The organism is Curtobacterium oceanosedimentum (assembly GCF_040545555.1).
In the GTDB taxonomy this organism is placed as follows: Bacteria; Actinomycetota; Actinomycetes; order Actinomycetales; family Microbacteriaceae; genus Curtobacterium.
On sequence record NZ_JBEPMD010000005.1, the window covers coordinates 115,344 to 172,052 of the forward strand.

The following is a 56,709-nucleotide window of genomic DNA, read 5'->3' on the forward strand; positions in this document are numbered from 1 at the left end:
GGGGTCCGCTCTCGGTGTCGGCCACGCGCAACCTGCCGCCGGCGCTCGCGGGTGCCGGGTCGGGCGTCTACAACACCACGCGGCAGATCGGTGCGGTGCTCGGCTCTGCCGGTATCGCTGCGCTGATCGAGGCGCGCATCACGGCGAACTTCCCGTCCGGTGCGGGCACGGGCTCGGGCGGCGCGGAGCAGCAGGTCGGAGCGCTGCCCGAGTTCCTGCAGCAGCCGTTCGCCACGGCGATGGGGCAGTCGCTCGTGCTGCCGGCCGTGGTGCTCGTGGCGGCCATCGTCGCGGCGCTGTTCCTGGCGAAGCCGAAGCAGACGACAGCGTGGAAGCAGACCGGGGCGGTCGAGACGCAGCCGGACGCGGCCGAGCCCGAGGCCGCGGCGCGCTGACGCTGCTGCGCTGACGTCGTCACACGGTGGACCCCGGTCCCGCTCGGTCGAGCGGCGCCGGGGTCCGCTCGTGGTGCCGGTCATGCAGCTCGTTCGTGCGGGGCAGCCGTCCGCGTTGTGCCGATGCAGAACGACAAGGCCGCTGTCGTACGACAGCGCATCTGTCGTTCTTGCCGCCCAGGGCGGAAGAGCTGTGGAACGGCGGGGACTGGTGCGACAGGATCGTCGTCGTACGACAGCGCATCTGTCGTACGACCGCGCCGCAGACCGACGGCCCTACACGCCGCACGCCGCACGCCGCCGGCCGCGCCGCGCGCCGCACGCCGCCGGCCCCGCTCATACCCGGCGCTGCAGGTGCGCCCGGGTCAGCTCGGCCATCTCCTCGTCGGACAGGGCGTCGACCGAGCTGGCCTCGCGGCGGTCCGTCCGCTGCCACCGCACGAACAGCATCACGAGGACCGGGACGTCGGCGACCTCGGCGATGAACCACAGCAGGTCGCCCGCCAGGTGCTGGTCGCGCAGGGGCGACGGGAACCACGACTGCCCGACGGCGTGCACGAGCGACCCGTCGAGCACGTGGTTCGACACCCGGAGCACGATGCCGGGCACCGCGTCGAGCAGCAGCTCCACGAAGGCGAGCAAGAACTCGACCGTCACGAAGGTCGAACTCCGCAGGACCCCCGGCTCGGACAGCGGCCCGAGCACCGTGAACCCGAGCGCCGGCACGAGCACCGTGATGAGCGCTGCCCAGACTCCCGACTCGCGGACGACCGCCGACAGCGGGGTGAGCAGCACCGCGAACAGCACGAGGCCGACCACGGGGGCGACGATCGCGTTGCCGAGCACCCGGACCGGCCGCGAGTGCATCGCCCGGTCAGCGGCGGCGGACCACCGTGCCGGGCCGCCGAGCCGCAGCAGCGACACCGGGGCGGCCAGGGCGGCGAAGGTCGGAACCGCGAAGAACAGCAGCGCGAGCCGGAGCGTGAAGGCCCACCGGAGCTCCTGGTCGTACCGGCCGACGACGCCGAACTGGAGCACGGCGAAGAGCAGCAGTGCGACCAGGAACGACAGGGACCGCCAGGTGGACCACCGGGCCCCGCGGCGTCGAGCCCCGACGAGCCACCAGCCGTAGGTCACCGCGGCGACCGCCAGCAGCACCGCGGCCAGGGGGTCGACCTGCCAGGTGCTCCAGAACTCGGCGGGTTCGGGCGTGGGGTGCCTCCTGGTCGCGAGCGGGACGGGCCGGACGCGCAGGGCGAGCCGGACGGGCCGGGAACGCGGGGCGGGCCGGCACCGTCATCCTCCGCCCCTCGGCCCCCGCGACGACCGCGTTGGCGGGCGACAGCGGTGAGGATCGACTCAGCTGTGGGCGGTCCGCCCGGCTGCCGGAGCGCCCCCGTCAGGCCTGGTCCGTCCGAGCAGCCACACGCCGATCGGCACGGCGACCGCACCGAGGACCGCGACGCCGAACGACAGGTGCCACTGCATCACGACGAACGCCGGGCCGATCGTGCAGACGGCGGCAGCGGCCACGACGGGCCACCCCGGCCGGTCGGTCCCGTCCGACAGTCGGGGGAGCGGACGATCCCACCGGCGCAGTGCCCTGGCCACACCGATCGCCGCGGCCAGCACGACGACGAGCGCGATCGGCCGCGTCGCCCACCAGGACACCGAACCGGGCTCGGGGAACGGCACCGCGAGCACCAGCGCGACCCCGTTCAGCGCGATGTACAGCGGCAGGTGCCAGAGGTAGACCGTCATGCCGTCCCGGCCGAGCACGAACACCGCCGCCTGCGCCGGTCGGGTCTGCATCAGCCGGGTGAGTGGTCGGTGCACGAGCTGCACGAGGCAGACCTGCGAGACCGCGAGCAGCGCCAACGGGAGCATCGGCGGGTTGAGGTCCTGCAGCATGTCCGGTGCCCAGAGCCCGACCGACGTCAGGGGGACGAGGAGGGCGTACCCGGCGAGGGCGACCGCCGCCAGCAGCACCCTCGAGCGACGGGCGAACCAGCCGTCGGCCCAGAGGAACCCCAGCTGCTGCGCGAACAGCCACACCGGGCCGAGGTTGAGGAGCCCGACCTCGGCGGTCCCCGTCGCGAACCGGAGCGCATTGACTGCCGCTGCGAGGAGCAGCAGGACGCCGAGCGTGCGGAACGGTGCCCGTTCGTGCAGGCGTGCCATCACCGGCACGCAGCACTGCGTGATGCCGTACGCGGCGAGGAACCAGAGCGGTGAGCCGATGCCGACGGCGACCTCGGCGAGCAGCTCGGCCGGGGTGCCGAGTGCGGTCGCGATCCCGAGACCGACCGCGAGCACGGCGAACAGCGGGACCGCCGGGCGGAAGAGCCGCACGAGCCGGGTCGCCACGAAGTCGCGCGCGCCCCCGCCCCGGGCGAGTGTGCTGCGCCAGCCGACCGCGCTCGCGAAGCCACCGACGGCGAAGAACAGCGGCATGACCTGACCCACCCACGTCGCGGGGACGTACCAGGCCGCGTCCTGCAGGGGGCTCGTGACGCCGATGCCGTCGGGTGACACCGCCACACCGACCATCGTGACGTGCACGACGACGACGAGGACGACGCAAGCCGTCCGGATGAGGTCGACGACCAGGTCCCGCTGCGCGATGATCCCCCGGACGTCCTGAGCGCTGTCGGCCGGCACGGAATTCATCCGCGACGAAGGCCCCTGCTTCGTGGACATGCCGTGACGCTAGCGCCGGACCGCGGGGATCAGCGTCGTCCCAGCGGATCGCGACCGGATCGTGACACATCGCATGCCGCCAGCGGAATGCACCAGCGGACGGAGCCACGGCGCTCCGACACGCGCAGTCCGCCGCCGCCCTGGGCTCCGACCCGACGACCGTGTACGGTGGAGCTTGTCTTGACCGATGCAAGAGAAAGAAACCGATGGACGCCGACGCCGACCTGCTCCGGGCCGCCGGCCTGCGGGTGACGACGCCGCGGCTGGCGGTCCTGCGTGCCTCCGGGGCGATGCCGCACGCCACCGCGGACGACATCCTCACCGCGGTCTCGACCGAGCTCCCGACGACGAGCCACCAGGCCGTCTACGGAGTCCTGGGTGCCCTGGCCGGAGTCGGACTCGTCCGCCGCATCGAGCCCGCCGGCAGCCCTGCCCGGTACGAACGGCGCACCGGGGACAACCACCACCACATCGTCTGCACCATGTGCGGCGCGGTCGAGGACGTCGACTGCGCGGTCGGCCACGCCCCGTGCCTCACCCCGTCGGAGACCCACGGCTTCGCGGTCACCACCGCCGAGGTCACCTACTGGGGCATCTGCGAGCGTTGCGCAGCAGCGGAACGCGACGACGCCGAGGCCGTCACCGCCTGACCTCGACGGGCCCCTGCGGACCCGACGACCCCGCGCGCCACGACCACCCGACGCGCCCCACGAGCAACCCGAACCACCCTGACCGAACCAACCGTTCCACCTGAGGAGGAACCGTGTCCGACCAGAACACGCCCACCGGCCCCGCCGGCACCCCCACCACGACGACCAACTCCGGCGCCCCCGTCTCGAGCGACCAGCACTCGATGGGTGTCGGCGCCGACGGCCCCCTAGCCCTGCACGACCACTACCTGGTCGAGAAGCTCGCCCAGTTCAACCGCGAGCGCGTCCCGGAGCGGGTCGTCCACGCCAAGGGCGGCGGTGCGTTCGGTACCTTCACCGTCACGCACGACGTGTCGCAGTACACCCGTGCCAAGTTCCTGCAGCCGGGTAAGCAGACCGAGATGCTCGCCCGCTTCTCGAGCGTCGCCGGAGAGCAGGGCTCCCCGGACACCTGGCGCGACCCCCGCGGCTTCGCGCTGAAGTTCTACACCGAAGAGGGCAACTACGACCTCGTCGGCAACAACACCCCGGTGTTCTTCATCCGCGACGGCATCAAGTTCCCGGACTTCATCCGCTCGCAGAAGCGCCTCCCGGGCAGCCACCTCCGGAACCACGACATGCAGTGGGACTTCTGGACCCTGTCCCCGGAGTCGGCGCACCAGGTGACGTGGCTCATGGGTGACCGGGGCCTCCCGTCGAGCTGGCGCCACATGGACGGCTTCAGCTCGCACACCTACCAGTGGATCAACGCCGAGGGCGAGCGCTTCTGGGTGAAGTACCACTTCGAGACGCAGCAGGGCCACAAGACCCTGACGCAGGAGGACGCCGACCGCATCGCCGGTGAGGACGCCGACTTCCACATCCGCGACCTCTACGAGGCCATCGAGCGCCGTGACTTCCCGAAGTGGGTCCTCAAGGTGCAGGTCATGCCCTACGCGGACGCCGAGGGCTACCGCTTCAACCCGTTCGACCTGACGAAGGTGTGGCCGCACGCGGACTACCCGCTCATCGAGGTCGGCACGATGGAGCTCAACCGCAACCCGGAGAACTACTTCGCGCAGATCGAGCAGGCCGCGTTCGCGCCGTCGAACTTCGTGCCCGGCATCGCGGCGAGCCCGGACAAGATGCTCCTCGCGCGCATCTTCAGCTACGCGGACGCGCAGCGCTACCGCGTCGGCACGAACCACGCGCAGCTGCCGGTGAACGCCCCGAAGAACGAGGTCCACTCGTACTCGAAGGACGGCGCCATGCGCTTCGACTTCCAGAAGGCCGAGGTGCCGGTGTACGCGCCGAACACCCAGGGTGGCGCGCACGCCGACCCGACCGCCACGGACGACGTCCCGGGCTGGGAGTCCGACGGCGCGCTGCAGCGCTCCGCTGCGACGCTGCACCCGGAGGACGACGACTTCGGCCAGGCGGGCACGCTCTACCGCGAGGTCCTCGACGACGCTGCTCGTGAGCGCCTGGTCGGCAACATCGCCGGGCACGTCTCGAAGGTGACGCGCGACGACCTGCGCGAGCGCGTGTTCGCCTACTGGACGAGCGTCGACGCCGACCTGGGTGCGCGCGTGCGCGCCGCGGTCGCGCCGAGCGCGCCCGGTTCGAACGAGGACCCGGAGAAGGTCGCGGTCGAGGCGTAGTCAGCCACACGACGGACGGGAGGCCCGGTACCAGCTGGTACCGGGCCTCCCGTCCGTCATTCACTGCTTCCTAGACCTGTTGGCCGTTGCGCCTGGTCTCGCCCGGCTGGTGGCGGGGCCCGGTCCTCTCGTCTAGACCTGTTGGCCGTTGAGCATGATCTCGCCGGTCGGCCAGTCCTCGAGCTGCGCCTCGACCGGCAGGACCATCCAGCCGCCCTGCTCGGTCTCGTTGACGCCGACACCGTCGGCCGTGAAGGCCGAGAACGTGCCGACGGCCCCGTCGACCTCGTGCCAGCCCATGTGCGCGTAGAAGGGGATGCGGTCCTCGCCGGCACCGAGGAATCCGTAGGGCACGCGGAGTCCCTCGAGGACCGCGCGGGTGCGGACGAGGAGCTCCCGGCCGACGCCGGTGCCCTGCAGCTTCGGCGAGACGGCGACGATGCCGGTGTCGCCGACCAGGACGTCCTGCCCGCCGACCGTGACGAACATGCGGCGGATCCCGACGTGTGCGAGGACCGCGCCGTCCGCACCCCAGCCGACCACCCGGCGCTCGGGCTGCATGCCGGCGTAGTCACGGCCGCCCACGTACCAGTGCGACCAGCTCGGGAACGCCTGCCCGAGCATCGCTGCGATCGCCTCGTGGTCGGGGAGCGTCAGGGCGCTCTCCTCGACCACCTCCCACCGGATGTCTTCGCTCACGGTCCCATCCTGCCGGGTCCGCCTGCGCGTGCGACAGGGCAGGCCGAGTCTCGCGCGCAGCGACCGTCCTCGTGCCACCGAGCCCGAGAAGTGTCGCTCAGCCCGAGTCTCGCGACAGCGACAGCGGCCCGCTCAGCCGCGACCGGGCGCCGTCACCTCGATGCGGTTCGCCCATGGGTCCTCGAACGCCACGGTCCGGCCGTCGTCGGCGGTCTGCACCCCGGTGTCGTGCATCCGCGCCACGAGCGCGCCGAGGTCGTCCGTCCCCGGCACCTCGATCCGCACGAGCCCGAGCCCGAGGGCCTGCTGCCGTCGCCCGGCTCCGCGAGAGTTCCACGTGTTCATCGCCATGTGGTGGTGGTACCCGCCCGCGCTGACGAACAGCGCCTGGTCGCCCATCGCCGCGGTCGTCGCGAAGCCGAGCCGGTCGACGTAGAACGCCTTCGCGGTCGCGACGTCGCCGACGGACAGGTGCACGTGCCCGACACGGCCGGGGCGCGTGCTGGCCGACTCGAGCGCCGAGGAGGTCAGGTGTTCCTGCACGAAGGCGTTCGGGTCGACGTAGATCGTCGCCATGTCGACCATGCCGTGGGTCCACGACCACTCGGTGCGGTCGCGGTCCCAGTACAGCTCGACGCCGTTGCCCTCCGGGTCCTGGAAGTAGAAGGCGTTGCTCACGAGGTGGTCCGCGCTGCCCGTGAACGTCTGCGGGTACTTCGTCGCGACGGAGTACAGCGCCGCCGCCAGGTCGGCCTGCGTGTCGAACAGGATCGCGGTGTGGAAGAGCCCGGCCTCGTGCGGCGCGGCGTGCCGCATCGCGGGGGCGTGCTCGAGGACGACGATCGGGGTCGTCCCGCGGCCGAGCACCGCGGTGCCGCCCGTGTTCGTCAGCACCGCCAGACCGACGCCGTCGCGGTAGTAGGCGACCATCGTGTCGAGATCGGCGACCCGGAGCGTGACGGCGCCCATCCCGGTGTCGGCTGCGAGCAGGTCCTGCGTGTGCATGCCCCCAGTGTGCGCCGGAATGGTTGACGCGTCAACCAAACGTCACTTCGCGCTGAACCCGCCGTCCGTCTTCAGCAGCTGCCCGTTCACCCACCCGCCGTCCGGCCCGAGCAGGAAGCCGACGAGCGCAGCCGTGTCGGTCGGCATCGACGGCCGTCCGAGCGGGGTCTGGGCGACCGCGGCCTCGCGGATCTCCTCGGTCATCCAGCCCGTGTCGTTCGGGCCCGGGTTGACGAGGTTCGCGCTGACCCGGACGTCGCCGAGCTCGATGGCTGCCCCGACGATCAGCCGGTCGAGGGCGCCCTTGCTCGTGCCGTACGGCAGGTTGAACCCCACGTGGTCGCTCGTGAGCGCCACGATCCGCCGACGGTCCTCCGGCGCGGCAGCACCCTCGCGGAGGCGCCGCGCGTACGCCTGCACGACGAGGAACGGCGCGCGGACGTTCACCGCGAGGTGCCGGTCGAAGGACTCGACGGTCGTGGTGGCGAAGTCCGAGTCGACCGACTCGCAGTGCGACATCACGACGGCGGTCACGGGGACGCCCGCCTCCGCCTCGGCGCGGCCGACGAGCGCGGCCGCCTGCTCCGGGTCGGCCAGGTCGACCGGGAGGCGCGTCACCCGTGCCCCCGCACGTTCGGCCTCCGCGATGACCGCGTCCACCCCGTCCGGGTCGGCCCCGCCGTGCACGCGCTCGTCGTACGGTCCCCACCAGGAGATCGCGAGGTCCCAACCGTCAGCGGCGAGCCGTGCGGCGATCGCGGCACCGATCCCGGCACGGCGACCGACGCCGGTCACCAGGGCGAGCGGTCTGCTGGTGAGCGGTCCGTGGGTCATGGGTCGTGCCTCCCGTCTGGACGATGCACCGGCGCGCCGCCCCGGACCAGGATGGCACCGCACCCGGTGTCCTGACGGCGCGGCACGGCGGCGCAGGGCCAGGATGGGAGGATGCCGCCCTCCCGCCGACCCGACCCGGCGACGTTCCCCGTCGACCGCCTGCGCGACCGCATGTCGTCGTACATCTACGGCAACATCACCGTGCTCGCCGTCGCGATCGCGGTGGGACCGGAGCAGATCGAGCACGGGGCGGCGGTGCTGACGGTGCTCGCGACGGCGGTGCTGACGTACCTGGCGCACGTCCTGTCGCACCTCGTCGCGCACACCATCGGTGACACGGGGGACGACGCCGAGCACCGGGAGACGATCGGGGCGATCCTGCGCGACGCGAACCCGATCGCGACCTCCGGTCTGATCCCCGCGGTGCTCTACGCCGTGGCGTGGGCGGGCTGGTTGCCGACGCAGTGGGCGCAGACGGCGGCGATCGTCATCCTCGTCGTCCGCATCGGGATGGTCGGGGTGTTCCTGCAGCGGTTCAGCGGGCGGCGTCCGACGTTCCTCGGGCTCTGGGGCGGCATCGTCCTGGCCGCCCTGGCCTTCGTGATCGGCCTGGTGAAGGTGGTGTTGACGCATTGAGCGAGCAGACCGACGAGTCCCGCGCCGAACGGCCTGCACGGTCTGGGTGGCGGTTCCTGCGCGACCTGGCGATCATCGTGGTCGTGGCGCTGCTGGCGTCGTTCCTGGTGAAGGCCTACCTGGTGCGGGCGTTCTCGATCCCCTCCGGGTCGATGGAGCGGACGCTGCTCATCGGGGACAACGTGCTGGTGAACGAGCTCGTGCCGGGCGCCGTGCCGCTCCGGCGGGGGGACGTCGTGGTGTTCCGCGACCCGGGCGGGTGGTTGACCAGCGAGCAGGGCGACGACCTCATCAAGCGGGTGATCGGGCTGCCCGGGGACACGGTGTCGTGCTGCGACGCGCAGGGGCGTCTCTCGGTGAACGGGCACGCGGTGGACGAGCCCTACGTGGTGCGGCCAGCCGACGTGACCCGCGTGTCGGCGGAGGACTTCGACGTCACCGTGCCGGCCGGTCACGTCTGGGTGATGGGCGACAACCGGTACGAGTCCGCCGACTCGCGCATCCACGGGACCGTGCCGACGGCGGACGTCGTCGGGCGGGCGTTCGTCGTGACGTGGCCGGTCACGCGGTGGGGTGTGCTCGGGCGGTACGGCGACGAGTGGGACGCGGTGCCCGACCCGCGGTGACGGGGTGGGCCTACCCGCGGTGACCGGGTGAGGGTGCCCGACCGCGGTGACCGGGTGGGTCGCGTCCGGTCAGCAGCCGGTCGTGGTGAGCGTCACCCGCGCCACGTCGTCGTTCGACACAGTCGTCCGGACCGGGCACAGGTTCCCCGCACGCACGGTGACGTCGCCGAGCGGGACGCCGGCGAAGTCCGCGGTGCCCCCGGGGAACACCCGCTGGTGCTCGGACAGCTTGCCGGTCGAGGCGAAGACCTCCACCTCGTACGGGCGCTCGCCCGCGTTCGACGACACGGTCACCGAGATCTGCCCGGTCGAGTCGTGGGCGCCGCAGCCCGTCAGCGAGAGTGCGGCAGCGGCGCCGAGGGCGAGCACGAGCGGGACACGACGGATCACCGTGCCGAGGGTACGCGCGTCCGGCGAGGCCACCCGACACGGTCGCCCCGGGCCCACCGTCCCGCGTCCGCCGTCCTGGTTCCACTCTCCGGGTCCACCGTTCTGGGGAGGGGCGCTGCCGGGTGGGACCAGTACCGTGGACGGCATGCACCAGGGGACCTCACCGACCTCCACCGGATCAGCACCAGACGCCGTGCGCCGCGCTGCCCTCGTCGCCGCGCTCGACGTCGTCGACAGCGGGCCCGAGGAACGCTTCGAGCGCATCACCCGCATCGCCCGCGAGGCGTTCGGCGTCTCGGGCTCCTTCCTCAACCTCGCGGGCACCGACGTCCTCACCATCAAGTCGCAGCAGAGCGACGCCGTGTTCGGCCCGACCATCCCGCTGCAGGACACCTTCTGCGGTCGCACGCTCGACCAGGCCGGACCGGTGGTCGTCCCGGACGCCCGCGCCGACGACCGGTACGCGGACATGCCGATGGTGGTCGAGGACCCGAACGTCCGCTTCTACGCGGGCGTCCCGCTCCGCGTCGGCGACGACGCCGTCAAGGTCGGCACGCTCTGCCTCGTCGACCCGCAGCCCCGCACGCTCGAGGCCGACGACCTGGCGCTGCTCGAGGAACTCGGCGTCTGGGCGGAGCGCGAACTCGCCACCGGCGCCGACGAGGACCGGCTCCGCGGCGTCCTCGCCGGGTTGCAGCCGACGCCGGTGACCGTGCCCGGCTACCGGATCGGCGGTATGTCCGTCCCGCACGGGGTGGTCTCCGGTGACCTGCACGAGTGGCACCTGGTCGGCGACGCCCTGCACCTGACCGTCGCCGACGTGATGGGCAAGGGGATGTCCGCCGGGCTGCTGGCCGCGACGATCCGCGGTGCCCTGCTCGCCCGGCCGGCGGAGGACCCGGAGCGCGTCGTCGCCGCGCTCGACGAGCAGGTGGGGCCGGACCTCGGCCGCGCCGAGTCGTTCTCGACGATGTTCCACGGTCGGCTCGACGCAGCCAGCGGCCGCATGGACTTCGTCGACGCCGGCCACGGGCTCGTGCTGCAGATGCGCGCCGACGGCCGCGAGCGGACGCTCCTGTCGAACGACCTGCCGATCGGCCTGCACCCCGCGGGCTTCGCTCGGTCCTCCGGGTCGCTCGAGCTCGAGCCCGGCGACGTGCTCGTGATCGTCAGCGACGGAGCGCTCGAGCTCTGGGACTCGACCCTGACGTCGCTCTCGCGGCTCGGGGCCCTGTGGCGCGAGGAGCCCGACATCGACGCGTTCCTCGCCCGGGTGCGCGCCCGGGCGCTCGAGCACGACCCCGGTGACGACCTGACGGTCGTGGTGCTCGTCCGCGACTGACGCGCGAGGCTGACGGCCCCGCCACGCGAACGGACGGAACGGGCCGACGGACGGGAGGCGCAGGGCGGCCCCGCCACGCGCCTCCCGACCGTCAGATGGTCGCGTCGCGCCCCGCTGCGGACGTCGCACCCCGACGTGACGGGATGCGACGTCCGTACCGGGGTGCGACCGGTGATCGCACGGCCCGGCCGAGCACACGCCGATCCGCGATCCGTCCGACCGGCGAGGTCTGCCGACGTCGCGGTCAGGCGCCGAGGCGCTCGATGAGCTCCGCGTAGCGCGCCGCCGTGCGGTCGACGATCTCCTGCGGCAACACCGGTGGCGTGCCCTGGCGGTCCCAGTTCGCGCTGAGCCAGTCGCGCACGATCTGCTTGTCGAACGAGTCCGTGCGGTTGCCGGAACGGGCGTCCCAGTAGCGACTCGAGTCGCTGGTCAGGACCTCGTCCGCGATCCGGATCGTGCCGTCCGCATCGCGTCCGAACTCGAACTTGGTGTCGGCGATGACGACGTCGTGCTCCCGGGCGATCACCGCTGCCTCGCCGTAGACGCGCAGCGAGAGCTCGCGGAGGGCCTCGGCGTCCTCGCGCCCGACGAGCTCGACGGTCTGCTCGAAGGAGATGTTCTCGTCGTGCTCGCCCTGCGGCGCCTTGTACGCCGGCGTGTAGATCGGCTCGGGCAGCCGGTCGCCCTCGGAGAGCCCGGCGGGCAGGGGGACGCCGCACACGCTCTGCGTCTCGCGGTACTCCGCCCAACCGCTGCCGACCAGGTACCCCCGGACGACGCACTCGACCGGGAACATGTCGAGCGGGAGCACGTGCATGGACCGGGCGGCCACGGAGTCGGGGACCGCGGTGCCGCCCGTGCCCGGCGCCACCAGGTGGTTCGGGACGTCGGCGATCCGGTCGAACCAGAACCGCGACAGCCGCGTCAGGAGCTCACCCTTGCCCGGGATCGGGGGCTCGAGCGCGAAGTCGTAGGCGCTGACCCGGTCGGAGGCGACGAGCAGCAGCTCGGACGCGCTCGCGACGTCGTCGACACCGGCCGGCACGTAGAGCTCGCGGACCTTGCCCGACGAGACGTGCCGCCAGCCGGGCAGCTCCGGTGCGGCGGTCACCGGGCGACCTTCGCGGCGATGTCGGTGCGGTACTGCGCGCCCTCGAGCGCGATGTCGCCGACCCCGGCGTAGGCGCGCTCGCGGGCCTGGGCGAAGTCGGCGCCGGTCGCGACGACGCTCAGCACGCGGCCGCCGGTCGCGACCAGGTCGTCGTCGAGCACGGCGGTCGCCGCATGCGCCACGGACACGCCCTCGCGCGCTGCGGCGGAATCGATGCCGGTGATGACCCGACCGGTGTGCGGGTTCTCTGGGTAGCCCTCGCTCGCGAGCACCACCGTCACCGCGACGTCGTCGCTGAACGTCGGCTGCGGCGCCGACGCGAGCTGGCCGGTCGCCGCTGCCGTGAGCAGGGCGCTGAGCGGCGTGGTCAGCCGGGGGAGCACCACCTGGGTCTCCGGGTCGCCGAAGCGAGCGTTGAACTCGATCACGCGCACGCCCTGCTCGGTCACGATGAGCCCGCAGTAGAGCAGGCCGATGAAGGGCGTGCCCTCGTGCTCGAGCCGACGGATGGTGGGGAGCGCGACGAGCTCGGTGACCTCGGCGACGAAGGCCTGCTCGGACTCCCACCGGTCGGCGAGCCACGGCAGCGGGGAGTAGGCACCCATGCCACCGGTGTTCGGCCCCGTGTCGCCGTCGCCCAGACGCTTGTGGTCCTGCGCGGGGCTGAGTGCACGGACGTCGTGGCCGTCGCTCAGGAAGAACAGCGAGACCTCTTCGCCGTCGAGGAACTCCTCGACCACGACGCGGCCGTGCTGCAGCCAGTAGGTGGCGTGGTCGATCGCCGCCTGGCGGTCCTCCGTCACCAGGACGCCCTTGCCCGCGGCGAGCCCGTCGGCCTTGACCACGTGCGGAGCGCCGAGCTCGTCGATCGCGGCGATTGCTTCGTCCACGGTGCCGGCGGAGACCGGGCGCCCGGTCGGGACCCCGGCCTCGGACATGATGCGCTTGGCGAACGCCTTCGACCCCTCGAGCTGCGCGGCGGCCCGGCTCGGCCCGAACACCGGGATGCCCCGCGTCCGGAGGGGGTCGGCGACGCCGGCGATGAGCGGTGCCTCGGGCCCGACGACGACGAGCTCGACGCCGTTCTCGATCGCGTACTCGGCGACCAGTTCGCCGTTCGTGGGGTCGAGCGACACGGTCTCGACGTCGGCGGCGATGCCGGCGTTGCCGGGTGCTGCCGTGATGACGTGTCCGGCCTGCTCCGCGAGGAGGGCCGTGATGATCGCGTGCTCGCGGGCACCGGAACCGAGGACGAGGATTCGCACGCGGCAAGCCTACCGAGCGCGACACGCCGCCCGCGATGCGAGGGCTAGCCTGGGGACATGCCGCCGAGGAGGATCGAGGACGCCGAGGGGCGCGCCGCGCTCGCGGCCGTCCGTGCGGGGTCGTCGGTCCGGTCGGACGTCGCGACGGCCGTGCGCTGGACCCTGCAGCGGCTGGCCGACGACGTCCCCGGCAACAGCGTCGAGGTCCGCGTCCCGCCGTTCGCCGCGGTGCAGGCCGTGCCCGGGCCGCGGCACACCCGCGGGACACCGCCGAACGTGGTGGAGACCGACGCCGTGACGTGGTTGGCCTTGGCGCAGGGGGAGCTGCGGTGGGACGAGGCCCTCGCAGCGGCGCGGGTCAGTGCGTCCGGGTCGCGCGCGGACCTGACGGCGTTCCTGCCGGTCCGGACCGCGGCCTGACACCTGCGGACCTGACGCCTGCGGGCCCGACGGCCGAGCCGGCGCGATGGTGCAGCCTGGCTCACTGACTTAGGTAGGTCCTACCGATGTGGTCGGGAGGAGCCCCCGCGTAGCGTAGAAGTCGCCGGGATTCGGACCCGACCCGAACGGGTCCGAACCCGGCGACAGGGTCAAAGGTACGCGACATACTGCGTTCGTTGTCAACCGGTGCGGCGAGTCGTGCTGCAAACCGCAACGATCGTGGTCCCCTCGGGGACCTTTCCTGATCGGACGTCAGGTTCTGCGGCGGGGAGTCGGCCCGTTCAGCGGGCGCCGAGCAGTTCGACCAGCTCCGACCGGGCGTGCACGTCCCACTTCGCGAAGATCCGCGACATGTGCGCGTCGACCGTCCGGACGCTCAGGCTCAACGTCTCCGCGATCCGTCGGTTGCTCAGGCCCTGCGCGGCCAGCTCCGCGACCTCGTACTCCCGGTTCGTCAGCGGCGGCCGGACCCGGCCGGCGGACACCGCCATCCCGTGCGACGCGAGGACCCCCTGCGCCGCCACGATCCGCGTCCGGTCGTCGGCGAGGACGGCGTCCGCGTACTCGACGACCGCCGCGGCGAGGGGGCCGTCGACCCGGGCTGCGGCCTCGCGCATCCGGACGAGCGACGCGGTGGCGTCCCGCCCGGTCGTCATGTCGTGCGTGTAGTACTGCGTCGTCGCGTACATGACGTGCAGCCAGGACCCGTCACGGGTGCTGCGCTCGATGATCTCGTCGGCGTGCCGCAGCCCCGCCGGGTTCCCGAGCACGGTCTCGGTCCAGGCGATCGACACCGCGACCTGCTCGCCGGTGATCCGCATGGCGCGGCCCGGCGTCGTGCGGGCGCGCTCGAGGGCCTCGGCAGCACGTTCCGCGTCGCCGGCGTAGGCGTACGCCATGGCCAGGCGGGCCCAGGGGTACGCCGCGAACCCGCCGTGGTCGGCCACGTCGTAGCGCTCGCACGCGGCGGAGAACGCCGCGATCGCGTCGTCCCACCGGCGCTGCCCGATCGCGTGGTTGCCGAGCCCGATGAGCTCGAGCGTGAAGTCGTACTTCAGGAACGGGCTCCCTCGCCGGACCGGGATCTCGGTGACCAGGTCGGCCATGTCCCCGCGCCACACCTGCACCTGGTGGAGCACCGAGACGTTCTCGCCGACACCCCAGGGAGCGGCCTCGACGTGCTCGACGGCCGTGGCGATCGCGCGACGGGCGAAGGCAGCGGCCTCCTCGAGTCGGCCCTCGGTCGCGAGGGCCATCGTCACGCAGGGCGCGATGCAGAGGAACGACACCGGGACCGTCGGCTGCTGCAGGATGCGGGACCGCTCGATCTCCTCGCGGACCTCGGCGAACCGACCGCCCCACCCCAGGTGGGCGAGCCGGAGCAGCCGCACGTGCTCGGTCGTCTCCGGTCCGACCAGCGGCATCAGCGCCTCGGTCAGCGCCACCGCGGCGTCGACGTCGTCGTCGTGGAACTGGCGGATGTTCGCCAGCGTCTCGCACGCCTCGACCACGACGGCGTCGTCGATCTCGCCGGCGCGCTTCCGGGCGAGGTCCCACGCGGCCTCGGCGTCGACCCGACCGGCCTCGCGACCGGTGCTGTACGAGTGCGCGATCGACCGCAGGCAGTGTGCGGTGACCCGCTCGGTGGCCGTGAGCGCGGTGCGGAGTGCAGCGGAGGCCAGGGCGACGGCGCTCTCGTGCTCCTGCAGCCGGACGGCGACCTGCGTGGCGTCGAGCAGCTGGCCGACCGGGGGGAGCACACCGCACTCGAGCGACCAGAGCGCGGCGCGGAGCCGAGCGGCGGGCGGCGCACCCTCGGGCCGGGTGGTCCGGAAGGCGTTGGCCCGGGCGAACAGCGCCGTGCGCCGAGCGACCGGGACGAGCCCACGGACGACCTCGCCCACGAGCGGGTGCGACGGCTGGACGATGCTCGTGCCGTCCTCGGCGGAGTCGACGGCGACCAGCCCGAGCGCGACGACCCGGTCGACGTCACCGCCGGACACCAGGCCGAGCAGGCGGGCGAGCGGGATCGGGTCGGCGAGCGCGACGATGTCGACGACGTCGCGGAGGTCCTCGGGCAGCGCGCCGAGCTCCGTGCGGTACATGTCCGCCAGGCTGTTCGACGCGGTCACCCGACCGCGCCAGTACCAGCCCGTCGCGGTCTGGTCGAGCGCCCCGGACGTCAGTGCGGCGCGGACCACCTCGCGCAGGTACAGCGGGTTGCCGGCCGTCGCCCGGTGCACGCGCTCGGTCGAGGCGGTCTCGAGCTGCGCGCCGAGTGCCTGCGCGACGACCTCGCCCGTCTCGTGCAGGTCGAGCGGTGCGAGGTCGATGCGCTCGAGCAGGTCGTCCTGCCACAGCGCGCGGAGCGGGTCCGACAGCGCGGTGAAGTCGCGGCAGGTCAGCACGAGGCGCGCACCTTGGTCACGGACGAGCCAGGCGACGTAGCGCGCCGAGATTGCGTCGAGGTGGTCGGCGTCGTCGACGCGCAGCACGACGTCGCGGTCGGCCAGGTCGTGCGTGTCGCGCAACCGCTGCGCGGCCGAGGCGTCGTCGACCAGGTCCGCGAGGGCGGCCGGCAGCTCGCCGAACCGGTCCGCGACGGCACCGAACGGCATCGACCGGCCGGCGGCGACCGCGGTGATCGGCACCACGACGGTGCGACCGGTGGTGTCGCGGCGGGCGACCCGGTCGGTCACGCGGGCGGCCGTGGAGGTCTTGCCGAGGCCGGGTGCGCCGACGATCGCGACGCTCCAGCGGTGCTCGGCGACGACGGAGACCGCGCGGTCCTCCTCGCGGCGCTGCACGATCGGCCACGGCACACGTCCGGGCGTGCGGGTCCGGCGACGCCCGCGGATGGACTGCTCGTGCACCCCGTCACCTCCCGCTCCTGGTCGTCCGCCTGCTCCCCCCGGCTCGCGGATCCCGTTCCCGGGCTCCGACATCGTCCTCGACCGGGCGGTCGGAGTCCGACGGGATGCGTTCCGTGGATACCGACCGGTAGGGACATCATGCCCTGGATCGGCCGACGAGCAACAGGCCGCGGCACCTCCCACAGTGGGGGACAATGGTCTGGTGAGCGACACCGACCGACCCGAAGACCGCCCGGCAGCGCCGGCCGCGACGCCGGCTCCGAGCGCCGTCAGCTCGCCGGACGAGGTCACCATCCGACGCGCACCGAAGTTCGGCGTGTTCATCGTCGGCGGCGCGGTGCTCGGCTTCCTCGCGACGCTGCTCGTCGTGACGCTCACCATGGACATCGACCGCGGCGACCAGCAGGACGCCGACTTCGGCACGCTGGTCGGCTACTTCTCGCTCTGGGGCGTCACGATCGGCGCCTTCGTGGGTGCCGTCGTGGCGATCGTGCTCGACCGGGTGTTCGCCCGCCGCGCCGCCCGCCTGACGGCGGAGCGCGTCGAGGTCGAGCCGGCGGAGGAGACCGTCGACGGCGAGGTCGAGGAGCACGGCGACGCGAGCGGACCCGTGGAGCGCACCGACCGCTGACGGTCGCCACCACACGACGGACGGGAGGCCCGGTACCAGCTGGTACCGGGCCTCCCGTTCGATGCGTGGCGCGTCGGGACGCGACTCAGCTGAGCTGGTTCGCCTCCACCCACGACAGGTACTCCGGGCTCACCGTGCCGGTGACGTACTCGCCGGTGAAGCAGCTCATCTCGAGGTCGGTGACGTCCGAGCCCTCGATGATCGCGTCACGCATGTCCGCGACCTCCTGGTAGATGAGGTGGTCGCTGCCGAGCACGCGGTTGATCTCCGGGATCTTCCGGTCGTGCGCGATGAGCTCCGCGCGCGTCGGCATGTTGATGCCGTACACGTGCGGGTAGCGGACCGGGGGAGCGGCGCTCGTGAACGTGACCTCGTTCGCACCGGCGGCACGGGCCATCTCGACGATCTCGCGGCTCGTGGTGCCGCGGACGATCGAGTCGTCGACGATCAGGATGTTCTTGCCCTTGAACTCGGACGACATCGCGTTGAGCTTCTGGCGCACCGAACGCTTGCGCTCGGCCTGCCCGGGCATGATGAACGTGCGGCCGACGTAGCGGTTCTTGAAGAAGCCCTCGCGGTAGTCGATGCCGAGCTTCTGCGCGACCTGCATGGCCGCGGGGCGCGACGAGTCCGGGATCGGCATCACCACGTCGATGTCCCCGGTCGGGGCGTACTGCGCGATCGTGTCCGCCAGGCGGTTGCCGAGGCGGAGGCGGGCGTCGTACACCGAGATGCCGTTCATCACGGAGTCGGGACGTGCGAGGTAGACGTACTCGAACGAGCACGGCACCAGACGCGGGTCCTTCGCGCACTGCCGGGCGTGCATCTGGCCGTTCATCTCGATGAAGACAGCCTCGCCCGGGGCGATGTCCCGGACGATCTCGTAGCCGCCCGACTCGAGCACGAGCGACTCGCTCGCGACGACCCACTCCGGCTGCCCGGCCTCGTCGAACTTGTGCCCGAGGATCAGCGGTCGGATGCCGTACGGGTCGCGGAACGCCAGCAGGCCGTGCCCCGCGATCGTCGCGATCGTCGCGTAGGAGCCCTCGACGCGCTCGTGCACACGCTCGACGGCGTCGAACACCTGACCGGCGTCGAGCTCGCTGCCACGGACCTGGCCCTGCAGCTCGTGCGCCAGGACGTTCACCAGCAGCTCGGTGTCGCTCGTGGTGTTCAGGTGACGGCGGTCGATGTCGAACAGCTCGCGGGTGAGCTCGCGGGTGTTCGTGAGGTTGCCGTTGTGGACGAGCACGATGCCGTAGGGCGCGTTCACGTAGAACGGCTGGGCTTCTTCCTCGTTGCTCGCGGCACCCTTCGTGGCGTACCGGACGTGCCCGAGGCCCATGGTGCCGAGCAGGGCACGCATGTCACGGGTGCGGAATGCTTCGCGGACGTGCCCACGGGTCTTGTGCATGTGGTGGACGCGACCCTCGACCGTGGCGATGCCCGTCGAGTCCTGGCCCCGGTGCTGCAGGAGCAACAGGGCGTCGTAGATGGATTGGTTGACGGGCCCCTGCGCAACGAGGCCGACGATGCCGCACATTCGCGGAGTGCTCCAGACCGTAGGATCGGGTGGTACCGAACAAGTCTGCCATGCTCCGCGGAGGACCACGCATGCCGAACCCGTACGCTGCCGCCGGCGTCGACACCGCCGCCGGTGACCTGGCCGTCGAGCTCATGAAGTCCGCCGTCTCGGCGACGCACAACGCCTCCGTGCTCGGTGGCGTCGGTGGCTTCGCCGGGCTCTACGACGTCTCGTTCCTGAAGGACTACTCGCGACCGTTGCTCGCCACCTCGACCGACGGCGTCGGCACGAAGGTCGCCATCGCGCAGGCGATCGACAAGCACGACACCATCGGCCAGGACCTGGTCGGGATGGTCGTCGACGACATCGTCGTGGTCGGTGCGAAGCCGCTCTTCATGACGGACTACATCGCCTGCGGCCGCGTCGTGCCGAACCGCATCGCCGACATCGTCGCCGGCATCGCCCGCGGCTGCTCGGCGACCGGGACCGCGCTCGTCGGCGGCGAGACCGCCGAGCACCCGGGGCTGCTCGGGCCGAACGACTACGACGTGGCCGGTGCCGCGACCGGCGTCGTCGAGGCCGACCGGCAGCTCGGTGCGCACCTGGTGCAGGACGGCGACGTCGTCGTCGCGATCGAGTCGTCCGGGCTGCACTCGAACGGGTACTCGCTCGTGCGGCACATCCTGTCCGGCAAGGGCATCGGCTACACCGACCAGCTGCCGGAGTTCGGCGCGGGCGTCTCCGTGGGCGAGGCCCTGCTCGAGCCCACCCGCCTGTACACCGCGCCGCTGCTCGACCTGCTCGACGCCCGACCCGGTGTCGTCCACTCGCTCTCCCACGTGACGGGCGGTGGCATCGCCGCGAACCTGGCGCGCGTGCTGCCCGTCGGCACCTGGGTCGAGGTCGACCGTTCGACGTGGACGCCCCCGACGGTGTTCCGGGTGCTCGCGGACATGGCGGGGACGCCGGTCGAGGACACCGAGGGCACGTGGAACCTCGGAATCGGGATGTTCGCCGTCGTGGACGCGGCCTCGGCGTCGGCGGTGCTCGAGGACCTGCGTGCCGCCGGGCTGCCCGCGTGGACGGTCGGCACCGTGTCGACCTCGGCGCGCGAGTTGGACGGGTTCGAGCAGGGTGCCAAGGGCGTCGACGGCGGCGCGGTCCGGCTCGTCGGTTCCTACGCGGGCTGAGGCGCGCCGGCCGCCCCCGTCGGCCGCGGGCGCGAGCGCGAGCGGGTATGACGCGCCGCCCGCCCGCCCGCCCGCCCGCCCGCCTCGGCCGCGTGCACGAGCGGGTACGACGCGCCGCTCAGGTTCGGCGGTCGAGCAGTTCCGGTCGCTGCGGCGCATCGAGCGCGACTGATCGCACCCGGTCGGCTGAGCCTGCCCGGTCGACTGACTCTGCCCGGCGCCTCGGCCGCAGCCAGTCAGACGCGGTCGGCAGCTCGACGTCGGTCGGGTCGGCGCTCCTGCTCAACGGGCACGACATGCCGCTCAGGTCCGGCGAGCGGGTGTGTTCCGTCGTCGGACGGCGTCGAGTGTGACGGATCGGGCCCGCTCGTTAGGGCCGAGTCGGCTGCCAGGCGTCCGCGGCCGGTCGACGTGCGTCGGATGACCGGGAGGCTGACAGGCCGACGAGGCTGCCGCCGAGCGGGCACGACATGCCGCTCAGGTCCGGCGAGCGGGTGCGTTCTGTCGTCGGGCAGCGTCGAGTGTGACGGATCAGGCCCGCTCGGCGAGTACGAGCCCGCTCGGCGAGTGCGGGCCCGGAGCCCGGCACCGGCCGCCCGCGCACACGACGACGCCGCGCGGCCCCGGAGGGTGCGCGGCGTCGACGGTTCGGGTCAGGCGGACTTGTTCTGGTCCTGCTGGGGCTCGAACTCGTCCTCGTCGTCGCCCGGTTCCTCACCGTACTGGTCAGCCCAGCGGTCGACGTAGGAGTCTTCGTCCGAGTGTTGCCCGGCGGAGAGCTCGCGTTCGAGCGCACCGTAGTTCGTGTCCGGACTGAAGTACTTCAGCTCCCGGGCGACCTTGGTGTGCTTTGCCTTCTGACGGCCGCGCCCCATGCGTGACCCCCTCGTGATCGGCTCTGGTCCGGTCCTGGCGGGTGCGTGGTTGCCACCCGGGGAACCGAACGGTTCGTGGTTTGAAATCTGCCGATCACTCTACCATGTACCCCGTTCCCCACCTGGCCACCGACGTCCCCCGTGGCGGGGAGGAAGACCTGATCAGCACTCAGGCGGGGAGGGGCTCCCGGACCCCGCGCTTCCGTCGCGCGGAGCGCAGCACGAGGGCGTCGACCGAGAACCGTCCGGGTCCGGTGAGCGCGACGGCGAGGGACGCGACGGCGAGCACCAGCACGTACTCGAAGCCGCCCTCCTGGGCGAAGAACCCCGCGGTGGCGTGGGCGAGCAGGCCCGCGACGACCATGTCGACCGCGAGCAGCAGGCCGACGACACGGGTGGCGACGCCGAGCACGAGGAGGATCCCGCCGACGAGTTCGAGTCCCGCCACGAGCGGGGCTGCGACCTCGGCGAGCGGGACGCCCATCCCCGCGAAGCCCTGGGCGACGCCGGGGATGCCCTGGGCGAACTTCTGGGCGCCGTGGGCGATGAACACCACGCCGAGGACGATGCGGAGCGCGGTCAGTCCGATGGAGGTCGATGTCGTTCGCATGGTGCCGACGCTATGCGGTGACGTGTCATCGACCCGGTGGCCTCGGCGAACCGCCCGGACTCTGCCAGGGGTCGTCCAGGAGACGGTCCACCGAAGCGGGGACCGGCTCTCAGGAACGACCGACGCCGGTCCGCCACAGCGGGGACCGGCGTCGGTGGGAGGAGCGAGGTGTCAGGAGTCCGCGCCGCGCCCGGTCTGCTGCTGCAGGCGGTCGATGTGCTCGGACGCCTCAGCCTTGGTGAGGTCCGCGGGGAGTTCCTCGCCGGCCTCACGGGCCAGGGTGTCGAGGTAGCTGCGCTGCGGGCCGGTCATGGGCTCGTCGCCGGTCACCCACTGCTCCGGGTCCTTGCTCGCGGTCGTCGAGGGGTCGGGACGCTCGCCGCCCAGGGTCTCGCCCTGGTGCGACTCGTCGGGGGTGTGGTCTGCTGCGTCGGTCATGGCGCCGAACCTACGCGCGACGGCGGACCCGACACGCAGCGAGGACGTCCCCCACGGGACCGAGCGCTCAGACCGGCGTCGCCGTGTAGCGCACCAGGTCCGGCCCGACGCCGCTGGCCGCGATCGGCACCTCGGTGTCGCCCTGCCGGATCCAGATCGTCGCGGCCTGCTCGTCGATCCGGACGACCTCGTGCAGCGACCCGTCGAGCAGCACCGCAGCGCGCACCGACACCTGCCCGGTCGACGGCCGGGGCGGGAGTCCCACCACGTCGGCGCCGTACACGGCGTGGCGACCGGGGGAGAGGAACGGCGACACCGGGGTGGTCACGACCTCGAGTCCGTCGTCGACCGGACGCACCGCGACCAGGCGCACCGCCTGGTCGGTGGGCAGGGGGACGTCGACGACGGGCGCGTCGACCGGGCCGGCCAGCGCGCGGAAGGCGGGCCGACCGTCGGGGGCGAGCCGTGCCTCCAGGCCGTCGATCCGGACGCGACCGCGACCACGCGAGTCGGCGTAGGTCCCGGGCTCGAGCCCGGAGCGGCGTGCCTCGAGCCGCGTGACGACGACGCTGTCCGGCCGGTACCAGTCTCGGAGCGTCGCGGGGTCCACCCAGCCGATGCTGGCGACTCCGCGGGCGAGGTCGGCGCCGTCGTCGGCGGGTCGTTCGTCGAGGGCGCCGAGCGGGTGCTCGCCGCGCACCGGGACCAGTCCGGCGTACGGTCCGGCCGTCGATGGTTCGTGGTCGAGCACCTCGACGCGCTTCGAGACCTTGCCGCCGTGGCCGTCGAAGGTCGCGAAGGTGCGCAGGTCGGAGATCGTCATGTCGCGGACGATGCTACGACCGGTCGCCGTCACGTCGTGCAGGTGCGGGGACGAGGAGGCGCATCTCGCCCGTGCACTGGGTCTGGTCGACGCCCTCGGCGGGGCCGGCGGGACGCATCGCGCGCCTCGGCTGCAGGCCCTCGCGCTGCACCGGCCGTCCCACGGGCTGCAGGCTGTTCCGCTGCACCGACCGGAGGAGCCGGTCCTCCTGCGCGTCGTGGTGGAACACCCCCTGCGGCGAGCGGCGGAGCGCCGGACGGATCGGCTCCCCGCGGCGCTCCTGGCCCGGGAGCGGCCGCGAGCGACGGCCGTACAGCAGCTCGGACGAGTCGAGCAGCCACGGCACCAGGGCGACGGTCACCCCGTGCACGAGCAGCAGCTTCTTGCGGATCCGGCGGCCGCGGTGGTTGTGCAGCAGCGTCTCCCACCAGTGACCGACGACGAAGACCGGCGTGTAGACGGTCACGACCTCGGACCCGTGCTCGGCCCGGTGCGCCTTGATGTACCGGATGAGCGGCATCGAGATGTCGCGGTAGGGACTCGGCACGACGGTGAGCGGGACCTCGATGCCGTGCTCGACCCACTGCGCCTGCAGGCGACGGGCCTCGGCGTCGTCGATCGCGACGTGCACCGCCTCGAGTCCGGCGTGCTGCGCCGCGATGGCGTAGTCGATCGCCTTGAGCACCGGCTTCTGGAGCCGGTTGACGAGGACGATCGCGTGGTCGCCGGTCGCGCCGAACTGCGTGTCGACGTCCGCCTCGACCTCGTGCGAGACGTCGCGGTAGTACCGGTTCACGCCGAGCATCAGCACGAAGAGCACCGGCATGATCACGAACACGAGCCAGGCGCCGTGCGTGAACTTCGTGATGGTGACGATGACGAGCACGACGAAGGTCGAGGTCGCGCCGATCGAGTTGATGGTCAGCGAGCGCCAGACCTGGCCCCGGTCGACGGGCTCGTCCGCGGTGCCGTCGCGGTCCGCGCGGAGGAGCCGCAGCCAGTGCCGGACCATGCCGGTCTGGCCGAGCGTGAACGACACGAAGACGCCGATGATGTACAGCTGGATCAAGCTCGTGACGTTCGCCCGGTAGACCACGAGCAGCGCGACCGCGACGAGCGCGAGCACGATGACGCCGTTCGAGTAGATGAGCCGGTCACCACGCGTCGACAGGGCCTTCGGTGCGTACGAGTCCCGCGCCAGGATCGAGCCGAGCAGCGGGAAGCCGTTGAAGGCCGTGTTCGCGGCGAGGAGCAGCACCGCGGCCGTCGTCGCCTGCACGACGAAGAACAGGATGCTGCCGTTCCCGAAGGTCGCGGCGGCGATCTGCGCGATGAGCGAGCGCTGCGGCGTGGTCGCGCACGCGGTGAAGCCCTGCAGGTCGCAGGCGCGCTCGGCGTAGTGCACGTGGGAGACGAGTGCGAGCGTGATGAGCCCGACGAACAGCACGATCGCGATCGAGCCCATGAGCACCAGCGTCGTCTGGGCGTTCCGGATCTTCGGTCGGCGGAAGGCCTGCACGCCGTTCGCGATCGCCTCGACACCGGTCAGGGCCGAGCAGCCGGACGCGAACGCGCGCAGGAGCAGCAGCACGAAGGCCGCCTGGGTCGTGTGCTCGACGTTGTCGATCGTGTACGCGGCGGACTCGGCGACGGGCGCGTTGCCGAGTGCGGTGCGGACCAGGCCGGTCACGACCATGACGAACACCGAGCCGACGAACAGGTAGGTCGGCACCGCGAACGCCTTGCTCGACTCGCGGACCCCGCGCAGGTTCACCCCGGCCAGCAGCACCACGAAGGCGACCGCGAGCTCGACGCGGAACGGGTCGAGGCCGGGCAGGGCCGAGATGATGTTGTCCACGCCCGACGCCACCGACACGGCGACCGTCATCACGTAGTCGACGAGCAGGGCGCTCGCGACGACGAGACCGGCCTTCTCGCCGAGGTTCCGGTGCGCGACCTCGTAGTCGCCACCGCCCGACGGGTACGCCTTGACGAGCTGTCGGTAGGACGCGACGACCACGACGAGCAGCAGCACCACCATGGCCGCGACCCACGGTGCGAAGGTCAGGAACGCCATCCCGCCCAGCAGCAGGATCATGAGGAGCTCCTGCGGCGCGTACGCCACGCTCGACAGCGGGTCGCTCGCGAAGATCGGCAGCGCCAGGTGCTTCGGGAGGAGCTGTCCCTCGAGCTTCTCCGAGGGCAGGGGATCCCCGATCAGTCGCGCCTTCAGCGACCGGATCTCGTTCGTCACGAGCGGCAAACCTACTCAGTTGCGCGCGCGAGTCAACACTGTGGGAACGGACAGGCCCCACAGGGCACGCGACGGACGCGTGCCGTCGGGTGGCGGACGGGAGGCGCGGATCGCCACCACCCGTCCGCCGGCGGCCGTCAGACGGAGCGGCGCAGGGCCTCCAGGCCGTCCCGCAGACGCGTCACCGTGTCCTCGGTGAGCGTCCCGCGCGTCGCGCGGCGACGCAGGTCCGCCCGGACCTGCTGCCGGAACGCGGCGATCGCCATCTCCACCTCGCGCAGGGCGCGGGCGCCCTCCGTCGGGACGTCGACGGGCTCGCCGGCGGTCTGGCCTCGAGGGGCCTGGGCGCTCGCGGCGAGGTCCGCACGGAGCGAGCGCATGGCCTCGCCGACCGAGGCGCGGACGCCGTCGGCGAGGGACCGCACCGAGTCGGCGACCCCGGACTCGACCGCGGCGAGCTCCTCGGCGCGGGCGTCGAGCTCGGCGCGGCCGGCGTCGGTGATCGCGTAGACGGTCTTGCGGCCGTCGACGGTCTTCGTGACGAGCCCCTCGGACTCGAGCTTGGCGAGCCGCGGGTACACGGTGCCGGCGCTCGGGACGTAGGCGCCGCCGAAGCGCTCGCCGAGGGCCTGGATGAGCTCGTAGCCGTGCATCGGACGGTCGGCGAGCATCGACAGCAGGGACAGGCGCAGGTGGCCGTGCGCGAAGACGGGACTCATTCGGGCACCACCGTCTCGTCGTCGTCAGCAGTCGGAGCGGCGGGTGCGGCCGGAGCGCTCGGGTCGGACGGCGCGGCCGCTGGTGGCGCGTGCAGGACCGCGATGTCACCCGAGACCGAGTTGACCTTCAGGTCGAGCCACTGCCCGGACAGCTCGCCGCCCTGCTTGACGTACGAGCCGCGGACCCCGCGGATCTCGGAGTCGTCGAACTGCAGTCCGCCGGTCGCCGTGCTGACGGTGCAGCGGTAGGGGACGCCGTCCTCGAGTCGGACGCTGACCGATCCGGACACCGTGTTGATCCGCGCCGCGTCGGGCGTGCCCTGCAGGTCGAGCACCACGTCGGCGTTGACCCCGTCGGCCGTGAGGCGCGGGATCGCCCCCGTCGCCACGACGTCGCCGGACACGGTGCGGACGGTCAGTGCGCCGTCGAGGTCGCGCACCGTGGTCGACCCGGAGACGGCGTGCACGGCGAGGTCGCCCGCAAGTCCGTCGACGACGGCGTCGCCCGAGACGGAGTTCACGGAGGCGCCGCGGTTCGTGCCGGAGAGCAGCACGCCCGCGGAGACGACGCCGATCGTGACCCGTGCGTCGCGGGGGACCAGCACGCTGACGTCGGCGGTGGCACGTCCGCGGAACGACTTCAGGAACCCGAGCGGGTCGTCCCACCGGATCTGCGGGTGGTCGATGGTGAGCGTGTCGCCGTCCAGCTCGATCTTGAGCGGCTTGCCGGACACGCCGTGCACCTCGATCCGGGCGGTCGGTTCGTCGTGGGCGACGACGTCGACCTGCCCACCGGCGAGACCGACGCGCAGGGCGCGGACGATGCCGGTGTCGATCACCTTGGGCTCCTCGACGAGCCACTTCTCCTGGGCCATGTTGCCTCCTCGGACTCGCGATGTATCGCGTGTGTGCGAGTCACGATACATCGCGAATCCGCTCGTGTCATCAGGACGGAACAGTAGGACGGCCCCGCTCCCGACGGGGAGCGGGGCCGTCCTGCTGAGCGACCGCTACTTCGCGGCGTCGTCCAGTGCCGCCTGGGCCTTCTCCGCCGCGGCGTCGAGGGCTTCCTTCGGGCTGGTCTTCAGCAGCATCGCGGACTGCAGCTGCGTCGACAGGGCCGCGCTCACCTCGCCGTACGCGGTGATCGACGGGCGGGCCTTGGCGTACTCGAGCTCGTCGGCGAAGGCCTTGAGGCGCGGGTTCTCCTCCAGGTACTTCTTCCACGTCGCGTTGTCCGCCGTGGCCTGGTTCGCGGGGAGCAGGCCGGTCGCGATGTCCCACTTCGCCTGCGTGTCCGGGCTGAGCCACCACTGCAGGAACTTCCACGAGGCGTCCTGCTTCGCGGTCGTCGTCTCGATGATGTACGAGTTGTTCGTGCCGAGGTTCATCGCGGGCTGCTCGATGCCGGGGAGGGCGAAGACGCCGACGTTGTCCTTGCCGAGCGTGCTGTCGATGGTCGACAGGTCGTACGCCCCGGTGATCGCCATCGCGGCCTTCTTCGACGTGAGCGCGGGGACCGCGCCGTTCGTCGAGGTGGTCAGGAGCGACTGCGGGTAGGCGGAGCCGTCCTGCAGCATGTCCGTCCAGGCCGTGAGCGCCTTCACGCCCGCGTCGCTGTTGAACTCGACCTTGGTGTTGTCCTCGTTGAGGAACTCGCCGCCGGCGCCCCAGAGCATCGACTGCCACGTGAAGACCGGCCACTCACCGGTGCCGATCGGCAGGTAGGCGCCGTACTGGGTCGTGCCCTTGGTGAGCTTCTTCGCGTCGTCCTGGAACTCCGCCCACGTCTTCGGGGTGTCGGTGATCCCGGCCTCCTCGAACATCTCCTTGTTGTAGACGACGGCGTAGTCGCCGATGTCGGTCGGCAGCGTGTACTGCTTGCCGTCGAACTCGCCGGTCGAGAGCATGCCCTCGGTGAAGCTGTCCTTCGTGACGTCACCGCTGGACAGGTAGTCCTCGAGCGGCAGGACCTTGCCGGTCTGGATCACCTCGCCGGTCTGCTGCGGCGTGCTGTCGCCGAGCACCATGTCGGGGCCGGTGTCGTTCTTCAGCGCGTTGATGAGCTTCGCGTCGAACTGGTCGGACGAGGCCGCGTACTGGGGCTGGACGTCGATCTTGTCCTGCGAGGAGTTGTACTCGTCGATGAGCTTCTTCACCTCGGTGGCCTGGGGCCCCGTGTAGTTGTGCCAGACCGTGATCGTGGTCTTGCCGCCGCTGCCGCCGGAGTTGCCGGTGACGGAGCCGCCGGAACACCCGGACAGGGCCAGTGCGGCACCCACGGCGAGGGCCGTGGCACCGAGCAGTCGCTTGCGCATGAGTCGTCCTTTCTCGGACTTCGGGTGGAGCGAAGGGGGGTGGTGCGGGATCAGCGGAGTCCGCCGGCCATGGCCGACACGATCTGCTTCTGGAAGATGATGAAGACGATGAAGACCGGCAGGATCGCGAGTGTCGAGCCGGCCATCAGCAGGTTGAAGCTCTGGCTCGCGTTCGCGGACTGCAGCTGCGTGAGGCCGACGGAGACGGTGAAGAACTCGGTCCGCGACGCCACGAGGAACTGGAAGAAGAAGTTGTTCCAGTTGTAGACGAACGACAGGACCGCGAAGGACCCGATCATCGGGGTCGCCATCGGCGTCACGACGGACCACATCCGCCGCCACACGCCGGCACCGTCGACCCGACTGGCGTCCTCGATCTCGCTCGGGAACGACGTGAAGAACTGCCGGAACAGGAAGGTGCCGAGGATCGACGGGATGTTCGGCACGATGAGGCCCTGGTAGCTGTTCAGCCAGTGCAACGACGACAGCAGGGTGATGAGCGGCGTGAACACGACCTCGAACGGCACGAGGAGCGCCGCGAGCAGGACGACGAAGACGACGTTCTTGCCGGGGAACTTCAGGCGCGAGAACGCGAAGCCCGCGGCCAGGCTCGTCACGATCTGCCCGAGGGTCGTCGCGATAGCCACGACCGTCGAGTTGAAGAAGTACAACCCGAAGGGGGCGACGGTGAAGATGTCGGTGTAGTTCGACAGTTCCCACTGCCGCGGCAGGAACGTCGGCGGGAAGGCGAGCGCCTCCTCCGAGGACTTGAAGCTCGTCAGCAGCATCCAGAGGAACGGGCCGAAGAACAGCACGACCGCGACGAGCAGGATCACGTGCCGCAGGACGGCGGGCGAGTGCTTGCGGAACAGCACGCCGAACGGGCGGCTGCGGTGCGGACGGGAGGCGCGGCGTGCGTCCGCCGGGAGGCTGCGGGAGGCGATCTGGGTCACGGTGGCGGTCCTAGTTCAGCTCGATGGGGTCGCGGCGGTTGATGACCCGCAGCTGGACGACCGCGACGAGGATGCCGACGATGAGCAGGAGGACGGCGGCAGCGCTGGCCGATCCGCCGTGGAAGAACACGAAGCCCTGGTTGTAGATGTAGTAGAGGATCGTCTCGCTCGAGTTGATCGGGCCGCCCTGGGTCAGGACGTAGACCTGCGTGAAGACCTGCAGCGCGCCGATCACGCCGGTGATGGCGAGGAAGCCCGTGGTCGGGGCGACCAGGGGGAGCGAGATCCGGAAGAAGCGGCGGATCGGCCCGGCGCCGTCGAGCGTCGCGGCCTCCATGTAGGACGCCGGGATGTTCGTGAGCGCCGCCGAGTAGATGATCATCGTGTAGCCGACGCCCTGCCAGATCGAGAACACGATCACCGAGACCAGTGCCCACGGCTCCGAGGTCAGGAAGCCGATCGGGGGAGCGCCGAGCGCGGTCACCACGCCGTTCACCAGGCCGCCGAGCGGCGACAGGATGAAGCTGAAGATCAGCGCGCTGCCGACGATCGGGGCGATGTACGGCACGAACAGCAGTGCGCGGTAGACCCCTCGGCCGCGGAACGGCTGGGCCAGCAGCGCCGCGAAGAAGAGCCCGAGTGCCATCGTGATCGGCACGACGATGACCACGTACAGCGCGGTGTTGCCCGCCGCCCGGACGAACTCGCCGTCCCGGAACAGCCCGGTGAAGTTCGACAGGCCGACGAAGCCGTTCGTCTCGCCGGACGCGGGGTTCCAGTCCGTGAACGAGTAGTAGACCGTCTGTGCCAACGGGTACAGGTAGAACAGCGCCAGCAGCACCGTCGTCGGGGCGATGAGCACGTAGCCCGCCCTGCCCTCGCGTCGTTCCATCCGGCTCGCGTCCGCGGTGGACGACCGTCGACCGGGAACGCGCACCCTGGTCGGGTTCTGAACCGCACTCGTCATGCGGACCTCCTCTTGGCTCGTCGTTGAACGCTAGGAACAGGCTGTTTCGAGCAGATTACCGTTCGATCACCAAAAGTAAACAGTCGAATCTGGAACGACTTCGTTCGGCAATCGGCCGTTTCGTCGCTACAGTGACGACATGCACGAGCAGCACTTCCAGGACATGGACCGCAGTCCGGGCTCCGTCGGGGACGTCCTCCGACTGATCCGCGTCTCGGACACGACCTCGCGCTCGAGCATCGCCAGGAGCACCGGTCTCGCGCCCTCCACCGCCTCGGCCCGGGTCGATGCGCTGACCGCGCTCGGACTCGTGCGCGAGAGCGGCGCCGAGGGCTCCCGCGGCGGCCGACGTGCTCGGCGCCTCGAGCTCGTCGCGGACGCCGGCTTCGTCGCCGCGGCCGACCTCGGTGCCCACCACGTCCGCATCGTGCTCACCGACCTCGCCGGCCGGATCGTCGCCGACACCGACGCGCTCGAGCACGGCGCCGCCACGGTGCCCGTCGCCGCGGGGCCGCGGGCCTCGGTCGCCGCGCTCTGGGACCGGTTCGTCGAGCTCGCCCGGGACAGCGGCCTGGACACGGCTCGCTTCCGCGGTGCGGCGATCAGCGTGCCCGCGCCCGTGTCGTACCCGGGCGGCAGCATCGCGACACCGTCCTTCGAGCCGTCGTGGCACGGCGCCGTCCTGCCCCAGCTCTTCGCCGAGCACACCGACGCCCCCGTGCTCGTGGAGAACGACGCGAACCTCATCGCCCTGGCCGAGCGTCCGGGCCCCGACCGCACGGGCACCCTCGTCGCGGTGAAGCTCGGGACCCGCATCGGCTCGGGCGTGCTGCTCGACGGGCGCCTGCACCGCGGGGTGAGCGGCGCCGCCGGCGAGATCAGCCACACCCCCGTCGACGGCGAGGCCGCCATCGGCTGCACCTGCGGGGTGCCGAACTGCCTCGAGTCGGTGGCGTCCGGGGGCGCGATCGTCGCCCGGCTGCGTGCGGCCGGGCGGCAGGTCGGCGGGACGAGCGACGTGCTGGCGCTCGCGGCACAGGGCGACGCGGTCGTCCTCGACGAGCTCCGGCGGGCGGGGGAGCACATCGGCCGGGTGCTCTCCGGCATCGTGAACTTCTGCAACCCGAGCGAGGTCGTGCTCGCGGGCGCGATGTCGGCGTCGTCCGTCCTGGTCGCGACGATCCGGGGCGAGCTCTACCGGTCGTGCCTGCCGATGGTCGCGGACGCCCTCGACGTCCGGGCGAGCTCCTCGCCGCGCGACGCCGGCATCCGCGGCGCGACCGTGCTCGCGATCGACGAGGTGCTCGCGCCGGCCCGCGTGGACGAACTCGCCCGAGCGGCGGCGGAGCGGACCGCATGAGCACCGGCGGTGCTGCTGTGCACGGCGGCGGGGAGGAGTCCGGCGCGGTCGTCGCCGTCGACGTCGGCGGCACCACCGTCAAGGGGATGGTCCGCGTCGGCGACGTCGTCCTCGACCGCGCGGTCGTGCCCACCCTCGGGCCGGTCGACGTCGGAACGCCCGACTCCGGAGACCCCGACACCCCCGATCCCGCCGCCGGCGGCCCGGCCCTCGCCGCCGTCACGGCCGTGGTCGACCGGCTCGCAGCAGCAGCCGCGGCCGCCGGGCACCCGCTCACCGCCATCGGCCTCTGCACGCCCGGGGTCGTCGACGCCGAGACCGGGACGGTGGTCGTCGCGGTCAACCTCGACTGGCGCGACCTGCCCCTCGCCGCACTCCTGCGCGACCGGTACGGCGTCCCCGTCGCCGTGGCGCACGACGCCCGCGCTGCCGCGACCGCCGAGATCGCGGCGCGCACCGCGGCGGGTCGGGACGTCGCCGAGATGGTCTTCATCCCGATCGGCACCGGTGTCTCCGCGAGCCTGGTGGTCGACGGTCGCCTCGTGGTCGGTGCAGCCGGAGGTGCCGGCGAGGTCGGGCACGTCTGCGTCCGACCGGGCGGTGAGCCCTGCACGTGCGGGCAGCGCGGGTGCGTGGAGGTGTACGCCTCCGCCCGGAACATCGGACGGCGCTACCGCGCGGCCGGCGGCACCATCGACGGGGCGACCGACGAGATCGTCGCCGCCGTCGACACCGACCCGCTCGCCGCCGCGGTGTGGGCCGACGCGATCGACGCGCTCGCCGCCGGGATCGCGATCCTGTCCGCCGTGCTCGACCCGGCCGTGGTCGTCGTCGGCGGCGGCCTCGGCGAGTCCGGGGAACGCCTCCTCGCCCCGCTGCGCACCGCGGTGGACGCCCGGCTCGGCTGGCGTCCCGCTCCCCGCATCGAGCAGTCGCTCGCGGGTGCGGGCGCCGGCCTGGCCGGAGCAGCCCTGCTCGCCCGCACCGCCGCGGGACCGAGCCCAGCCGCGGCGACGCCGGCCACCGCCCCGCACGGCCCCGCCGAACCCGACCCCACCGCTCCACCACGGACACCGCACCACCCACGAACCAGGAGGACCCCATGACCGCTCAGCGACTCCGGATCGGCCTCGTCGGCGCGGGGGTGATCGCCCACGCGCACCTGCCGAACCTGCTCCGCCTCGGGGACGTCGTCGTCTTCTCGGAGGTCGGCGCCGAGGAACTCGTCGCGGCACACGGCGGCGAGGTGGTCGATTCGCTCGACGCACTCCTCGCCCGTGTCGACGTGGTGGACGTCGTCGTCCCCACGTACGCCCACGCCGAGGTCGTGCGCGCCGCGCTCGCCGCCGGCAAGGACGTCATCAGCGAGAAGCCGCTGGCCCGCACCGACGCGGACGCCGACGACCTGGTCCGGCTCGCGCACGAGGCCGGCCGGCAGCTCTACCCGGCGCACGTGGTCCGCTACTTCCCGGAGTACGTCCGCCTGAAGGCCGCGGTCGACGCCGGGCAGCTCGGCGAACTGGCCGTGCTGCGGTTCGTCCGCTCCGGTGCGTTCCCGACCCGGTCCGCCTGGTTCGCCGACCCCGAGCTCTCGGGCGGCATCATCATGGACCAGATGATCCACGACCTGGACATCGCCCGGTGGATCGCCGGCGACGTCGTCCGGGTCAGCGCCGTGCACGTCCGGAAGGGCACCGTCGACCACCCGGTCGAGGCCGCGCACGTGCTGCTCACCCACGAGTCCGGTGCGATCAGCCACGTCGCGGGCATCTGGGGACCGGCGCACCTGCCGTTCGTCACCGAGTTCTCCGCCACGGGCACGCTCGGCAGCCTGTCGCACGACTCCCGTGCGGAGCGGAACTACACGGCCGAGCTCCTCGACGAGGCGGGGGTCGGCGGCGACCTGCCGGAGCTCGACCCCGCCGAGGACCCGTACTTCCTCGAGATCCAGGAGTACCTCGGCGCCTTCCGGGGCGGTGCGGTGCCCCGTGTCTCCGCCGAGGACGGCGCCACCGCGGTCCGCATCGTCAACGCCGCGCTGCGGTCGGTCGCGACGGGGCAGCCCGTCGACCTCGGGCCCGCCCCGGCGGCCGGGACGCACGAGGGGGCGACGGCGTGACCGCCCTGCGGATCGGTGTGCTGTCGTTCGCGCACACGCACGCCCTGTCCTACCTGTCGGCACTGCAGGCGATGCCCGACGTCGAGGTCGTCGGCACCGACCCGGACGGCACCTCGACGGGCACCGAGCTGGTCGACCTGCGCGGTCGCGAGCTCGCCGACGCGCTCGGGGTCGCGTACGTCGACACCGTGGAGGAGCTCCTGGCGAGCGGGGTCGACGCCGTCGTGGTCACCAGCGAGAACGCCCGGCACCGTGCGCTGGTCGAGCAGGCCGCCGCCGCGGGTGCGCACGTGCTGTGCGAGAAGCCCCTCGCCACCACCTGGGAGGACGGGCTCGCCATGCGCGCCGCCGCCGAGGCCGCGGGCGTGCTGCTCATGGTCGCCTTCCCGGTCCGGTTCGCGAGCACGTTCGCCCGGCTCGCCGCGACGAAGCGGTCCGGCCGCCTCGGCGAGGTGTTCTCGGTCCGCGGGGCGAACAACGGCATGCTGCCGCTCACCCGCTCGTGGTTCACGGAACCGGAGCTGTCCGGTGGCGGCGCGATCGTCGACCACGTCGTGCACATCGCCGACCTGCTCGACGAGCTCCTGGACGGCACGCCGGCCGAGACCGTCACGGCCGTGACGAACCGGGTGCTGCACGCGTCGCGCGCGCAGGCCGAGACCGCCGGGCTGGTCACCATCACCTACGCGGACGGAACGATCGCGGCGATCGACTGCTCGTGGAGCCGTCCGGACACCTCGCCGACCTGGGGCGGGCTCGCGCTCACCGTCGTCGGTTCCGAGGGCTCGGTCGACGTCGACTTCTTCCGGCCGAGCGTGCGGGGGCTCGACGCGGCCACCGGCCGGTCGGTCGTCCTGCCGTACGGCCCGGACTTCGACGCGGCGATGCTCGACACCTTCGTCGCCGCGGTCCGTTCCGGCGAGCAGCCCCAGCCCGACGCGGCCGTGGGACTGCGCACCCTGGCGATCGTGCTGGCGGCGCAGGAATCGGCCGCGAGCGGCGGGACGGTGCGGGTGCGGTCCGTCTGACCCGGCGTCGCCCTCGGACCCCTCGGACCCCTTCGTCGATGGAGCAGCAACTGTCGGGTCGGCCGGTCGCACCCGACAGCTCCTGCTCCATCGACGCGTCCCACGACGCGGGTCACGACGACGGACGGGCGGCGTGACGGACGGGAGGCGCGGTGCGGGCTGGCGCCGCGCCTCCCGTCCGTCACGGCACCGGCTCAGGAGCCGCCGGCCGCCGCCCACAGGCGGCGTGCGTTCGCGAGCCCGCGCTCGACGGCCTCGACGTCGTCCTCGAGCCCCTCGAACTCGATCGACACCGGCCCGTCGAACCCGCTCGCGACGATGCGCTCCACGATCCGGTCGAGGGGCAGGTCGCCGTGCCCGACGACCGTGCCGAGCACGGCGCGACCGGCCAGCGTCGTGAGCCAGCCGTCCGCGGCCGGCGCGGTCTCGCGCACCAGGAAGTCCTTGAGGTGCACGACGGCGGCGACCGGCAGCACCCGCTGCACCGCGCGCAGCGGGTCGTCGTCGAGGCAGACGAAGTTGCCGACGTCGAGCAGGGCGCGGAAGCGCGGGTGGTCGACCTCGTGCACCAGCCGCAGGATCCGCTCGCTGTCGTTGAACGCGAAGCCGTGGTTCTCGACCATCGTCGTGATGCCGAGCGTCGCGGCGTGCTCCGCGACCGCACGGCACACCGGCACGACCTGCGCGAGCACACGCTCGAACTCCGCGTGGTCGGCGTCCCGCCAGGCCCACGGGACGACGTCGTGGCGGAGGTGCGTGATGCCGAGCCGGTGTGCGACGTCGAGCTGCTCGTGGACGCGGGCGACCTCGGCGTCGACGGTCGCCAGGTCCGAGAAGTCCGCACCGATCACGTGGTTCGCGAGCCCGATCCCGCGGGCGGCGGCGTGCTCGCGCAACCGGTCGACGAGCTCGGGCTGCCGGGGGAGGTCGTCGCCGAACCCGCCCGCGGCGATCTCGAGGTGCTCGCCGCCGGCGTCCGCGACGCGGTCGACGACGTCGAAGATCGTCAGCGCACCGCGCTGGAGCGAGCGGGCGTAGCTGTAGGAGGACACTCCGAGTCGCATGGCGCGACCCTAGCCGCAGTCGGCGCGCCGCCACCAGGGGTGCTGCCCTGGCGTTGCGGGGACCACGGCAGGCGGCGGAAGAGCGGCATGAGCGGCTGCACCATCGGGCCGATCGCGAACGCCGCGACGACCGTGCCGACCCCGACGTCACCGCCGAGCAGCCACCCGACCACGACGACGCTGACCTCGATGACCGTGCGGGCGAGCCACAGCGGCCAGCCGAAGCGCTCGTGCACGCCGACCATCAGTCCGTCGCGGGCGCCGGTGCCGAGCCCGGCGCCGATGTAGCAGGCGGTGGCGACCGCGAGCAGCGCGAGCCCCGCGGCGAACAGCAGGATCCGGGGGACCAGGCCGTCGGGCTCCGGCACGAGCCACAGCACCAGGTCGGCGGACGGGCCGATCGCCAGCACGTTGCACAGCGTGCCGATGCCGGGCTTCTGACGGAGCGGGATCCAGAGCAGCAGGATGACGACGCTCGACACGACGGTGATGACGCCGAACGACCACGGCAGCACGTTCTCCAGGCCCTGCGTGAGCACCGTCCACGAGCCCACCCCGACGACCGCGCGGACCTGCAGCGCGGTCGAGGCGCCGTAGAGGAAGAGGCCGACGGCGAGTTGGACGGAGCGGAGCACGAGGGCGGTGGAGCGGCGCATGCTCCGATGCTCGCGCCGGATTGGCCTGGCCGTCGAGAGCCAATCGGGCTAGCGTGGCCCCGTGCCCCCGGTCTCCCTCAGCGCCCGCGCCGCCGCCCTCCTGCTCGCCGACTGGCGGGACGGCACCGACGCCCCCGCGTACGAGGCACTGTCCGACGCCGTCCGCGTGCTCGTCATCGACGGCCGGGTGCCGCTCGGCGTCCGGCTGCCCGCCGAACGCGGGCTCGCCGAGGCCCTCGGCGTCTCGCGCACCACCGTGGCGAACGCGTACGCCCGGCTGCGGGACGACGGGTTCCTGGTGTCGCTGCGCGGGTCCGGGAGCGTCGTGCACCTGCCGCGCGACCTGGCCGGACGACCCGACCCCGAGCGGCTCGGCGGCGTGGTGCCCGGCGACCTGCTCGACCTGCGGAAGGCCGCGCTGCACGCCGCACCCGAGGTCGCCGAGGCCGTCGAGCGTGCCGTCCGGTACGTGCCCGCCGCGCTCGCCGGCATCGGCTACGACACCGTCGGGGACCCCGGGCTCCGCGCCGCCATCGCCGACCGGTACACCGAGCGCGGGCTCCCGACCGACCCCTCGCAGGTGGTCGTCACGATCGGCGCCCAGCACGCGATCGCACTGCTCGCCCGTGTGCTCGTCCGCCGCGGCGACACCGTGCTCGTCGAGTCGCCGACGTACCCGCACGCGCACGAGGCCTTCCGCGAGGCCGGTGCGCGACTCGTCGGCGTGCCCGTCGACGCCCGCGCCGGGTGGGACGCGGCCGCGCTCGAGACGACCCTGCGCCGGACGGCCCCGGCGGTCGCCTACGTCATGCCCGAGCTCCACAACCCGACCGGGGCGACCATGACGGCCGACACCCGGCGGCTGCTGCTCGGCGTCGCCGCGAGGACCGGCACGACCGTGGTCGCCGACGAGACGATGGGGGAGCTCCGCATCGACGGGGTCGGCGGGCCGCCGTTGGCGGCGCTGTCGCCGGACGTCGTGATGATCGGCTCGGCCGCCAAGGTCTTCTGGGGCGGTCTGCGCATCGGCTGGGTCCGGGCCGCGCCGGAGCTGTTGCAGCGCCTGCTGCTCGCCCGCCCGACGGGCGACCTCGGCACGCCGGTCCTCGACCAGCTCGTCGCGCGCGAACTCGTGCCGCGGACGGAGGCCGTCCTGGAGGGGCGGCGCACCTTCCTGCGCGCCGGTCGCGACGAGCTCGTGGCCGGCCTGCGCGCCCGGCTGCCCGAGTGGGACGTCCCGTCGCCCGCAGGCGGGTTGACGACGTGGGTCGGGCTCGGCCGTCCGGTCTCGAGCGCACTCGTCCTGGCCGCGCGGGCCGAGGGGGTGCTGCTGGCCTCGGGCGGGGTGTTCGGACCCGACGGCGGGTTCGAGCGGTTCCTCCGGGTGCCCTACACGATGGCCGCGGCGGACCGGGAGCGCCTGGTCGACGTGCTCGGGCGCGCGTGGTCGCGGATCGGTGGCGAGGGAGCAGGCGCCCGGGGGTCGCTCGCCGCGGTGGTCTGAGCGGCACAGGTCATCCCCGCGGCGTACCCCCGTCTGCTGTTGTCGACCGATCGGCTGATGTCACCACGTCCCCGGTCGGCGAGGCTCGGAGCATGACCCCGCTCGTCGCCGCACACCGCCCCGTCCCGATGCGCGCCCCGGTGCCCCGCGCTGTCCGGGTGTCGATGGCCCTGAGCACCTCGGTGCTCGTCGGTGTGCTCACCTCGTTCGGACAGGCCGTGCCGGCGCTCGCCGTCGTCGCGAACTCCGCCGGTCCCTGGTTCGTCGCCGCCGTGGCGCTCTGCGCGCTCGTGGGGATCCGGGCCGGACGGAGCGGGCTGGTGGCCGCGGCCGTGCTCGGCGTCGCGTCGCTGGAGCTCATGCACGTCGGGTACTGGGCGGCGTCCAACCTCCGGGGCTACCCGGACGTCCTGTCGGTCACGAACCCCTGGGTCCTCCTGGGCCTGCCCGCCGGGATCCTCGCGGGTGCCGTCGCGGCCGGACTGCGGGGGACGGACGGGCGCTGGCGTGCGGCGGCGCTCGGTGTCACTGCGGCGATCCTGGTCGGGGAGGGCGTCCGCGCCGTGCTCCGGGTGGCCGACGACGCGACGACGACAGCGTGGATCGCGCAGATCGTCTCCGGTGTGGTCGTGCTCGTGGTCGCGACGCTGACGGCGCGGACCCGGGCCGCGCGGATCGTCGCGTCCGGGACCGGCGTCGTCGGAGCGATCGGGGTGTTCGCCGCCTACCTCGTCCTCGGTGGGTAGGGCTCTCCACAGGGCAGGTCGGGCCCGGTCTGGTTCGCAGGTGGAACTGCGAGGATCGGCACGTGCACCTCCTCTCGGTCTTCAGCCTCCGCAACCGGGCCCTCATCGCGCTCGTCACGATCGTCGTCGCGGTGTTCGGCGGCGTCGCGCTGACGAACCTCAAGCAGGAGCTCATCCCGAGCGTCCAGTTCCCCCAGGTGGCGATCGTCAGCGCCTACCCCGGCGCGACGCCGGAGGTCGTGTCGAACGACGTGTCGACGAAGATCGAGCAGGCCATCCAGGTCGTGCCGGACCTCGAGTCGACGAGTGCGACCTCCTCGACGGGGCAGAGCGTGGTGTCCGCCTCGTTCGACTACGGGTCGAACCTGGCCAGCGCCGAGGACAAGATCCAGACCGCGGTGAACGCCCTCTCGCTGCCGGACACCGTGCAGACCCAGATCGTCACCGGGTCCTTCGACGACCTGCCCGTGCTGCAGCTCGCCGTCACCGCCTCCGGCAACCAGGAGCAGCTCGTCGACCGGCTGAACGCCACGGCCGTGCCCGACCTCGAGAAGCTCGACGGCGTGCGGCAGGCCGACGTGTTCGGCAACCCGGGCCGCCGCATCGTGATCACCCCGAACGAGGACGAGCTCGCGGCGCGCGGGCTCACGACGCAGTCGATCTCGAACGCCCTCGACGACAACGGCACGCTCGTCCCCGGTGGCACGATCACCCAGGACGGCACGACCCTCTCGGTGCAGACCGGGCAGCGCATCGCGTCGCTCGACGACATCCGCGGGCTGCCCCTGACGGCGTCGAGCGGGTCCGGCGCGTCGGGCTCGTCGGCCGGTGGGGCGTCCGCGGGCGGCGCCGCGACGGACTCCGGCAGTGCCGTCGGGGCGCCGGGCAGCACGGGGACGGGCTTCACCACGTCGGGTGACGGAACCGCCGGTGGGTCGGCCGCGGGCCAGGCCGGCACCGGGACGGCCGCGACCGGCGGGGCGGGCGCGAGCACGGCCTCCACACCGACCTCGCTCGGCGACGTCGCGACCGTGCAGATCGAGGAGTCGCCGCGCACCTCGATCAGCCGCGTCGACGGCAAGACCGCGCTCACCATCGCGATCACGAAGACGCAGGAGGCCAACACGGTCGACGTCTCCGAGACCGTGAAGGACGCCCTGCCCGGCATCGAGGCCAAGGTCACCGGCGACCCGCGGTTCACCGTGGTGTTCGACCAGGCGCCCTACATCCAGCAGTCCATCGACTCCCTGGCGGAGGAGGGGCTGCTCGGCCTCGGCTTCGCGGTCCTCGTCATCCTGGTGTTCCTGCTGTCGTGGCGCTCGACGCTCGTGACCGCGATCTCGATCCCGACCTCGGTGCTCCTCGCCGCGATCGGCATGCAGGCCGCCGGCTACACCCTGAACATCATCACGCTCGCCGCCCTCACCATCGCGATCGGGCGCGTGGTCGACGACTCCATCGTCGTCATCGAGAACATCAAGCGACACCTGCAACCGGGCGTCGACCGTGGGCGGGCGGTGCTCGACGCCGTGCGCGAGGTCGCCGGGGCCGTGACCGCGTCGACGCTCACGACCGTGGCGGTCTTCCTGCCGGTCGCGTTCGTCGCTGAGCTCGTCGGTGAACTCTTCCGGCCCTTCGCGCTGACGGTCACGATGGCGTTGCTCGCCTCGCTGTTCGTGTCGCTGACGATCGTGCCGGTGCTCGCGTACTGGTGGCTCCGCGCGCCGAGGACCCACCGCCACGCGGCGGTGCCGACCACCGGGTCCACGGAGACCGTGGCGACGGACCCGTCGGCAGCCTCCGCTCCCACGTCGGCGGCCGCCACCTCGGCCGGGAGGTCGACCGGGGCGCTGGCGTCGGCCGCCGACCTGCACGACGCCGGCACGTCGGACCGGCTGCGCCGCGGCTACCTGCCCGTCCTCCGCTGGGCGGTCGGTCGTCCGGCGCTCGTCCTCGTGCTCGCCCTCGTCGTCCTCGGTGGCACCGCGGCGGCCGTGCCCTTCGTCAAGACGAACTACCTCGGCGACTCCGGGCAGAACACCTTCACCGTGACGCAGGACCTCGAGCCCGGCACCAGCCTCGACGTGCAGTCAGACGCCGCCCGCAAGGTCGAGCGGGTGCTGCAGGACGTCTCCGGCGTCGAGACCGTCCAGACCACGATCGGATCGAGCGGCCAGTCCATCCAGGCCGCGTTCGGCGGTGGCGCGTCCGCGTCCGTGCAGTACAACGTCACCACCGACGCCGGTGCCGACCAGACGACCGTCCAGTCCACTGCCCGCGACCGCATCGACCGGATCGACGGCGTGGGCGAGGTCAGCCTGTCGAGCGCCGGCGGTGGCTTCGGCGGGTCCAGCGACATCGAGGTCGACGTCACCGCGCCGACCCAGTCCGAGCTCGAGACGGCTGCGCAGCGGGTCCTGACGACGATGCGCGACGTCGACGGGACCACCTCGGCGACGAGCAACCTGTCCGCGGCCGAGCCGTACCTGGCGGTCAAGGTCGACCGGGCGGCAGCCGCCGAGCACGGACTCACCGAGACGCAGGTCGGTGGGATCGTCGCCGCCGCGGTCTCGCCGCGCGACACCGGCAGCGTCGAGATCGACGACGCCACACTCGACGTGTACATCGCCGACCCGCAGCCGCCGACCACGATCGACGCCCTGAAGTCGCTGTCGATCCCGACCGCGAACGGCGAGGTCCCGCTGACCGACGTCGCGACGGTCGAGCAGTCCGACGGCCCGACCACGATCACCACGTCGAACGCCGTGCGCACCGCGACGATCACCGTGACGCCGGACTCGACGAACCTCGGTCAGGCCGTGCAGAACGTGACCCAGGCCGTCGACGCCCTCGACCTGCCGAAGGGCGCGTCGGCGACGATCGGCGGTGTCGCCTCGAGCCAGTCGTCGGCGTTCAGCCAGCTGCTGCTCGCCGTGCTCGTCGCGATCCTGATCGTCTACGTGATCATGGTCGCGACGTTCCGGAGCCTGCTCCAGCCGATCCTGCTGCTGCTCTCGGTGCCGTTCGCCGCCACCGGTGCGCTGCTCCTGCAGATCGTCACGGGCATCCCGCTCGGCGTGGCGTCGCTCATCGGTCTGCTCATGCTCGTCGGCATCGTGGTCACGAACGCGATCGTGCTCATCGACCTCGTCAACCAGTACCGCCGTCGTGGGCTCCGCGTCCGCGAGGCGCTGATCGAGGGAGCGACCCGCCGACTCCGGCCGATCCTGATGACGGCGCTGGCGACGATCTTCGCGCTGCTGCCGATGGCGATCGGGCTGACCGGGAAGTCGGGGTTCATCTCGCAGCCGCTCGCCCTGGTCGTGATCGGCGGTCTGGTGTCCTCGACGCTGCTGACCCTCGTGGTGCTGCCGGCGCTGTACTCGGTGGTCGAGGGCTTCCGGGAACGCCGGGCCGACCGGAAGGCGGAGCGGGAGGCCCCGGCGGAGCGGGAGGCCCCGGCGGAGCGGGAGGCCGTGGCGGAGCACTGAGGCGTCGGGGCCGCGCGGTGCTGCGGCCGTCTGCTCGCCGGTGGGTCGCCGTCAGTCGCGGCTGCCGGACTCCTCGGCCTCGACCTCGCGGAACCACGACACGAGCACGCAGGTCAGGGTGAGGAGGAAGACGATCGCGGCGCCCTGCGCGGCGATCGCCATGTGGCCGGTGGCGGCCGAGTACCCGCCGAAGGCCACGGCGGCGGTGAACGACAGGCCGAGCAGCAGCTCCGCGTAGGTCCGGACGGACGTCCGGGCGGGCCACTCGGCGACGGGGCGCGCGGGGCGGGTCGTGGTGTCGGTCACCCCTCGAGTGTGCGCGGGCGCTCCGGCCCCCGCACGCCCGAGTCCGGGTGCCACCCGCACGGGGCACGGCCCGTCCGAGTCGTCGGGCTCGTCAGGCCCGTCGGGCTCGTCAGCGGAGACGGTCGCGGAGGAACGCCACCACCCGCTCGCTCATCGCCCGGTCGAGCTGGGCGATCGAGTGCGCCGTCCCCTCGACGGCGACGAACGTCACCGGGACGTCGTGCTCGCGGAGCGTCGCGACGAACTCCTGCGACTCCCAGAGCGGGATGAACTCGTCGGTGGAGTGGCCCACGAAGAACGGGGCCGTGTCGTGCGTGACGTGGGCGCCGGGGGAGGCTGCCTGCGCGGCGGGACAGTCCTCGTAGCTCCGGCAGCCGAGGTAGAGCAGTTGCTTCCGCTGGAACGAGGCCGACACCCCGTCCGGCTCGGTCGACCGCGTCGTGAGGTCGGTCGGGCCGCTCAGGTCGACGACCGCACGGATGCGGTCCCCGTCCGCCCACGCCGCGGACTCGTGGTCCGTCACCGCGAGCATCGCCACGAGGTTGCCGCCAGCGCTGCCGCCGAAGAGCCCCACGCGGTCCGGGTCGATGTCGTACGTCTGCAGCGTCGTGGGCCGGAACACCCAGTCGAGCGCCCGCCGGGCGTCGTCGAGGCCCGCCGGGAAGGGGTCCGTCGGCGCGAGGCGGTAGTCGATGTTCACGGTGACGAACCCCTCGGACGCGAGGTACTGGCACACCGCCCGGTAGGCAGCCGTGGCCTTGTCGCCATGCGACCAGCTCCCGCCGTGGACGAGCATCACCGCCGGTCGGCCGTCGCCGGGTCGGGGGTCCTGCCGGTCCCGGGCGGCCGTGCCACCGGTCGGGTCGTCGGTCGCGGCTCCTGACCAGGTGGGTGCCGGCGTCGCCGTGGTGTCCGGTGCGCTGTCGGGCGGCAGGCACACGTCGAGGCGCTGCAGCGGCTCCCGACCGTAGGGCACGTCGGCCACGACCTCGATGCCGGGGTAGCGCAAGGACAGCGGGTAGATCACGGGGTCCGCGGTCACGACGTCGTCCCGGTCGCCCGCCGGCGTGCTGCTGCACGACCCGAGGGCACCCGTCGCCACGACCGCGGCGAGGAGCGCGAGCAGTGTGTGGCGGCCGGACCTCATCGTCGTCCACGCTAACCCCGCCCGCTCGTCACCGCGTCCGCCGTCCGGACGAGTGGGCTCCTCCCCGCGGTCGAGCCGGCACCCACACCCGATCCTGGTCGCACGCTGCCCGTTCCTTCCCATGACGGGTGCGATGCCTGGTGGAACCGGGCGTACCTGGTCGAACCGATCGACCAGGTACGCCCGGTCTCGCCAGGTACGCCCGGAAGCGCCCGGAAGCGCCCGGCAGCCGCGACCCGCCCGCGACCCGCCCGAGAGCACCGGGTGCCAGGATGGGCACGACACCAGCAGGAGGACCCGTGAGCCGTCGCAAGGCCTGGAACACCGACCCCGAACCGCTGCTCCGCGTGGACGAGGGCTTCCGCCTCGACCGCGTCGACCCCGACGGCACGCCGGGCTTCCCCGGTCGCAAGATCGACGGGCTCGAGTCCCTCGCCGCCGGGGCCGACCGCCTCGCGGCCCTGCAGGAGCGCCTGTACGCCGCGAGCACCGCCGGCGACCAGCGCCGCGTGCTCCTGGTGCTGCAGGCCATGGACACCGCGGGCAAGGGCGGCATCGTCTCGCACGTCGTCGGTGCGGTGGATCCGAACGGCGTCCACTACGCGGGCTTCAAGGCCCCCACGGACGAGGAACGAGCGCACGACTTCCTCTGGCGCATCGAGCGGCAGCTCCCCGCGCCCGGGCAGCTCGGCGTGTTCGACCGGTCCCACTACGAGGACGTCCTGATCCAGAAGGTCCGCGCGTTCGTTCCGCCCGAGGAGATCGAACGCCGGTACGGCGCCATCGTCGACTTCGAGGACCGTCTGGTCGAGCAGGGCACCACGATCGTGAAGGTCATGCTGCACATCTCGAAGGACGAGCAGCGCGAGCGACTCGGTGACCGTCTCGACCGCCCCGACAAGCACTGGAAGTTCAACCCGGGCGACATCGACGAGCGACTGCTCTGGGACGAGTACCAGCAGGCGTACCAGACGGTCTTCGACCGCACCTCGACCGCCCGGGCGCCCTGGTACGTCGTGCCGGCGAACCGCAAGTGGTACGCCCGGCTCGCCGTGCAACAGCTCCTGCTCCGCGCACTCGAGGACATGCAGCTCACCTGGCCCGCCGCCGACTTCGACGTGGCCGAGCAGCGTCGGCGGCTCGCCGAGTCCTGACACCGGCCCCGGTCTGGAGGCCCGGCGCCGCCCCGCCACGCCGTGCCGGGCCGACGCGTGGCCGGGAGGACGTCGATGGCAGGGCTGGCCAGGAGCGCCCCTGTCGCGTAGACTCGCTCGGTCGGCCTTCGGCACCGCGGCATCGTGACCGCGGATTTCGTTTGGGTGTGTGTGCGCTCGAGGGCTGGATTCACGTCGATCCGCGACGGGAAGAACCCCCTCCCCGCTGAAGAGCCCCCGCCGATGTCGCTGCCGGGCGCTGTGGGACGTCTGCACCCCGGAAAGTAGCAATGGCCCCGTACGACAAGGGCGCGCGTCAGCGTGCCGACGACCGAGTCCGCCACGCGAACGGCACGCCCGCCGCTCGCAGCAGCAAGCACCGCGGCTTCCGCGCCGCCGACCCCGCGCAGCCGCGGCAGAAGCAGCGCTGGGACGCCGAGGAGCGCCGCGGCCGCGCATCGCAGGGCGAGCGTCCGGCCCGCCCGAACTGGGAGCCCCGCGACGGCGGTCAGCGCCGTGACGACCGCGGCGGGCGCGGGTACGACCGCGACGACCGCGGTGGCCGTCGCTTCGACCGTGACGACCGTGCTCCGCGTCGCTTCGACCGCGATGACCGTGCTCCGCGTCGTGATGACGACCGTGCCCCGCGCCGGTTCGACCGCGACGACCGTGCCCCGCGTCGTGACGACGACCGTGGTGCGCGTCGCTTCGACCGCGACGACCGCGCTCCGCGTCGCTTCGACCGCGACGACCGTGCTCCCCGTCGTGACGACGACCGTGCCCCGCGTCGCTTCGACCGCGACGACCGCGCCCCGCGTCGCGACGACGACCGCGCCCCGCGCAGGTTCGACCGCGACGACCGTGCTCCCCGTCGCGACGACGACCGTGCCCCGCGCAGGTTCGACCGCGACGACCGTGCCCCGCGTCGCTTCGACCGCGATGACCGCGCTCCCCGTCGCTCCGACCGCGACGACCGTCCGCAGCGCCGTTCCTTCGACGACGACCGTGCCCCCCGCCGCGACCGCGACGACGCGCGCCCCTCGTACGTCCCCGCTGACGACGTCAAGCTCGAGAAGCTCCAGGCCGAGGCGACCGTGGCGGCCGACGTCGAGGGCGTGAGCTTCACCGACCTCGGCATCGGCGGCAACATCTCCCGCACCCTGGCCGAGATGGGCGCCACGAGCCCGTTCCCGATCCAGGCGGCGACGATCCCCGACGTGCTGTCCGGCAAGGACGTCCTCGGCCGCGGCCGCACCGGTTCCGGCAAGACCATCGCGTTCGGCGCACCCCTGGTCGAGAAGCTCATGGAGCACGGCGGCGGCACGAAGCGCAAGATGGGCCGCGCCCCGCGTGCGCTCATCCTCGCCCCGACCCGCGAGCTCGCCCTGCAGATCGACCGCACCGTGCAGCCGATCGCCCGCTCGGTCGGCCTCTTCACGACGCAGATCTACGGCGGTGTGCCCTACGGCCGCCAGGAGGGCGCCCTCGAGCGTGGCGTCGACATCATCGTCGGCACGCCGGGCCGCGTGCAGGACCTCATGAACAAGGGGAAGCTCGACCTCAGCGAGGTCGTCGTCTCCGTGCTCGACGAGGCCGACCACATGTGCGACCTCGGGTTCCTCGAGCCGGTGCGCGAGATCCTCTCCGCGACCGCCGAGGTCACCCCGCAGGGCAACCGCGCCCAGAAGCTCCTGTTCAGCGCCACGCTCGACGCCCAGGTCGCGTCGCTCGTGTCCGAGTTCCTGCACGAGCCGAGCGTCCACGAGGTCGCCGGCGAGGACCAGGCCTCCTCGACCATCGACCACCGCGTGCTGGTCGTCGAGCAGCGCCAGAAGGACCAGGTCCTCGAGGAGCTCGTCGCCGGCGACGGCAAGACGATCGTCTTCGCCCGCACCCGCGCCTACGCCGAGCGCCTGGCCGACCAGTTCGAGGACGCCGGCATCCGCGCGACCTCGCTGCACGGTGACCTCAACCAGTCGCGCCGCACGCGCAACCTGCAGCTGCTCACGAGCGGCCGGGTGAACGTGCTCGTCGCGACCGACGTGGCCGCGCGTGGCATCCACGTCGACGACGTCTCGCTCGTCGTCCAGGCGGACGCCCCGGACGACTACAAGGCGTACATGCACCGCTCGGGCCGCACGGGTCGTGCCGGCAAGGAGGGCACCGTCGTCACGCTCGTCCCGCGTGGCCGCATCCGGAAGATCGAGGGCATCCTCGAGAACGCCGAGATCGAGGCGGACCTCGTGCAGGCCGCTCCCGGTGACGGCATCGTCGCGGAGCTCGCCGCGCGCTAGACGCGACCACACGACGCGACGGGAGGCGCGGTGCCGGCTGGCACCGCGCCTCCCGTCCGTCGTCCTGCCCGCGAACTCCGCAGGACGCAACGTTCCCGAGAGCTCGCAGCGGTACGACGCTGCGAGCCGTCGCCGAGGTTGCGTGTTGCGAACGCGGACGCGTCGGCGATGCGTCAGCGGCTGAAGAAGAGCAGCCCGCGCACGTAGCCGGCCTGGCCGGCGTGCTGCGTGCAGTCGTCGAGGATGCTGACGAGCCGTGCGCCGCGGGTCACGGGCGGGTCCCACGCCTCGTCGACGACGGCGTCGAGGTCCTCCGGTGCGAGCGTCGCCAGGTACGCGACGGTGCGCTCGTGGACCGCGCGGAGGTAGCCGTTCAGCAGCTCCGCCGAGGCGCGAACGCGACCGACGTCGTCGCGCGACATCCCGTAGCCGAGCGCGTCGGCCGGGAACGGCAGGCCGAAGCGCTCCACCCAGCCGTCCGCGGTCCAGACCTGCTCGGAGCCGGCGAGGTCGGCGACCTGCGCGTCCTGCCCGCGTGCGATGTGCCAGGCGAGCCACGCGAGGGTGTTCGCGCCGGCCGCCGGGCGTGCGGCGAGCTGGTCCGCGGACAGGCCGTCGAGCGCGCGCTCCACGGTCTCGGGGACGCGGGAGAACGCTTCGGTGAGGAGTTCGGCAGGGGTCATGCGGCCGACGCTACGCGCGTTCGCGGACCCGACGCTCGGTGGCGTGCGGGGATGCCCCGCGCCGGGGCGTGTGCGACCCGTCGGGGGTCTAGCGTGCGGTGGCCGCGCGGTACCGCCGGTCGAGCGCTGCTCCGATGTCCTCGAGGGCAGCGGCGACGCCGACCCGCTCGGCGGCGGGGACGGCCTCGCTGAAGGCCGAGGCGTACGCGGCACCGACCGCTCGTGCGACGGCTGCTCCCGACGGGGTCAGGTGGACGAGGATGCTCCGCCGGTCGCCCGGGTTCGGTCGTCGTTCGAGGTGCCCGTGGCGCTCGAGCCGGTCGAGCAGCGAGGTCATCGCACCGGTGCTCAGCTCGAGCACGTCGCCGGCCTGCTTCGGTGTCGTCGCCTGCCCCTCCGACGCTGCCAGGTGCACCAGGAACCGTGTGTCCGTGATGCCGAGGCCCTGCGCGGCGCTCTCGTGCGCGAGGACCCGTGCGTGCCGGACCTGCAGGACCCGGAAGGCCGCGATCATCCGTGCGAGCCCGGCGTCGTCCGGGTCGGTGCCGGCACGGAGCGCCGGTGGAGCGACGTCGGGATCGACGCCGATCTCGACGTCGATCTCGACGACGGGGGAGACGGGGGCCGGGGGGAGGCCGGTCGTGACGGTCAGGGGAGGCAGTGCGGGGGAGGTGTCCGTCACGGGGTGGCTCTTCTCGGGTGGTGATCGCGGCGGCGATCTGCGGGACGCGGGCGGACCCGGGTCAGAGGTCCATGCAACAAGTATCTCAACGATTGAGATACCCCCAACAATGGGGTCATAGCTTCTCTTGTCATCAACACGGGCGGGAAGTAACTTGATCGTCGTAGTACACAGGCACCGTAGCGCGACCAACCACCGCGGGTCCGGAGCCACCACCGATCAGAATCTCTCTCCTCCGGAGGACAACCATGTCCCGTGTGTCCCCTCGCGCAGCCCGTCTCGCCGCCTGGATCGCCGTACCCGCCGCCCTCGTCGCCTCCGGCGTCGTCGTGTCGACCGCCTCGTACTCGGCCTTCTCGGCCACCACCACCAACCCCACCAGCAACTGGACGGCCGGCACCGTCGCGCTGTCCGACGACGATGCGAACACCGCGCTCTTCACCGCCGCGAACCTCAAGCCCGGCTCGTCCGACAGCAAGTGCATCACCGTGACCTCCACCGGTTCGCTGGCGTCGACCGTGAAGCTCTACGCCACCTCGCCGTCCACCTCGTCCGTGCTCGCGCAGAACACCACGATCAAGATCGAGCAGGGCACCGGTGGCGGGTTCTCCTCGTGCTCGGGCTTCACCCCGGCGGCGACCGGCGGGACCCTCTTCGAGAACAGCCTGCCGACCCTCGGCACGCAGGCCACGAACTTCGCCTCCGGCCTCGGTGCCTGGACCACGACCGGCGCCGCCAGCGAGACCCGCGTCTACAAGGTGACCTACACCGTGTCCCCGAACACGCCGAACACGGCACAGGCCAACACCGCGCAGATCGGGCTCACCTGGGAGGCCCAGAACAACTAGCAGGGCACCCCGTCCGTCAGCACGCCCCCGGTCGAAGGCAGTCATGGTCAGCATCGCAGTGCACGGTGGTCACACCCCGCACGACGTGCTGCGCGACGCCGTCGGTTGGGGGCGTGTCGTCGTCGGGACGGCCGCCCGTGCCGTCGTCGTCACACTCCTCGGACTGGCACTGTGGTCGGCCGCCCCGGCGCTGCTCGGGTGGCACCCCACCACCGTGATGACCGGCTCGATGGCGCCGCGGCTCGCCCCGGGCGACGTCGTGGTCTCGCGCCCGGTCGCACCGGCCGAGATCCGTCCCGGACAGGTCCTGCTCGCCGACGACCCGGACCAGCCGGGACACCTGCGGATGCACCGGTTCGTCGAGCCGGGCCCGGACGGCACCGTCGTCACGAAGGGTGACGCCAACCCGCAGGCGGACTCCACGCCGACCGAGCGCTCCGCGGTGCACGGGGTCGCCGTCCTGCGGGTGCCGTCCGTCGCCACCCCGGTGCTCTGGGTCCGCGAGGGCCGCTGGGTCGAGGTCGGCACCGCCGCCCTCGCGCTCGTCGCCGTGCTCCTGCTCTGCACGGTCGACGGTCCGCTCCGTCGGCGCGGCCCCCGGCACCGCGGGGACAACGGAACCACGGGTGGCGGTGGGACCACGGGCCACGGCCTGGAGGCACGGCTCGCCTCCGCCCCGCCGGCTGCGGCCGGCACCGCGGAGCCACCGCACCGTCGGTCGCCTCGTCCCGTGGCGCGCCACGTCGGCGGACACCACGGCGCCGTGCCCCGCGAGGTCGTCCGGAGCGGCGGGAGCGCACGGCGCAGCGGGACGCTCGGGGTCGTCGCCGTCGTGGTCGGGGCGAGCGCCGTGCTCGTGCCGACACAGGCCGATGCTGCACCGTTCGGTCGGGCCACGGACACGGCCGTCCGGCTCACGGCGTCGACCGTGCCGGTCGCCACCCCCCTCTCGTGCACGGACGCCAGCAACGGGTCGGTCGTGATCGCTTGGGACTACTCGGGCGACGAACCGAGGTCGTTCGCCCTCTCCGACAACACCGGCACCGTGCTCGCGACCACGACCGACGGGAAGGCGCGGACCGCGACCGTGAAGCTCAGCGGTGGTCTACTCGACCTCGAGACGCAGCGCACGGTGCGCATCCAGACGAACGCCGTCGGCACCTGGACGTCGCTCCCCAGCGCACCGGTCGCGATCAAGTACACGTCGATCCTCGGATTCGGCGCCGGCACGCGCTGCGTGCGCTGACCTCCTGCACAGGAGCGCTCGGCGCACCGGTCCTCCACAGGGCGGCACGGGCTCGCCGGTGATGTCCCCGGCCGCCGCTACCGTGACGGCATGCGGATCCTCCACACCGGCGACTGGCACCTCGGCCGCACGCTGCTCGGTGCGGACCTGCTCGGACACCAGTCGGTGTTCGCGGACTTCCTCGTCGACACCGTCCGCGACCGCGCGGTCGACCTGGTCGTGATCGCCGGCGACGTCTACGACCGCGCGATCCCGCCGGTGGACGCCGTCCGGCTCCTCTCCCGGACGCTCGAACGCCTGGCCGAGACGGCGACGGTCGTGCTCACGCCGGGCAACCACGACTCCGCCGCCCGGCTCGGCTTCGGTGCCGGGGTCATGCACGACCGCGTCCGGATCCTGGCGGAGCCCGCGGGCATCGGCACGCCGGTGCTCCTCGACGACGACCACGGCCCGGTCGCCGTGTACGGGATCCCGTTCCTGCACCCCGACCTCACGCGGTACGCCCTGGCCGACGTGCCGGACGAACCCCTCGCCCGGTCCCACCAGGCGGTGGTCGGGGCAGCGACCGCACGGATCCGCGCGGACCTCGCGACCCGCCCCGGTACCCGCAGCATCGTCGTCGCACACGCCTTCGTGGGCGGGGCGGCACCGAGCGACAGCGAACAGGACATCCGCGTCGGCGGGGTCGACCAGGTCGCCGCGTCGGTGTTCGACGGCATCGACTACGTCGCGCTCGGACACCTCCACGGACCGCAGCGGGTGGGCACGAGCGACCGCATCCGGTACGCGGGTTCGCCGCTGGCGTTCTCGTTCGGCGAGCGGCACCAGCGCAAGAGCGTCACCCTCGTCGAGCTGGCGGCCGACGGCGCGGTCTCGGTCGAGCTCGTGCCCGCCCCCGTCACGCGTCGGCTCGTCGACGTCAGGACCTCCATGGCCGCGATCGAGTCCGGCGAGCACCGCGCGGACGCCGACGCCTGGGTCCGCGTCGCGGTGACCGACACGGTGCACCCGGAGCGCATGTACGCCCGCGTGAAGGACCACTTCCCGCACGCGCTGGCGATCACGCACGAGCCCGCCGACCGGCCGGAACGCCAGGCCGCGCGGTCGGTCACCGCGACCTCCGACCCCGTCGAGGTCGCCGCCGACTTCGTCGCGTTCGCCACGGGCGCCGCGCCGTCCGAGGGCGACCGCGCGGTCCTGACCGAGGCGTACGAGGCCGCCGTCCTCGCGCTGCACGACGACCGGGGGCGCTGATGTACCTGCACCGACTCGAACTCCGGGCGATCGGGCCCTACCCCGAGCTCGTCTCGATCGACTTCGCGGCGCTCGCCGCCTCCGGGGTGTTCCTGCTCGAGGGGCCGACGGGCTCCGGCAAGTCGACCATCATCGACGCCGTGGTCTTCGCCCTGTACGGCGGACTCGCGGGCGAGGGCTCGACGCACGACCGCCTGCACAGCCAGCACGCGGACCCGGGGGTCGAGCCCTTCGTGGAGCTCGTGTTCGAGACCGGTGCCGGCGTGTACCGGGTCCGACGGACGCCGCAGTACGACCGCCCGAAGCAGCGCGGCGCCGGGACGGTGCGGCAGCAGGCGTCCGCACAGCTCTTCCGGCTCGCGAACCCCAGCGACGCCGTGGGCGAGCCGGTGTCCTCACGCATCCCCGAGATCGGGCTCGAGGTCGCACGGGTCGTCGGACTCGACCGTGCGCAGTTCCTGCAGACGGTCGTGCTGCCGCAGGGCGAGTTCGCCCGGTTCCTCCGTGCCCCGGGTGAGGACCGCCGGAAGCTCCTGCAGTCCCTCTTCGGGACCCAGGTCTACGACGGGACCGCGGACGAGCTCGCCGCCCGTCGCCGCGAGGTCCAGGCCGAGGTCGAGTCCGCCGACGCCCGGGTCCGGGACGCACTCAACCGGTTCGCGCAGGCGGCCGGCGACACGGAGGCGGACGAGGCCTCGGTACCGGGGACCCTCGATGCGCTCCGCGGCCGCGCCGAGGAGACCGCAGCACGACGGACCGAGGCGGTGGCCGCGGCAGAGCATGCCCGGAAGCACGAGCACGACGTGGCCGCACGGCTCGAGGCGCGGACGCGACGTGCGGCGCTCCTCGAACGTCGCCGTGCCCTCGACGACGGTGCAGCCCGGGTCGAGGCGGCCCGTGACCGGCTCGCACTCGCCGACCGGGCGGCCCGGGTCACGACCCCGGCAGACGGTCTCGACGCCGCCCGCGTCCGTGCGGACGAGCACCACCGTCGGGCGCTCGACCTCCGCACGCGCCTCGGCGTGCCGACGGACGTCGACGTCGTCGCCCGGCACGCCGACCTGACGGCCTGTGCCGCGGCGGTCCGGCACCTCGTGGCGGTCGAGGCGACGCTCGACGACCGACGCCGGGCCCGCACCGATGCCGCCGCCCGGGCCGCGCTGCTCGTCGACCGGGTGGCCGAGCTCGACCGGGCGCTCGAGGCACGACCCGCCGGACGGGCCGCCCTCGTCGAGGAAGCCCGGACCTCAGCCACCGCCGCGGGTGATGCCGAGGCCGCCCGCGCCGAGGTCGAGCGCCTCCGGCGGGTGCGCGCCGACCTCGACGCACGGGACGCCGCGGTCGCCGCAGTGCGTCGGGCGGAACAGACGGTGGCCGACCGCCGGGTCCGCGCCGAGGAGCTCCTGCGGGCCGAGCAGGCCCTGCGCGCCCGGCGCATCGCGGGTCTGGCCGGCGAACTCGGTGCGGCGCTCCTCCCGGGCGACCCCTGCCCCGTCTGCGGCGCGCACGAGCACCCGGACGTCGCCGTGCCGCAGGACGACCACCCCGACGCAGCAGCGGTGGACGCCGCCGCCGCCGCGACGCGCACAGCCGACGGTGCCCTCGCCGAGGCAGCAACCGTCCTCGCGGTCGAACGGGCGGAGCTCGAACGACTGCGCGCGGCGGTCGGGGACACGGACGCCGATGCCCTGGCGACCCAGGCCGCTGCCGCCGCTGCCCGCGTCGACGCCGCACGCGCGGCCGCCGTCCACGTCGCCGAGGTCGAACAGCGCCGGCTGGCCCACGACGACGAGACCCGAGCGCTCGAACGCGAGCACCACACGGTGCAGGCCGAGCACGCCGTCCTCGTCGCGACGAGCGCGGCCGAGGAGGAACGGCTCGACCACGAGACCGCTGCCGTCACGGACGCACGGCTCCGGGCAGCGTCCCTCGCCGTCAGTCCCTGGACCGCAGCCGTCCACGACGACGATCGCGCGCCGGACGACCGCTCCCTCGCACGGACGGTCCGACAGCTCGACGACCTCGCCGCTCGAGCCGTCGAGGTCTCCGCTGCCGAGGCGCAGGCGGCCACGGCCGCGCAGACCGTGGTCGAGCGGACCGGAGAGGTCGCCCGCGCGCTGGCCGAGCAGGGCTTCGACGCGGTCGACGCGGCCCGGGCAGCGCTGCTCCCGCCGGAGCGGGCAACCGCACTGCAGGCCGAGATCGCCGCGGCGGAACGCGAGCGCGCCGTCGTCGACGCGGGCCTCGCGGAACCCGCGGTGGTCGCGGCCGCGGACGACCTCGACGCCGGGCAGGACGCCCCGCTCGACTTCGACGCAGCACGTGCCGCGCACGTCGCAGCGGCCGGACTCGCCGACGAGGCCGTCCGCGCGGCGGTCTCGGCATCGGACCGTGCCGAGGCCGCGGCCGGCTGTGCCGCCGAGGTCGCACGCGCCGTCCGGGCCCGCGACGACACGTCCGCGCAGAGCCGGGCGATCGTCCGCCTGGCCGACGTCGCCAACGGCGTGACCGCGGTGAACCCGAGCGGCATCACCCTCGGCACGTACGTGCTCATGCGGCGCTTCGAGGACGTCGTCGCAGCCGCGAACGACCGCCTGCGCGGGATGCTCGGCGGTCGGTTCACCCTCGAGACGTCCGACGAGCGCGAAGCCGGCTCACGGGCGCGACGGACCGGCCTCGCGCTCGCGGTCCACGACCACACCACCGACACCCGGCGCGCACCGGGGAGCCTGTCCGGCGGCGAGACCTTCACGGTCTCGCTCTGCCTGGCGCTCGGGCTCGCCGACGTCGTGCAGGCCGAGGCCGGCGGGGTCTCGCTCGGCACGTTGTTCGTCGACGAGGGCTTCGGCACCCTCGACCCCGAGACCCTCGACGACGTCATCGGCCAGCTGGCACGACTGACCGCCGGGGGGCGTCAGGTCGGGATCGTCAGTCACGTCGAGGAGCTCAAGCAGCGCATCCCCGAGCGCATCGCCGTGCGACGCACCGCAGCGGGCGGCTCGCGGGTCACCACCACCGTCTGACGAACCACGAACCACGAACCACGAACCACGGACCACGAACGACGAACCACGGACCACGGACCACGAACCGCGGGAGGTTGGTGGAGGACCGCGGTCAGGGGGACGGCGTCGCGTCCACCGTGCCGTCGGGCGGCGGCAGGATGTCGGCCGCGATCCACGGGAAGACCCACGTGAACAGCGCGTACACGATCACCGCGAGCAGCACGAGCAGCTCGAGGACCTTCAGGGCGGCCGGTCCGGGCAGGACCCGCCAGACGAACGGGAAGATCACTGCGGCGTCTCCGAGAGTTCCTTGGGGGTGCCCTCCGAGACGGGCATCCAGTAGTCGAGCTTGGCGTGGGTCACGTATCGCTCCTTGGCGGACCACATCGGGTGGCACGCGGTGAGCGTGAGCCAGCGGTCCTCCGCCGAGGGCGTGACACCCGGCTGGTTCGGCACCGGCGCGATCGTCTCGATCTTGTCCGGCGTGACGATCTGCGAGTCGGTGACCTTGTAGACGTACCAGACGTCGAAGTCCTTCGCAGCGTCGGTCACACGGACGACGATCGCGTCGTCGGTCTTCAGGTCCGCGATCTGGTTCAGCGGCTTGCCGTAGGTCACGCGGTGCCCTGCGACGGCGAAGTTGCCCTCGGCGCCCGGCATCGCGGTGTCCTGGTAGTGCCCGAGCCCGATCGTGTTAAGCACGCGCTCGCGGTCGGTGCCCTCGCCGATCGGACGCAGGTAGTCGGCGCCGAAGCGCGGGATCTGCATCGTGCCGAACACGCTCGTGACCTCCGGCGGTTCGGCGAGCACGGGGGCCTCGCCGCGGTGCTCGGAGCCCTCGACCTTCGGTGCCGCACGCTGCCCGAGGTCGTCGACGAGCTTCGTCTGCTCGTTCACGGCGACGACGTCCGTCCACCACGCGGTCCACGCCACGTAGAGACCGGTGCCGGCGCCGGCGATGATCAGGAGCTCGGCCAGCAGTGCGACGAGTGCCCCGCCGACGGTCTGGCGACGCCGGGGGCGCCGTGGCTGCCGCGTGGCCTCGTCCTCGCGCGCCGAGCGGCGCGTCGGGGCGGTGTCGTGTGCGGTCACGGTGCTCCTGATCCGGATGGGGTGGTCGGACAGGTCTATCAGACCACGCCGACGGACAGGTGACGAGTCCTCGCACCTGTGGATGCCCACGGGGTGCGGCTAGCGTGGCCGGATGGCCCCGGTGTTCCGTCCCTTCCGTCCCGACGACACCGAGGCGGTCGTCGCCCTGTGGGACGCCTGCGGGCTGCTGCGCCCGTGGAACGACCCGCGCCGTGACATCGCGCGCAAGGTCGCCGAGCAGCCCGAGCTGTTCCTGGTCGCCGAGCAGGCCGGGCGTGACGACGAGCGGACGGTCGTCGGCGTCGGCATGGCGGGCTACGACGGGCACCGCGGCTGGGTGAACTACCTGGCGGTCCGTCCCGACCTGCAGGGATCCGGGCTCGGTCGCGCCTTCATGGCCGAGTTCGAACGGCTCCTGACCGCCCGAGGGTGCCCGAAGGTCAACGTGCAGGTGCGCGAGGGGAACGAGCAGGTGCTCGGGTTCTACGCCTCGCTCGGGTACGCCCCGGACCGTGCGGTGTCCCTCGGCAAGCGCCTCATCGCCGACGACTGACGCCGGACACCCGCTCCGCCGGACACCCGCCCCGCCGGACACCCGTTCCGCCGGACACCCGCTACGCCAGCGCCAGACCGACCGACGCCGCGAAGGCGAACACGATCCCGGTCCACTGCACCCGGGTCAGCCGCTCACGCAGCACCACGCCGGCGAGCACCAACGTGCCGATCGGGTAGAGGGCGTTGAGGACGCTCACCACGGGGAGCACGGCGTCGCCCGACCCGACGTGCAGCGCCGCCTGGATGCAGGCGTTCGCCAGCGCGTCGAGCACGCCGCAGGCCACGACGGCGACCACGGTCCGCCCCGCCCACCGCTGCCGGTTCGACCAGCGCGACCGACGCGACGTGCCCGACCGACGGGGACCGCGCGGGACACCTGCGGCAGACCGCCCGGCCGACGCCGACGGCGCGACGTGATCCGCGCCTCCCGGCCGACTCGACCGAACCGACTCGACCGGCCCGACCGGCCCCGACCGCACCGCCACCACGACCGCCACCGCACCGAGCAGCACCGTCTGCACCACCCGCCCGACCAGGAGCGTCGCGACGCCCGCGTCCGAGG

The 56,709-nt window shown here is 72.8% G+C and carries 52 protein-coding genes (2 of these 52 running past the window's edge); 23 read left to right on the forward strand and 29 right to left on the reverse strand.

Going from position 1 to position 56,709, the window contains the following annotated elements; all coding sequences use genetic code 11:
- Positions 1-395, forward strand: partial view of a DHA2 family efflux MFS transporter permease subunit gene (locus tag ABIC52_RS07035; RefSeq protein WP_209679997.1) — the 3' portion only. Its footprint begins 1,150 nt before the window's first position; 395 of the gene's 1,545 nt are visible here — the last part of the coding sequence; its start codon lies off the left edge, out of view; its stop codon occupies positions 393-395.
- Positions 396-731: 336 nt separating this feature from the next.
- Here the strand turns inward: ABIC52_RS07035 and ABIC52_RS07040 are convergent, their stop codons facing one another.
- The gene (locus ABIC52_RS07040; RefSeq protein WP_354026973.1) at positions 732-1,553 is read right to left on the reverse strand and encodes a cytochrome c oxidase assembly protein; all 822 of its coding nucleotides are present in this window, start codon (positions 1,551-1,553) and stop codon (positions 732-734) included.
- 201 nt (positions 1,554-1,754) lie between these two features.
- Positions 1,755-3,095, reverse strand: a complete 1,341-nt coding sequence (locus tag ABIC52_RS07045; protein WP_354026974.1) for an acyltransferase family protein — start codon at positions 3,093-3,095, stop codon at positions 1,755-1,757.
- 206 nt (positions 3,096-3,301) lie between these two features.
- Here ABIC52_RS07045 and ABIC52_RS07050 point away from each other — a divergent pair, with 206 nt between their 5' ends.
- Together ABIC52_RS07050 and ABIC52_RS07055 are read left to right on the forward strand one after the other, a co-directional pair.
- Positions 3,302-3,745 (forward strand): Fur family transcriptional regulator, encoded by a 444-nt coding sequence (locus ABIC52_RS07050; RefSeq protein ID WP_354026975.1) that lies wholly within the window; start codon positions 3,302-3,304, stop codon positions 3,743-3,745.
- A gap of 113 nt (positions 3,746-3,858) precedes the next feature.
- Entirely contained in the window at positions 3,859-5,385 is a 1,527-nt protein-coding gene (locus ABIC52_RS07055) for a catalase (protein ID WP_354026976.1), read from the forward strand.
- 132 nt (positions 5,386-5,517) lie between these two features.
- Here ABIC52_RS07055 and ABIC52_RS07060 read toward each other — a convergent pair whose 3' ends face one another.
- The 3 genes from ABIC52_RS07060 to ABIC52_RS07070 form a co-directional block, all read right to left on the reverse strand.
- On the reverse strand, positions 5,518-6,084 hold the full coding sequence (locus ABIC52_RS07060; RefSeq protein WP_354026977.1) for a GNAT family N-acetyltransferase: 567 nt from the start codon (positions 6,082-6,084) through the stop codon (positions 5,518-5,520).
- Between the two features lie 132 nt (positions 6,085-6,216).
- Positions 6,217-7,089: a VOC family protein gene (locus ABIC52_RS07065; RefSeq protein WP_209822977.1), complete on the reverse strand. Its 873-nt coding sequence runs from the start codon at positions 7,087-7,089 to the stop codon at positions 6,217-6,219.
- A gap of 42 nt (positions 7,090-7,131) precedes the next feature.
- The gene (locus tag ABIC52_RS07070) at positions 7,132-7,923 is read right to left on the reverse strand and encodes an SDR family oxidoreductase (protein ID WP_209822979.1); all 792 of its coding nucleotides are present in this window, start codon (positions 7,921-7,923) and stop codon (positions 7,132-7,134) included.
- Positions 7,924-8,034: 111 nt separating this feature from the next.
- On the opposite strand from ABIC52_RS07070, the gene ABIC52_RS07075 reads away from it, so the two are divergent.
- Together ABIC52_RS07075 and lepB are read left to right on the forward strand one after the other, a co-directional pair.
- The gene (locus ABIC52_RS07075) at positions 8,035-8,559 is read left to right on the forward strand and encodes a hypothetical protein (RefSeq protein WP_126890184.1); all 525 of its coding nucleotides are present in this window, start codon (positions 8,035-8,037) and stop codon (positions 8,557-8,559) included.
- Positions 8,556-9,185 carry a signal peptidase I gene (lepB, locus tag ABIC52_RS07080; protein ID WP_209679981.1) on the forward strand — a complete coding sequence of 210 codons (630 nt, stop codon included), beginning with the start codon at positions 8,556-8,558 and terminating at the stop codon, positions 9,183-9,185. The genes ABIC52_RS07075 and lepB overlap by 4 nt, the downstream gene beginning before the upstream one ends.
- A gap of 69 nt (positions 9,186-9,254) precedes the next feature.
- Here the strand turns inward: lepB and ABIC52_RS07085 are convergent, their stop codons facing one another.
- Positions 9,255-9,575: a hypothetical protein gene (locus tag ABIC52_RS07085; RefSeq protein WP_126890185.1), complete on the reverse strand. Its 321-nt coding sequence runs from the start codon at positions 9,573-9,575 to the stop codon at positions 9,255-9,257.
- A gap of 145 nt (positions 9,576-9,720) precedes the next feature.
- Here ABIC52_RS07085 and ABIC52_RS07090 point away from each other — a divergent pair, with 145 nt between their 5' ends.
- Positions 9,721-10,917, forward strand: a complete 1,197-nt coding sequence (locus ABIC52_RS07090; RefSeq protein ID WP_126890186.1) for a PP2C family protein-serine/threonine phosphatase — start codon at positions 9,721-9,723, stop codon at positions 10,915-10,917.
- A gap of 244 nt (positions 10,918-11,161) precedes the next feature.
- Here ABIC52_RS07090 and ABIC52_RS07095 read toward each other — a convergent pair whose 3' ends face one another.
- A complete protein-coding gene (locus ABIC52_RS07095; RefSeq protein WP_126890187.1) occupies positions 11,162-12,031 on the reverse strand; it encodes a phosphoribosylaminoimidazolesuccinocarboxamide synthase in 870 nt (289 codons plus the stop codon).
- Complete coding sequence (gene purD, locus ABIC52_RS07100; RefSeq protein ID WP_354026978.1) at positions 12,028-13,296, reverse strand: phosphoribosylamine--glycine ligase; 1,269 nt, start codon at positions 13,294-13,296, stop codon at positions 12,028-12,030. Before purD ends, ABIC52_RS07095 begins: the two co-directional genes overlap by 4 nt.
- A gap of 57 nt (positions 13,297-13,353) precedes the next feature.
- Here purD and ABIC52_RS07105 point away from each other — a divergent pair, with 57 nt between their 5' ends.
- Complete coding sequence (locus tag ABIC52_RS07105) at positions 13,354-13,716, forward strand: sterol carrier family protein (RefSeq protein ID WP_126890189.1); 363 nt, start codon at positions 13,354-13,356, stop codon at positions 13,714-13,716.
- Positions 13,717-14,018: 302 nt separating this feature from the next.
- Here ABIC52_RS07105 and ABIC52_RS07110 read toward each other — a convergent pair whose 3' ends face one another.
- Entirely contained in the window at positions 14,019-16,610 is a 2,592-nt protein-coding gene (locus tag ABIC52_RS07110; protein ID WP_354026979.1) for a LuxR C-terminal-related transcriptional regulator, read from the reverse strand.
- A gap of 202 nt (positions 16,611-16,812) precedes the next feature.
- Here ABIC52_RS07110 and ABIC52_RS07115 point away from each other — a divergent pair, with 202 nt between their 5' ends.
- Complete coding sequence (locus ABIC52_RS07115) at positions 16,813-17,241, forward strand: hypothetical protein (protein WP_209679967.1); 429 nt, start codon at positions 16,813-16,815, stop codon at positions 17,239-17,241.
- 85 nt (positions 17,242-17,326) lie between these two features.
- Here ABIC52_RS07115 and purF read toward each other — a convergent pair whose 3' ends face one another.
- Positions 17,327-18,784, reverse strand: a complete 1,458-nt coding sequence (purF, locus tag ABIC52_RS07120; protein WP_126890192.1) for an amidophosphoribosyltransferase — start codon at positions 18,782-18,784, stop codon at positions 17,327-17,329.
- Between the two features lie 71 nt (positions 18,785-18,855).
- Here purF and purM point away from each other — a divergent pair, with 71 nt between their 5' ends.
- The gene (gene purM / locus ABIC52_RS07125; protein WP_354026980.1) at positions 18,856-19,956 is read left to right on the forward strand and encodes a phosphoribosylformylglycinamidine cyclo-ligase; all 1,101 of its coding nucleotides are present in this window, start codon (positions 18,856-18,858) and stop codon (positions 19,954-19,956) included.
- A gap of 653 nt (positions 19,957-20,609) precedes the next feature.
- On the opposite strand, the gene ABIC52_RS07130 is transcribed toward purM, so the two are convergent.
- The 10 genes from ABIC52_RS07130 to ABIC52_RS07175 form a co-directional block, all read right to left on the reverse strand.
- Complete coding sequence (locus ABIC52_RS07130; RefSeq protein WP_058727428.1) at positions 20,610-20,831, reverse strand: DUF3073 domain-containing protein; 222 nt, start codon at positions 20,829-20,831, stop codon at positions 20,610-20,612.
- 169 nt (positions 20,832-21,000) lie between these two features.
- Positions 21,001-21,441, reverse strand: coding sequence for a DoxX family protein (locus ABIC52_RS07135; RefSeq protein WP_354026981.1), 441 nt, complete (start codon positions 21,439-21,441; stop codon positions 21,001-21,003).
- 171 nt (positions 21,442-21,612) lie between these two features.
- A complete protein-coding gene (locus ABIC52_RS07140) occupies positions 21,613-21,879 on the reverse strand; it encodes a DUF3072 domain-containing protein (RefSeq protein WP_126892325.1) in 267 nt (88 codons plus the stop codon).
- A gap of 67 nt (positions 21,880-21,946) precedes the next feature.
- Positions 21,947-22,702 carry a hypothetical protein gene (locus ABIC52_RS07145; RefSeq protein ID WP_126892324.1) on the reverse strand — a complete coding sequence of 252 codons (756 nt, stop codon included), beginning with the start codon at positions 22,700-22,702 and terminating at the stop codon, positions 21,947-21,949.
- 13 nt (positions 22,703-22,715) lie between these two features.
- Positions 22,716-24,965: an APC family permease gene (locus ABIC52_RS07150; RefSeq protein WP_354026982.1), complete on the reverse strand. Its 2,250-nt coding sequence runs from the start codon at positions 24,963-24,965 to the stop codon at positions 22,716-22,718.
- Positions 24,966-25,093: 128 nt separating this feature from the next.
- A complete protein-coding gene (locus ABIC52_RS07155) occupies positions 25,094-25,675 on the reverse strand; it encodes a PadR family transcriptional regulator (RefSeq protein WP_354026983.1) in 582 nt (193 codons plus the stop codon).
- Positions 25,672-26,550: a DUF4097 family beta strand repeat-containing protein gene (locus ABIC52_RS07160; protein ID WP_354026984.1), complete on the reverse strand. Its 879-nt coding sequence runs from the start codon at positions 26,548-26,550 to the stop codon at positions 25,672-25,674. The genes ABIC52_RS07155 and ABIC52_RS07160 overlap by 4 nt, the downstream gene beginning before the upstream one ends.
- A gap of 135 nt (positions 26,551-26,685) precedes the next feature.
- The gene (locus tag ABIC52_RS07165) at positions 26,686-27,993 is read right to left on the reverse strand and encodes an ABC transporter substrate-binding protein (RefSeq protein WP_354026985.1); all 1,308 of its coding nucleotides are present in this window, start codon (positions 27,991-27,993) and stop codon (positions 26,686-26,688) included.
- A 50-nt stretch (positions 27,994-28,043) separates the two neighbouring features.
- A complete protein-coding gene (locus tag ABIC52_RS07170) occupies positions 28,044-28,946 on the reverse strand; it encodes a carbohydrate ABC transporter permease (RefSeq protein ID WP_126892320.1) in 903 nt (300 codons plus the stop codon).
- A gap of 10 nt (positions 28,947-28,956) precedes the next feature.
- Complete coding sequence (locus ABIC52_RS07175) at positions 28,957-29,913, reverse strand: carbohydrate ABC transporter permease (RefSeq protein ID WP_126892319.1); 957 nt, start codon at positions 29,911-29,913, stop codon at positions 28,957-28,959.
- Positions 29,914-30,052: 139 nt separating this feature from the next.
- On the opposite strand from ABIC52_RS07175, the gene ABIC52_RS07180 reads away from it, so the two are divergent.
- Genes ABIC52_RS07180 through ABIC52_RS07195 form a run of 4 tightly spaced genes read left to right on the forward strand, consistent with a single transcriptional unit; the run spans position 30,053 to position 34,420 of the window.
- Positions 30,053-31,273, forward strand: a complete 1,221-nt coding sequence (locus ABIC52_RS07180; protein ID WP_209679946.1) for an ROK family transcriptional regulator — start codon at positions 30,053-30,055, stop codon at positions 31,271-31,273.
- Positions 31,270-32,379 carry an ROK family protein gene (locus tag ABIC52_RS07185; protein ID WP_209679944.1) on the forward strand — a complete coding sequence of 370 codons (1,110 nt, stop codon included), beginning with the start codon at positions 31,270-31,272 and terminating at the stop codon, positions 32,377-32,379. Before ABIC52_RS07180 ends, ABIC52_RS07185 begins: the two co-directional genes overlap by 4 nt.
- Entirely contained in the window at positions 32,376-33,392 is a 1,017-nt protein-coding gene (locus ABIC52_RS07190) for a Gfo/Idh/MocA family protein (RefSeq protein WP_209679942.1), read from the forward strand. The genes ABIC52_RS07185 and ABIC52_RS07190 overlap by 4 nt, the downstream gene beginning before the upstream one ends.
- On the forward strand, positions 33,389-34,420 hold the full coding sequence (locus ABIC52_RS07195) for a Gfo/Idh/MocA family protein (protein ID WP_354026986.1): 1,032 nt from the start codon (positions 33,389-33,391) through the stop codon (positions 34,418-34,420). The genes ABIC52_RS07190 and ABIC52_RS07195 overlap by 4 nt, the downstream gene beginning before the upstream one ends.
- A 194-nt stretch (positions 34,421-34,614) precedes the next feature.
- Here the strand turns inward: ABIC52_RS07195 and ABIC52_RS07200 are convergent, their stop codons facing one another.
- Both ABIC52_RS07200 and yczE read right to left on the reverse strand, forming a co-directional pair.
- Complete coding sequence (locus ABIC52_RS07200; protein ID WP_354026987.1) at positions 34,615-35,484, reverse strand: sugar phosphate isomerase/epimerase family protein; 870 nt, start codon at positions 35,482-35,484, stop codon at positions 34,615-34,617.
- Positions 35,427-36,140: a membrane protein YczE gene (gene yczE, locus ABIC52_RS07205; protein WP_209679938.1), complete on the reverse strand. Its 714-nt coding sequence runs from the start codon at positions 36,138-36,140 to the stop codon at positions 35,427-35,429. The genes ABIC52_RS07200 and yczE overlap by 58 nt, the downstream gene beginning before the upstream one ends.
- 61 nt (positions 36,141-36,201) lie before the next feature.
- Here yczE and yczR point away from each other — a divergent pair, with 61 nt between their 5' ends.
- From yczR to ABIC52_RS07220, 3 genes are all read left to right on the forward strand, one after another.
- Positions 36,202-37,644, forward strand: coding sequence for a MocR-like transcription factor YczR (yczR, locus tag ABIC52_RS07210; RefSeq protein ID WP_126892138.1), 1,443 nt, complete (start codon positions 36,202-36,204; stop codon positions 37,642-37,644).
- 92 nt (positions 37,645-37,736) lie between these two features.
- Positions 37,737-38,390 carry a DUF6518 family protein gene (locus ABIC52_RS07215; protein ID WP_209679936.1) on the forward strand — a complete coding sequence of 218 codons (654 nt, stop codon included), beginning with the start codon at positions 37,737-37,739 and terminating at the stop codon, positions 38,388-38,390.
- A gap of 62 nt (positions 38,391-38,452) precedes the next feature.
- Positions 38,453-41,881, forward strand: a complete 3,429-nt coding sequence (locus ABIC52_RS07220) for an efflux RND transporter permease subunit (RefSeq protein ID WP_354026988.1) — start codon at positions 38,453-38,455, stop codon at positions 41,879-41,881.
- A 51-nt stretch (positions 41,882-41,932) separates the two neighbouring features.
- Here ABIC52_RS07220 and ABIC52_RS07225 read toward each other — a convergent pair whose 3' ends face one another.
- Together ABIC52_RS07225 and ABIC52_RS07230 are read right to left on the reverse strand one after the other, a co-directional pair.
- Positions 41,933-42,187: a hypothetical protein gene (locus ABIC52_RS07225; protein WP_126892135.1), complete on the reverse strand. Its 255-nt coding sequence runs from the start codon at positions 42,185-42,187 to the stop codon at positions 41,933-41,935.
- Positions 42,188-42,296: 109 nt separating this feature from the next.
- Positions 42,297-43,334, reverse strand: a complete 1,038-nt coding sequence (locus tag ABIC52_RS07230) for an alpha/beta hydrolase (RefSeq protein WP_161972657.1) — start codon at positions 43,332-43,334, stop codon at positions 42,297-42,299.
- A gap of 272 nt (positions 43,335-43,606) precedes the next feature.
- On the opposite strand from ABIC52_RS07230, the gene ABIC52_RS07235 reads away from it, so the two are divergent.
- Positions 43,607-44,488, forward strand: coding sequence for a polyphosphate kinase 2 family protein (locus ABIC52_RS07235; protein WP_435526070.1), 882 nt, complete (start codon positions 43,607-43,609; stop codon positions 44,486-44,488).
- 290 nt (positions 44,489-44,778) lie between these two features.
- The gene (locus tag ABIC52_RS07240) at positions 44,779-46,782 is read left to right on the forward strand and encodes a DEAD/DEAH box helicase (RefSeq protein WP_354026990.1); all 2,004 of its coding nucleotides are present in this window, start codon (positions 44,779-44,781) and stop codon (positions 46,780-46,782) included.
- 173 nt (positions 46,783-46,955) lie between these two features.
- Here ABIC52_RS07240 and ABIC52_RS07245 read toward each other — a convergent pair whose 3' ends face one another.
- Both ABIC52_RS07245 and ABIC52_RS07250 read right to left on the reverse strand, forming a co-directional pair.
- Positions 46,956-47,465 carry a mycothiol transferase gene (locus ABIC52_RS07245; RefSeq protein WP_209823015.1) on the reverse strand — a complete coding sequence of 170 codons (510 nt, stop codon included), beginning with the start codon at positions 47,463-47,465 and terminating at the stop codon, positions 46,956-46,958.
- 88 nt (positions 47,466-47,553) lie between these two features.
- On the reverse strand, positions 47,554-48,147 hold the full coding sequence (locus tag ABIC52_RS07250) for a MarR family transcriptional regulator (protein WP_126892545.1): 594 nt from the start codon (positions 48,145-48,147) through the stop codon (positions 47,554-47,556).
- Positions 48,148-48,395: 248 nt separating this feature from the next.
- Here ABIC52_RS07250 and ABIC52_RS07255 point away from each other — a divergent pair, with 248 nt between their 5' ends.
- From ABIC52_RS07255 to ABIC52_RS07270, 4 genes are all read left to right on the forward strand, one after another.
- A complete protein-coding gene (locus ABIC52_RS07255; protein ID WP_126892544.1) occupies positions 48,396-48,995 on the forward strand; it encodes a M73 family metallopeptidase in 600 nt (199 codons plus the stop codon).
- 43 nt (positions 48,996-49,038) lie between these two features.
- On the forward strand, positions 49,039-50,241 hold the full coding sequence (locus ABIC52_RS07260; RefSeq protein ID WP_126892543.1) for a S24/S26 family peptidase: 1,203 nt from the start codon (positions 49,039-49,041) through the stop codon (positions 50,239-50,241).
- A gap of 90 nt (positions 50,242-50,331) precedes the next feature.
- Positions 50,332-51,495, forward strand: coding sequence for a metallophosphoesterase family protein (locus ABIC52_RS07265; RefSeq protein ID WP_354026991.1), 1,164 nt, complete (start codon positions 50,332-50,334; stop codon positions 51,493-51,495).
- Positions 51,495-54,518: an AAA family ATPase gene (locus ABIC52_RS07270; protein ID WP_354026992.1), complete on the forward strand. Its 3,024-nt coding sequence runs from the start codon at positions 51,495-51,497 to the stop codon at positions 54,516-54,518. Before ABIC52_RS07265 ends, ABIC52_RS07270 begins: the two co-directional genes overlap by 1 nt.
- Positions 54,519-54,612: 94 nt before the next feature.
- On the opposite strand, the gene ABIC52_RS07275 is transcribed toward ABIC52_RS07270, so the two are convergent.
- Together ABIC52_RS07275 and ABIC52_RS07280 are read right to left on the reverse strand one after the other, a co-directional pair.
- On the reverse strand, positions 54,613-54,789 hold the full coding sequence (locus ABIC52_RS07275; RefSeq protein ID WP_153257451.1) for a hypothetical protein: 177 nt from the start codon (positions 54,787-54,789) through the stop codon (positions 54,613-54,615).
- Positions 54,786-55,592, reverse strand: a complete 807-nt coding sequence (locus ABIC52_RS07280; protein WP_238638279.1) for a class E sortase — start codon at positions 55,590-55,592, stop codon at positions 54,786-54,788. Before ABIC52_RS07280 ends, ABIC52_RS07275 begins: the two co-directional genes overlap by 4 nt.
- A 112-nt stretch (positions 55,593-55,704) precedes the next feature.
- Between ABIC52_RS07280 and ABIC52_RS07285 the strand changes: the two genes are divergently transcribed.
- Positions 55,705-56,145: a GNAT family acetyltransferase gene (locus ABIC52_RS07285; RefSeq protein ID WP_126892689.1), complete on the forward strand. Its 441-nt coding sequence runs from the start codon at positions 55,705-55,707 to the stop codon at positions 56,143-56,145.
- A 61-nt stretch (positions 56,146-56,206) separates the two neighbouring features.
- On the opposite strand, the gene ABIC52_RS07290 is transcribed toward ABIC52_RS07285, so the two are convergent.
- Positions 56,207-56,709, reverse strand: the 3' portion of a protein-coding gene (locus tag ABIC52_RS07290; protein WP_354026993.1) for an EamA family transporter. Its footprint extends 502 nt past the window's final position; 503 of the gene's 1,005 nt are visible here — the last part of the coding sequence; the start codon falls outside the window, past its right edge — the gene reads right to left on this strand; the stop codon is at positions 56,207-56,209.

Bases quoted from the DNA above. Each gene is read 5' to 3' on its own strand.
- ABIC52_RS07045 (WP_354026974.1), bottom strand. From the start codon at position 3,095: ATGTCCACGAAGCAGGGGCCTTCGTCGCGGATGAATTCCGTGCCGGCC.
- ABIC52_RS07050 (WP_354026975.1), top strand. From the start codon at position 3,302: ATGGACGCCGACGCCGACCTGCTCCGGGCCGCCGGCCTGCGGGTGACG.
- ABIC52_RS07065 (WP_209822977.1), bottom strand. From the start codon at position 7,089: ATGCACACGCAGGACCTGCTCGCAGCCGACACCGGGATGGGCGCCGTC.
- ABIC52_RS07070 (WP_209822979.1), bottom strand. From the start codon at position 7,923: ATGACCCACGGACCGCTCACCAGCAGACCGCTCGCCCTGGTGACCGGC.
- ABIC52_RS07075 (WP_126890184.1), top strand. From the start codon at position 8,035: ATGCCGCCCTCCCGCCGACCCGACCCGGCGACGTTCCCCGTCGACCGC.
- ABIC52_RS07090 (WP_126890186.1), top strand. From the start codon at position 9,721: ATGCACCAGGGGACCTCACCGACCTCCACCGGATCAGCACCAGACGCC.
- ABIC52_RS07105 (WP_126890189.1), top strand. From the start codon at position 13,354: ATGCCGCCGAGGAGGATCGAGGACGCCGAGGGGCGCGCCGCGCTCGCG.
- purF (WP_126890192.1), bottom strand. From the start codon at position 18,784: ATGTGCGGCATCGTCGGCCTCGTTGCGCAGGGGCCCGTCAACCAATCC.
- purM (WP_354026980.1), top strand. From the start codon at position 18,856: ATGCCGAACCCGTACGCTGCCGCCGGCGTCGACACCGCCGCCGGTGAC.
- ABIC52_RS07130 (WP_058727428.1), bottom strand. From the start codon at position 20,831: ATGGGGCGCGGCCGTCAGAAGGCAAAGCACACCAAGGTCGCCCGGGAG.
- ABIC52_RS07135 (WP_354026981.1), bottom strand. From the start codon at position 21,441: ATGCGAACGACATCGACCTCCATCGGACTGACCGCGCTCCGCATCGTC.
- ABIC52_RS07140 (WP_126892325.1), bottom strand. From the start codon at position 21,879: ATGACCGACGCAGCAGACCACACCCCCGACGAGTCGCACCAGGGCGAG.
- ABIC52_RS07145 (WP_126892324.1), bottom strand. From the start codon at position 22,702: ATGACGATCTCCGACCTGCGCACCTTCGCGACCTTCGACGGCCACGGC.
- ABIC52_RS07155 (WP_354026983.1), bottom strand. From the start codon at position 25,675: ATGAGTCCCGTCTTCGCGCACGGCCACCTGCGCCTGTCCCTGCTGTCG.
- ABIC52_RS07160 (WP_354026984.1), bottom strand. From the start codon at position 26,550: ATGGCCCAGGAGAAGTGGCTCGTCGAGGAGCCCAAGGTGATCGACACC.
- ABIC52_RS07165 (WP_354026985.1), bottom strand. From the start codon at position 27,993: ATGCGCAAGCGACTGCTCGGTGCCACGGCCCTCGCCGTGGGTGCCGCA.
- ABIC52_RS07175 (WP_126892319.1), bottom strand. From the start codon at position 29,913: ATGACGAGTGCGGTTCAGAACCCGACCAGGGTGCGCGTTCCCGGTCGA.
- ABIC52_RS07180 (WP_209679946.1), top strand. From the start codon at position 30,053: ATGCACGAGCAGCACTTCCAGGACATGGACCGCAGTCCGGGCTCCGTC.
- ABIC52_RS07185 (WP_209679944.1), top strand. From the start codon at position 31,270: ATGAGCACCGGCGGTGCTGCTGTGCACGGCGGCGGGGAGGAGTCCGGC.
- ABIC52_RS07190 (WP_209679942.1), top strand. From the start codon at position 32,376: ATGACCGCTCAGCGACTCCGGATCGGCCTCGTCGGCGCGGGGGTGATC.
- ABIC52_RS07200 (WP_354026987.1), bottom strand. From the start codon at position 35,484: ATGCGACTCGGAGTGTCCTCCTACAGCTACGCCCGCTCGCTCCAGCGC.
- yczE (WP_209679938.1), bottom strand. From the start codon at position 36,140: ATGCGCCGCTCCACCGCCCTCGTGCTCCGCTCCGTCCAACTCGCCGTC.
- ABIC52_RS07215 (WP_209679936.1), top strand. From the start codon at position 37,737: ATGACCCCGCTCGTCGCCGCACACCGCCCCGTCCCGATGCGCGCCCCG.
- ABIC52_RS07230 (WP_161972657.1), bottom strand. From the start codon at position 43,334: ATGAGGTCCGGCCGCCACACACTGCTCGCGCTCCTCGCCGCGGTCGTG.
- ABIC52_RS07235 (WP_435526070.1), top strand. From the start codon at position 43,607: ATGGGCACGACACCAGCAGGAGGACCCGTGAGCCGTCGCAAGGCCTGG.
- ABIC52_RS07240 (WP_354026990.1), top strand. From the start codon at position 44,779: ATGGCCCCGTACGACAAGGGCGCGCGTCAGCGTGCCGACGACCGAGTC.
- ABIC52_RS07245 (WP_209823015.1), bottom strand. From the start codon at position 47,465: ATGACCCCTGCCGAACTCCTCACCGAAGCGTTCTCCCGCGTCCCCGAG.
- ABIC52_RS07255 (WP_126892544.1), top strand. From the start codon at position 48,396: ATGTCCCGTGTGTCCCCTCGCGCAGCCCGTCTCGCCGCCTGGATCGCC.
- ABIC52_RS07260 (WP_126892543.1), top strand. From the start codon at position 49,039: ATGGTCAGCATCGCAGTGCACGGTGGTCACACCCCGCACGACGTGCTG.
- ABIC52_RS07265 (WP_354026991.1), top strand. From the start codon at position 50,332: ATGCGGATCCTCCACACCGGCGACTGGCACCTCGGCCGCACGCTGCTC.
- ABIC52_RS07270 (WP_354026992.1), top strand. From the start codon at position 51,495: ATGTACCTGCACCGACTCGAACTCCGGGCGATCGGGCCCTACCCCGAG.
- ABIC52_RS07285 (WP_126892689.1), top strand. From the start codon at position 55,705: ATGGCCCCGGTGTTCCGTCCCTTCCGTCCCGACGACACCGAGGCGGTC.